Below are 54,877 nucleotides of genomic sequence, written 5' to 3' on the forward strand. Positions count from 1 at the left end.
GGGGGGGCGGTCCGGGGGGGGGCGCCGGGCCCGGCGCCCACGGTTTCATCGGCGACACCCGGCTGTGGAATGTCAAGCACCCCAACGCTTATGCGTCTCAATTGGAGCAGCGGCGGCTGCCGATCGCCGGGTCCGAAGCGCTCGGCGACGACGCTCGGCACCTCGAAGCCGTGCTGTTGGCCATCAGGCTGCGCAGCGGGTTGCCGGTCGCCGAACTGTCGCCGAGCGAGCTGGCGCGGGTCGACGCGGTGGTGGCCGACGGGCTGCTGATGCCGGAGGCCGACCGTCTGGTGCTCACCGATCGTGGCCGGCTGCTCGCCGACGGCATCGTGCGCTCACTGCTTGACGATTAGCGTTCCTGGCCACGGTCGTTGGGTGATGCGACCGGTCACCGCCACGAGGTCGATCAGATGTTGTCTCACGACTACCTTCGATGAGGTGGCCCCTGAACGCGCTGCCGTGGTTGTTCAGTCTTTGGATCCGGAACAGCTGAGCCTTTTCTGGGCGCAGTTGCTCGGGTGCGGCCTCTCGACTGGTGTCAACGGTTCGAGCAGCAGTGTCGTTGGGATTGATGACAGCAGTGTCCTGGAGTTCTTACCGTCAACTGCACTGAAAAGTGAGAAGAACCGGCAGCACCTGGATGTGGCGTCGGAGTCCGAGAAACACCAAGCGGCGTTGGTTGAGTGCGCGTGCGGTCTCGGGGCCCAACGGGTGGACATCGGGCAGACTTCAGTGCCATGGGTTGTGCTGGCTGATCCAGAGGGGAACGAGTTTTGTGTTCTCGAGCCGCGCGACGAGTACTCCGGTTCCGGCCCGATCGCTGCTGTGGTCACCGATGCAGTGGATCCGCTGTCGACCCACTCGTCCGTACGCATCCGGAGTACGCGTCGCTCCACCACCACGGAGGGCTCCGGTTGGAGTTCGTCCGAAATCCGAACCCACCGCAACAACAAGGGCGGCTGCATCTGCGGCTCGATGTCTCCGAGGGTTTGCCGACCGACGCACCAGCAGGTCTTCGCCAAGTCGGATTCGGCTGCCCGATCTGCGTAATCCCGTCCACCGCGCTGGCCGATCCCGAGCGGAACCACCTCTGCGTGTCTCGTTTCTGGCGATTGGAAACGGCTCAGTCCCGGTCTCACTGGTGCTCGCTCGTCAGTGCCGCTTGACGAAGATCGTGGGGGCTACAGGAACGCGTCGCGGTGGTTGATTGCCCCAATCGAGGTAGCTGGTGGGCTTACGGCCAGTGATTTCGTGAACCGCCGGCGTGACGACGGCTTCCTCGGTCGTTTCGAAAGCCCATTGGCCCATCAGGAGGTCGAGGTATTTCGGCGGCAGCACCTTCCCGTAAAGGGCGCGGGCTTGCGATTCCGAAAGCACGGTGATGTCGATTGCCTCTGCGATGGCCTGGCTGATGAGTCCGACTTGGTCTCGCATCGTCAAAGAGTCCGGTCCGGTAAGGACAATCTTGACTCCGTCAAGCTGTTCGGTGGTGAGCGCGTTCACGGCGACGGCGGCGAGGTCCTCATCGGCTATGGGCGCCTGATGAGACTCCGGGAACGGTAGCCCGACAGTACAGTGTTCGCGAATCTGACTGGCCCAGAACCGGATTGCGTTGCGTGCGAATGCGCCGGGGCGCAGGCAGACACTTGTGAAACCGCCGTCGATTACCGCATTTTCTACAGCGAGGTGACGCTGCTTGTTGTACTCGACGAACGGCTCACTACCAGTGGTGTCGATCGTGGACAGCACGACGACCTTTTCGACGCCAGCGGCTTGCATCTCCCCGACAAGCCCCGGCAGAGCGTCCGGGTGCGCGAAGCTGAAGAGGAAGACGGCATCGACACCTTCGAGGGCAGCTTGCATCGTGTGTGGCTCATCGAGATCGCTGGGAATCGTCTGCAGCCATGGCCACCGTTGCGGATCGGGCCGGCGGCACGTCGCACATACCTGAACTCCGTCCACTCGTACTGCCAGAACTCGACCGTCGGCTGCAACAAGAGGCTCCCCGGTCCAGCGTCCAGGTCATGGCGCTGGACCGCATCAGCGTTGCCGATGCCCTAGCCACCGGTGAAATCGATTTGTACTTGGGCATTCCCACCACAAAACCATTGGCGTGGAATTCAGAACCCGCATTCACCGACGACATCGTCGGCGTCATCGCCGCCCACCGCCCCGCCGCCAACAGCGTCATGACGCTCGACCGGTTCGTCGATCTGCCCCACGCGCATGTCCGCATCAGCGCACAGCGAGGTCGCGAAGTCGATGATGCGTTGGCTCGCCTGGGGTACACCCGGCGCATCCGCCTGACCGTGTCGCACTACAGCTCGCTGTTTCCCGTCGTCGAAAACGGTCACTGCATCGCCGTTGCCCCTCGCCGCCTGGCCGAATATCACGCACGCAACTCGGCAATTACCCTCTTCGAGCTACCACTTGCGGTGCCGACCTACGACGTCCGACTCTTCTGGCATGCCCGCGTGGACAACGATCCAGGCATCGCCGCCCTCCGAGGAATTCTCCGGGACGTTTTCACCGCGGAACCTGGTGGACCGATCACCTACTAGCGGCCGGGCGGATGATGATCTCGTTGACATCGACATCTGCCGGAGTTCCGACGGCATAGGCCACAGCATCGGCGATGGCCTCGGGTGCGATGGCGTTGCGCCGGTAGTCGACCATGGCCTGGCGTGCCACCGGATCACTGATGGTGTCCGCCAGTTCACTGGTGACAACACCGGGGGAGACCGTTGTCACCCGCAGCCACGGCGGCGACTCCAGGCGCAGCCCTTCGGTGATCGCCCACGCCATGTGCTTGGAACCGCAATAGACCGCGCCGGTCGGCACCACCTCATGGGCACCCACCGAGGCGATGGTGACAACATGACCGCGCTCCTGCCGGGTGAACTGCGGCAGCGCCGCGGTGATGCCGTACAGCAGGCCGCGGACATTCACGTCGATCATCCGGTCCCACTCGTCGACCAAGCCGGCGTCCAGGCGTGACAACGGCATCACCCCGGCATTGGCGACCAGCACGTCGAGCCGGCCATGCCGGGTGACCAGGTCCTCGACCGCACCACGAACCGCATCGCGGTCGGTCACGTCCAGCTCACACGGTTCGACCACGCCATCGGCATCGCGGGCCAGCTCCCGCAGCCGGTCGCTGCGTCGGGCGGCCGCGACGACGATCATGCCGTCGGCGGCCAACCGGCGTGCGACGGCTCGGCCGATTCCGCTGCTCGCCCCGGTGACCAGGGCAACGTGCTGCTCGTTCATGAATCTCTCCTCATCTGGATGGGTCTTCACCACTGTCGGGCCGGCCGGGGTTGGGTGCCACGGCGCAGTGTTCCGGGGTGTGCCGCACCCAGGCTGGAATCTCGCTGGCTCACTACCATTGCGGTGGTGACGGCGACAGAATTCGGGGACTTTCTGCGGGCCCGCCGGGCCCAGGTGACCCCGGCCGCGGTCGACCTGCCCAGCCACGGGGCGCGACGGGTACCGGGGTTGCGTCGTGAGGAGGTGGCACTGCTGGCCGGCCTCAGCGCGGATTACTACACCCGTCTGGAGCAGGGCCGGGAGCGACGACCCTCACCGGCGGTGGTCGACGCGCTCGCGGTGGCGCTGCGGCTGCCCGACGACGGGCGCCATCATCTGTTCCGGCTGGCCGGGCTGAGCCCGCGGCAGCGGGGTGCTGTCAGCGCTCGCGTGGACCCCGCGCTGCTGCAGCTGATGAGCGCGTGGCCCGACAATCCGGCGCTGGTCTACAACCGGGCGTATGACGTGCTGGCCTCGAACACCATCGCCGACGCCCTGTTCGGGCAGTGGGCGCATTCGCAGAACCTGCTGCATGTGGTGTTCACCGAGCCTGGGGCTCGCAGTTTCTACACCGAGTGGGACGCGGTGGCCCGCGATGTCGTGGCGGGGTTCCGGCACGGATACGGGCAGTCACCCGGGGATCCTCGGATCCAGGCCGTGCTCACCGAGCTGTTGGGGGCCAGCCCCGAGTTCAGCGAACTCTGGGCCACCCAGGACGCCCGCGGCAAGTCGGCACACGTCAAACAGTTCTGTCATCCTGAGGTCGGGGCGATGACGCTGACCATGCAAACCTTCGACGTGCGGTCGAGCCCGGGGCAGGGGTTGGTGGTGTATCACGCCGAGCCGGGCTCGCCGAGTCGCGATGCGCTGGCGCTGCTCGGCTCGCTGGCCGCGGAAATGTCGAGCTAGCGAACCTGCGGTCGGGTACTCACCCGGTGACAGCGCGGGGTGTGCGAATATTGGCCGCATGCGCGTTTTCTTAGGCAAGCCTATCCAGACTGCCGCGGGGCGTCGGAGCTTCGTCTGACGTGACCCGCAACGCCATGAACACCTCGAACGAACCCGCACCCGAACCGATCGCGGTCATCGGGATCGGCTGCCGGTTGGCCGGCAGTGTCCACACCCCCGTGCAGTTCTGGAATTTCCTGCTCGACGGCGCCAGTGCGGTACGCGAGATCCCCGCGCAGCGGTGGGAGACCTACCTGCAGCGGGATCCGCGTAACGCCGCGGTGCTGAGAGAAACCACCCGCTGGGGCACCTTCCTCGATGATCTGGCGGGTTTCGACGCCGAATTCTTCGGGGTGTCGCCCCGCGAGGCCGAACTGATGGACCCGCAACAGCGGCTGGCCGTCGAAATATGTTGGGAAGCACTCGAACACGCCGGGGTACCGCCGCGTTCGGTGGCGGGCAGCGATACCGCGGTGCTGATGGGTGTCAACTCCGACGACTACGGCAAGCTGCTCATGGAGGACCTGCCGGGCATCGAGGCATGGACCGGGATCGGGACCTCGTTGTGCGGCGTGGCCAACCGGGTGTCGCACCTGTTGGACCTGCGCGGCCCCAGCGTCGCCCTGGACGCCGCCTGCGCGGCATCATTGGTGGCCGTTCACCAGGCCTGCCAACTGCTTCGCGCCGCGGAGACCTCGCTGGCACTGGCCGGCGGCGTCAGTGCCCTCATCGGCCCCGGCCTGACCCGGGTGCTCGATGTCGCCGGCGCCACCGCCCCGGACGGACGATGCAAGACCTTCGACGCGGCGGCCGACGGATACGGTCGCGGCGAAGGCGCCGCGGTGGTGGTGCTCAAACGGCTCACCGATGCCCAGCGCGACGGTGACCGAGTGCTCGCCGTGGTGCGCGGCGGCGCGGTCGCCCAGGACGGGCGGACGGTGGGCATCATGTCGCCCAACGGTGCGGCCCAGGCGGACCTCTTCCGCCGCGCCTGTGAGGTGGCGCAGGTGCCGCCGCTCAGCGTCGACTTCATCGAGGCGCACGGCACCGGCACCCCGACCGGCGATCCGGTGGAAGTCGCCGCGCTCGCCTCGGTCTACGGCGCGGGACGTGCTTCCGAAAATCGTTGTGCCGTAGGATCTGTCAAGCCCAATACCGGACACCTCGAGGGGGGCGCCGGTGTTGTCGGGCTGATCAAGGCGGTGCTGGCACTGCATCATGAGGTGATTCCCCCGACTGCTGGGGTCCGCAACCTCGCCCCGGCCGTGGACTGGGCCGCCAGCGGGCTGCGGGTGCCGACGGTTGCCGAACCCTGGGTGCGATCGGAGAGCCCGCGCCGTGCCGCGGTGTGCAGCTACGGATACGGCGGAACCATCGCGCATCTGCTGCTCGAAGAGGCGCCGTCGACGGCGCTTCCCGACAATGAAGCCGTTGCCCCGCATGTCATCCCGGTATCGGCGCGCTCTGCTGAGCGGTTGGCGCGACAGGCCGAGGCATTGGCCGGGCAGCTGCGCGCCATCGATCGTCCTCTCGGCCAGGTGGCCTCGACCCTGTGGACGCGCCGCTCCCACGAGACCAGCCGGGCGGCGGTGGTCGCGGACACCTCCGAGGATCTGCTGGCCGGACTCGAAGCGCTGGTGGCCGGCCGCCGAGACGCCCGGGTGGTGTCGGCAACGGTGGTCCCGAACGCCGAAGCCGGGGCGGTCTGGGTGTTCTCCGGTCACGGATCGCACTGGGCGGGAATGGGTTCGGAGTTGCTCGTGGCCGAGCCGCGGTTCGCGGAGGTGATCGACGCTCTCGAGCCGGTGTTCCGTGCCGAACTCGGCTTCTCGCCGCGGGAAGCGTTGGCCACCGGTGCCCTCGGCGGGACCGACCGGGTGCAGGCGCTGACGTTTGCGATGCAGGTCGGTCTGGCCGCGGTGCTGCGTGAGCGTGGGCTACAGCCGGCGGCGGTGATCGGCCATTCGGTGGGTGAGGTGGCGGCCTGCGTGGCATCCGGTGTGCTGTCCCTCGACGACGGGGCCCACGTTGCCTGCTACCGGGCCCGGGGATTTCGGTCGGTGATGGGCGACGGCGCAATGGCACTGGTGCGACTGCCGTTCGACGACGCCGAGCGGCAATTGCGGGGCCGCGCCGACGTGGTGGCCGCGATCAGTTCCTCCCCGGAGTCGACGGTGATCTCCGGTCGCGTTGCCGCGGTCGACGAGGTGTGCGCACTGCTGACCGAGCAGGACGTGATGGTCCGCCGGGTCGCCACCGACGTCGCCTTCCACAGCCCGGCGATGGATGCGCTGACGGGCGAACTCGCCCGTCTCACCGGCGGATTGCCGGCGTCCCGGGAGGCGGTGGTGCCGCTGTACACGACGGCACTGACCGACCCGCGTTCGGCGGCGCCCCGCAATCCTGACTACTGGGTGCACAATCTGCGTGGCCGGGTCCGGTTCGCCGAGGCCGTGACCGCGGCCGCCGAGGACGGTCACCGGTTGTTCCTGGAGGTGTCCGCTCATCCGGTCGTGTTGCACTCCGCCGTGGAGACGCTGACCCAACTCGGGATCGACGAGTCCGCCGTGATTCCGGTGCTGCGCCGGGATCAGCCGCAGCGCCGGGCCATCGCCACCGCCGTCGGCGCGCTCCACTGCCACGGCGCCCCGGTCGCCGTACCGGCGCGGGCCTGGGCCCCCGATCTTCCCGGAACCCAATGGCAGCACCGGGATTTCTGGCGCACCCCGACGCCGCCGCCAGGTGGCCGAGGTGTACACGACGTCCACAGCCACACCCTGCTCGGTGGGCGGATGGAGGTGACGGGTGCAGCCCCGGCCCGGGTCTGGCAGACCCGGCTCGACATGAGCTCCCGGCCCTACCCGGGAGACCACCCGGTGCAGGGCACCGAGATCATCCCTGCCGCAGTGCTTCTGAACACCTTCCTGACGGCCGCGGGAACCGACCTCGCAGAGGTGCGGCTGCGGACACCCGTCGCCCCCGGCCGGGCCCGCGACGTTCAGGTGGTGCTGGCCGACGGCGCACTGAGTCTGGCCACCAGGCTGCTCGACGACACCGACGACGACGGTGGCTGGCTCACCCACACCACCGCCACCAGTGTTGCGCGGGACCCCGGTGTGCTCGTGGCGGTCCCGCCGAAATGTCCGGAGTCGTTGCCGCCCAACCATGTGGTGTACACGCTGGCCGGCCTCGGGGTCGCGGCAATGGGTTTCGACTGGGCTGTCACGGACCTGCGTCGCGGGGAAGGTGAGCTCCTGGCCCGCGTCTGCGCCGAGGCGGACGGTTCGGTGCCGTCCAGCTGGGCAGGTCTGCTCGATGCGGCCACCTCGGTGGCCTCGACGGTGTTCGACGGCCCCCGGCGACTCCGGATGCCGGCCCACATCGAGTGGGTGCGGATACCAGGGCACGCTCCGGCGGTCGCGACGATCCACGTCCGGCGCCGGCCGGGCACCACCATCACCGATGTCACGATCAGCGATGCGACCGGCAGCGTCCTGGCGGCGTTGGAGGGCATGGGATTCGACGAGCTCGAGAACCCGGCGGGTACCGACACCACCCGGATCCTGCATGACCTGGTCTGGCACCCGACGGAATTCGATATCGATGCCCGACCCTCCGAGGTGGCTGTGGTGGGTGCCGACCCCGACACGGTGGCCGGCGTGGTCGCGCAGCTCGAGGCGGCCCAGGTGAACCACCGGGTGTTCGACGAGCCGGGTCAACTACCCGCCGACCTGACGCGCGACGCGATGGTGTTGGTGACGCCCCGGATCGATGACACCGCGGAGGCCTCGGTCGATGTGGTGCGACGGACGCTGACCGCGATGCATGTCATGGGCAGCCAGGCCCGCCTGTGGGTGCTGACCCGGCGGGTTCACGAGGGTGACAACGTGGGCCACGCCGCGCTGTGGGGTCTGGCCAGGGTGGCCGCCGCTGAGCAGCCTCGGCTGTGGGGAGGCGTGCTCGATCTGGACGACTCGCGAATCCCGTTGGGAGCCTTGGTTTCCTTGGCCGGCAACGGTGTGGTGGTGCTGCGTGACGGGGTGGCGCTGACTGCGCGGCTGGAGCCCGCGGCAGCGGGTGTCGGTGCCCCGTTGAGTTGCGCACCGGGTGGCACCTACGTGATCACCGGCGGTACCGGGGCGCTCGGGTTGCGCCTGGCGCATCATCTGGCCGATCTCGGAGCGCGCCGGCTGGTCCTGCTGTCGCGCTCCGGTGTTCCCGAGCGTTTGGTATGGGGGAGCCTGCCCGACAACGACGCCGTCGCGATGATCTCCGGGCTCGAGGCACGTGGGGTCACGGTACGGGTCGCCGCAGTCGACATCGGCGCTCCGGGGGCCGCCGCGGCGTTGCGGGAGGTGCTCCGGGAGCTGCCTGCGGTACGGGGCGTGATTCACGCTGCCGGTGTCGAAGCCGGCGCACTCCTGGTCGACACCACCGCAGCGGATATCAGTGCGACCATGCGGCCCAAGGCGGCGGGGGCCGAGACCCTGCACCAGGTGTTCCCGCCGGGGCAGTTGGACTGGCTGGTGCTCTTCTCGTCGTGCGGCTACCTGGCGGGATTTCCCGGTCAAGGAGCCTACGGATGTGCCAACGCCTATCTCGACGCGTTTGCCCAGCATCGGCGTAATCTCGGCGACCGGACGATCAGCGTCGCGTGGACCGCGTGGCGGGGTCTGGGGATGGGTTCGGCATCGGCATTCGTCGCGGCCCAGTTGGAAGCTCTGGGGATGGACACCGTGACCGCCGACGACGCGTTGCGGGCATTGGATGCCGCACTTCGCGCGGATCGGGCACACGTCGTGGTGCTTCCGGTGTTACCGGCTGCGGCGAAGGTGCCCATGCTGGCGGCGTCAGCGCCGTCGCCGACAACGGAATCCGAGCCGGCCTCCGTCGGGCAGGTCGGCCCCGGGGACGCCGACCCCGCAGTCTGGGCGGCGCAGCAGGTACTTGCTGCCGTGGCCGGTGAGCTGGGGCTGCCCGCCGACGGGGTGGACCCGCGACTGCCGCTGGCCGAGATCGGTGTCGACTCGATCATGACCGTCGCCGTCCGTCGACAGTTGGAGAAGCAGACCGGGCTGGCGCTGCCGCCGACGCTGTTGTGGGAGCATCCGACGGCGGCGGCGGTGACCGCGCACATCGTCGAGATGCTCGACCACCCCGAACTCAGGCCAGCAGCTGCTCGATGAGTTTCGGCTTGTCGACCTTGCCCACAGCGGTTTTCGGCAGTGACGGCAGCGCCACCAGGACGTCCGGCCGGGAGTGTGCCGAGACTCCCCGTTGGTCCAGGTAGGCGTTGAGCTCCGCCAGGGTGATTGGTGCTCCGCTGAAAACCACTGCCGCACAGATCTTCTCGCTGAGGTATTCGTCCGGCAACGGCACCGCGGCGGCGAACACGATCTTCGGATGGGTGTGCAGATGGTCTTCGAGGTCGGTGGCCGAGACGGTTTCGCCACCACGGTGGATGACGTCCTTGATGCGGCCGACCACCTCGACGTAGCCGGCTCGCGCGCCCTCGCCGAACAATCGCACCCGGTCCCCGGAGCGGTAGAAACCGTCCGGGGTGAAGGACCGGGCGTTGGCATCCTCGGCGCGGTAGTACCCGTTGAGCGTGTACGGCCCGCGGACCAGTAGCTCGCCTTCTGCACCGGCGGGCACCTCGTCACCGAACTCGTCGACCACTCGCATCTCGTCCAGCGGCGTCATCGGCCGGCCCTGGGTGTGCAGCACCACGTCGCGAGGATCGCCGACGCGGGTGAAGTTCAGCAGGCCCTCGGCCATCCCGAAGATCTGCGACAAACCCGGACTGAGGCCGTCGAGGATGTACTGCGCTTCCTCCGGCGACATCCGGGAGCCACCCACCTGAACCCACCGCAGTGAGGTGGGCAGCACCGGTTCCCATTCACAAGCCTGGGTCCATACTTTGGCCAGTGCGTTGACCAGGCCCGTCACGGTGACGTTGTGCTGGTCGATGAGCGCAAACGCCGCCTCCGGGCTGGGATCGGTGGTGAAGACCGTCTTGGCGCCCACGGTCATGGCGCCCAGCAATCCGGGGCAGGCCAACGGAAAGTTGTGCCCGGCCGGCAACACCACCAGGTAGGTGTCCTGTTCGGTCATCTCGCAGGCCTGCGCGCAGGCACGGGCGTTGTAGACGTAGTCGTCGTGGGTGCGGGCGATGAGCTTGGGCAGGCCGGTGGTACCCCCGGAGACCAACAGCAGGGCCGGGTAGGACGGATCCACGGAGACCCGTGGCGGGGCGGGTGGCCCGCTGTACTCGGTCAGTGCGGACCATGGGGTGTGCTCGCCGGCCGGGCCGTCGACGATCACGTGTTGCAGGTTCGGTTGCTCGGCGGCCAACTGGGCCGCCATCGCGCAGAAATCGAACTGGCCGGTGCTGCCGGGGACCAGCAACCCGACCGCCCCGCTGACCGCGGCGAAATGGCCCAGCTCTGCGGCGCGGTGGCCGGGCAGGCACATGACGGGAACGACCCCGGCCCGGAGCAGCCCGAACAGGGCGACGGCGAACTGGCAAGTGTTGGGGAATTGGAGCAGCATCCGGTCGCCGGGCAGAACGCCGTGCGCAACCAGCCAACCGGCGACCCGGTCCGCGGCGGCATCGAGTTCGGCGAATGTATAAGTTCGCTGGGAGTCCACGATCGCAGCGCGCTGCGGCCACCGTTTGGCGCCGTCGCGCAGGATCGAGTCCAGCGGATCGCCGGTCCACAAGCCCGCCTGCCGGTACGCCGCGGCCCGGTCAGCCGGGAACGGCACAAAGCCCCGCAGCAGGTCCTGGTAATGGTGCTGGTCATCGGGCTGCTGACGGTCGAATCCCGTGCTGGTCACTGAGTGTGGTCCCTCTGGGTAGCAGTGTTCGGTCAACCAAATATAAGGTAGCCTCCTCAAAGTTAGGGCAGCCTTTACTAATGCGGAGGTGATGGGCAGTGAGTGTTGCTGCGACGACTGCAGGCACCGTTCGCGCCGAGGTCGCCGAGCTGCTCGGCGTGAGCCCGGAAGCCCTCGATCCACAGGCTGATCTGATCGCGTCCGGACTCGATTCCATCCGCATGATGGCGCTGTCCGGGCGCTGGCGGAAGCAGGGAATCAACATCGGCTTCGCCGCCCTCGCCGAGGCGCCGACGGTAGCCGCGTGGATCGATCTCGTCAGCGAACGTGGTGCGCCCGCCGATCAGCCGGTGGCGGCCGCGGTTTCCGGCGTGGACACCGCAGACCCGAACGAGCCGTTTCCGTTGGCGCCGATCCAGCACGCACTGTGGGTGGGGCGCAACACCGAACAGGAACTCGGCGGAGTCGCGGCCCACCTGTACGTCGAGTTCGACGGCCACGGCGTCGATCCCAGCCGGCTGCGGACCGCCGCCGCCGCGCTCTCGGCGCGGCATCCGATGTTGCGTGTGCAGATCCTGCCCGACGGCACCCAGCGGATCAGTGACCGGGTGCTCGAACCGAAGATCACCGATCTGCGTCACCTCGACGAGGCCGCCGCCGGTGCACAACTCGAGCTCATCCGCGACCGGAAGAGCCACCAGATCCTCGAGGGCGAGGTACTCGAACTCGCCCTCACCCTGTTGCCGCAGGGGCGTACCCGCGTCCACGTCGACCTCGACATGCAGGCCGCCGACGCGGTGAGCTACCGCAATTTCATGGCCGATCTGGCTGTGCTCTACAAGGGTGAACAGCTGCCCGAGCTCGGCTACACCTATCGCCAGTACCGGGCCGCCTTCACCGCCGCCAACCCGCAGCCCACCGACGAGGACCGGAGGTGGTGGGCGGAGCGCATTCCCGATCTGCCCGAACCGCCGGCTCCGCCACTGGTGCCGCTGTCGGAGCAGGCCAACCCGAGGCGGAACACCCGCCGCCACCATTTCTTCGACAGCGCGGCAAAGGATTCACTGTTTGCTGCCGCCCAGCGGCGCGGTATCACCCCGGCGATGGCCATCGCAGCTTCCTACGCAGGAGTGCTGCGCCGCTGGTCCACCCATTCACGGTTCCTGCTCAATCTGCCGATGTTCGGGCGCGAGCCGTTCCACGCCGACGTCGACAAACTGGTGGGCGATTTCACGACGTCGCTGATGCTCGACATCGACCTGACCGGCACCACGACAGCAGCCGAGCGCGCCCAGGTGGTGCAGGACACGCTGCACACCACGGCACGGCACTCCAGCTACTCGGGGTTGTCGGTGCTGCGCGATCTCACCCGCCACCACGGCACCCAAGTGCTGGCCCCGTTTGTGTTCACCAGCGCGCTCGGACTGGGCGACCTCTTTGCCGGTGACGTCACCGAGCAGTTCGGGACGCCGGTCTGGCACATCTCGCAGGGCCCGCAGGTGCTGCTCGACGCCCAGATCACCCCGTTCGACGGCGGCCTGCTGCTGAACTGGGACGTCCGCGAGGAGGCCTTCCGCCCCGGTGTGATCGACGCGATGTTCGCCTACCACCTCGCCGAGATCAACCGGCTCGCCACCGACGACTCCGGCTGGGACCTGCCGGATCCGCCGGCGGTACCGCAGGACCAGCAGCGCGTCCGGGACGCACTCAACAGTCGCACCGCCGAGTCCAGCGGAGACGCCCTGCACGACGGGTTCTTCCGTGTTGCCGCCGAAACACCGGATGCGCCGGCAGTGTTCAGCAGTCTCGGCGACTTCAGCTACGGCCAGTTGCGTGATCAGGTGCTGGCGGTCACCGCCTCTCTGCGGCAACACGGCGTCTGCCCGGGCGATGTCGTGGCGGTGATGGGACCCAAGACCGCCGAACAGATTCCGGCTCTGCTGGCCATCAGTGCCGCCGGTGCGGTCTACCTTCCGATCGGTGTCGACCAGCCGTCGGACCGGGCGCGCCGGATCCTCGATACCGCGGGTGTTCACTCGGTGTTGGTGTGCGGCAGCACCATTGATCCGATACTGGAGTCGTCATCCAGGCCGGTGCTGCTGGTCGCCGATGCCGTCGTCGGGGGTCTGGCGCTGGCAGCTGAGACCGAACCGGTCCGGGTCGACCCGAATGAACTTGCCTACATCCTGTTCACCTCGGGGTCCACCGGAGACCCCAAGGGTGTCGAGATGCGCCACGCCGGTGCGATGAACACCATCGAATTCCTCAACGGCCACTTCGAGATCGGGCCGGCTGATCGTGTCCTGTTCCTGTCGACGCTGGAATGCGATATGTCGGTCCTCGACATCTTCGGCATGTTGCGGGCCGGTGGATCGATCGTTGTCGTCGACGAAGAGGACCGGCGCAACCCCGATGCCTGGGTGCAGATGATCGACGAGTACGGCATCACCGTGTTGAATTTCCTGCCGGGCTGGCTGGAGATGCTGGTTCAGATCGGACAGGGCAGGCTCAGCTCGATCCGGGTGGTGCCCACCGGCGGTGACTGGGTGCGGCCGGAGATGATCCGGGCACTGCGCGCCGAGGCGCCCGACGTTCGCGCTGCCGGTCTCGGTGGGGCCACCGAGACCGCGACCCACGCGACGATCTGTGAGCCCGGCGAGCTGCCCGCCCAGTGGGCAGCCGTCCCGCTGGGGGCGCCGTTTCCGAACAATCTCTGCCGGGTGGTGGCTGCCGACGGAAGTGATTGCCCGGACTGGGTTCCCGGTGAGTTCTGGGTGGGCGGCCGGGGTATCGCCGACGGTTACCGTGGCCGGCCCGATCTGACTGCCGACCGTTTTGTCACCCACGCCGGACGAACCTGGTACCGCACCGGTGACCTGGTGCGCTACCTCCCCGGTGGCGTGCTGGACTTCGTGGGCCGGGTGGACCACCGTGTCAAGGTCAGCGGTTACCGCATCGAGCTGGGCGAGGTGGAAGGGTCCTTCAACCGGATCGACGGCGTCGACGGAGCCGTGGCCGCGGTGCTGCCGGTGCCGGGAGGCCGCACCGGGCAACAGCAGCTGGCCGCGGTGGTGCGGGTCACCGATCCCGCGTTGGACGTGGCCGCGCTGACCGTCGCGATGGCCGGGCTGGTTCCGCCGCACATGATTCCGGCCAAGATCGTGGTGGTCGACGCCATCCCGTTCACCGTCGGCGGCAAGATCGACCGCCGGGCGGTCGCGGCCCTGCTCGAGGGGGAGCCGGCGCACACCACGTCGGAGACCGGCACCTTCAACGCGCCGTCGACCAGCCTGGAACGCGCGCTGACACACATCGTGTCCGGGATCCTGCGGCGCGACAGCAACGGCCCCGAAATCGGGATCGATGACGACTTCTTCTCTCTCGGTGGCGATTCGGTGCTCGCGACACAAACAGTTGCCCGGATCCGGGAATGGCTCGATGCCCCGCACGTCGCGGTGTCGGACATCTTCGCGGCACGTGAGGTGGGCAAGCTGGCCCGACTGCTGGTCGACCACGAGGGCGGCAGCGACCGCTTGGAAGCCGTTGCCGAGCTCTACCTCGAAGTCGTCACGATGAAAGACGCCGACGTGCTCTCGGCGCTCGACTCCACCTCCGCACAGTGATGACACCATGACAGAGCAGACCGAGATCCAACCGTGGATCAAACGGTTCTCGGGCAGTGCCGCGGCGGGTAAGGCGGCGGTGGTGCTGTTCCCGCACGCCGGCGGCGCGGCGGCGGCCTACCGCGGATTGGCGACGGCAGTGAGCGCCGCCGGGCCCGACACCTACATCGTGCAGTACCCGCAGCGTGCCGACCGGCTGGCAGACCCGGCGCTGGACACCATCGAAGAGATGGCGGCCGAGCTGTTCGACGCTGCCGATTGGGCTCGGGTCGGGCCGCTGCGGCTGCTCGGCCACTGCATGGGTGCCATCGTGGCGTTCGAGTTCGCCCGCCTCGCGGAGAGCCGGGGCGTCGAAGTCGAGCAACTGTGGGCCTCGGCGGGGCAGGCGCCGTCGACCGTCGCCGGATCGCCCCGGGTCCCGACCGCCGATCACGAACTGCTGGCGGACATCGTCGATCTGGGTGGCACCGATCCTCGGCTGCTCGAGGACGAGGAATTTGTCCAACTGCTGCTTCCCGCCGTTCGGGCGGACTACCGGGCGTTCAATCGCTACCACTGCCCGGCGCACGTGCGCATCCGCGCCGACATCCACGCCATCGGCGGTACCACCGATCACCGCGTCGAGCCGGCTCTGCTGCAACGCTGGGAGCTGCACACCGACGCGGTGTTCACCTCGACATTCCTCGATGGGGGTCACTTCTACATCAACGACCACGTCGACGTCGTCGCCGAGCTGGTGAGTGCATGACGGACTCCGGGACACACCCCGATCCGGTGGTGATCGTCGGAATGGCGCTCGAGGCGCCCGGTGGCGTGGACTCCGCCGACACCTACTGGTCACTGCTGGCGGAGCAGCGTGAAGCACTGGGGCCGTTCCCGACCGACCGTGGCTGGCCGATTCGGGAGATCATCGACGGAGCCCAGCGCGACGGGTTCAAGCGAATCCACGATCTGGGCGGATTCCTCACCGGTGCAGCAGCATTCGATCCCGAGTTCTTCGGTATCTCGCCGCGCGAGGCGGTCGCCATGGATCCACAGCAGCGGGTGGCGCTGCGGATCGCGTGGCGCACCATCGAGAACGCCGGTATCAATCCCGACGACTTGGCCGGACACGACGTGGGCTGTTACATCGGTGCCTCGGTCACCGGTTTCGGCACCGATCTGGCCGAGTTCACCGATCACACCGGACACCTGATCACCGGTACCGCACTCGGGGTGATCTCCGGCCGGATCGCTTACACCTTGGATCTTGCGGGCCCGGCACTGACCATCGACTCATCCTGCGCCTCGGCGCTGGTGGCCTTGCACTCCGCGGTCACGGCGGTGCGTTCGGGTGACTGCGATCTGGCGCTGGCCGGGGGAGTCTGCGTGATGGGGTCTCCGGGCTTTTTTGTGGAGTTCGCCAAACAGCACGCGCTGTCCGACGACGGCCGCTGCCGCCCGTACAGCGCCCACGCCACCGGCACGGTATGGGCCGAAGGCGCCGCGATGTTCCTGCTACAGAAGCGCTCTCAGGCGGTGCGTGCCGGCCGGCGGATCCTCGCCGAGATCCGCTCCAGCTGCGTCAATCAGGACGGCCGCACCACCGGGCTCACTGCCCCCAGCGGGGCTGCGCAAGCCCGGCTGTTCCGGCGCGCCATCGACCAGTCCGGGGTGCGAGTCGGCGACGTCGGCATGGTCGAGGGCCACGGTACCGGCACCTCGCTGGGAGACCGCACCGAACTCAACTCGCTGGCCGAGACCTACGGTGCCGGAACGCCACGCGGTGGCCCACTGCTCGGTTCGGTGAAATCGAATGTCGGACACTCTCAAGCCGCGGCGGGTGCGCTGGGACTGGCGAAGGTGCTGGTTTCGGCGCAGCGGGCCACGATTCCGCCCACGCTGCACGTCGATGAGCCCAGTCGGGAGATCGATTGGGAAACACAGGGTCTGCGCCTTGCAGAGAAACTCACCCCGTGGGCCGCCGTCGACGGACACCGGATCGCCGCGGTATCCGCTTTCGGGATGAGCGGCACCAACGCACACGCAGTGGTGGCGATGCCTGAATGAGCCCACTCGTGTCGTTCCCCGACCAGCGGGTGCCGGTGGTGCTCTCCACGCACGCCGCCGAGCTGGTGGCCGCTGACGCCGCCGCGATCCTGCGGTACCTGACCGCGCACCCCGGCGTAGCCGTTGCCGACGTGGCGGCACATCTGTTGCGCACCAGACGGATCCGCCGCCACCGTGCCGTGGTGCGAGCCGCCGACCGCAGCGAGCTGATCACCGGATTGACCGCAGTGGCCGCCGGCGAGGACCATCCGCTGGTGGCGCGCTCGTCGGAGGCTGCCGCGCCGCGCCTGGCGTTTGTCCTTCCGGGACAGGGCAATCAATGGCCGGGCATGGGTGCCGACGCCTACCGCCGGCTTGCGGTGTACCGCGCTGAAGCCGACACGTTCGATGCGGCATTCCGGGCTGCCGGGGCGGTGTCGCCGCTGGGCTACCTGCTCGGCGACGCCGAGGCGGCACGGTACTCGCAGACCGAGATCCAGGGCGCTCAGTTTGTCCACGCGGTCTCGCTGGCGGCGGTGTGGCGGTCCTGCGGAGTGACACCCGATCTCACCGTCGGACACAGCCTGGGTGAGGTGGCCGCCGCGTATCTGGCCGGCGCCATCACCGGTTCGGTGGCGGCGGCGGTGGTGGTTGCCCGTGCCGGTGTGGTGGACGGGCTCTCCGGTCGATACGGCATGGCCGTGCTCGGTGTGGCCGCCGACGTGGCGCGTCAATCCATCGACAGTTCTTCCGGGTGGCTGGAGTTGTCGGTGGTCAACGCCGGATCGTCGGTTGTGGTCTCCGGTGATCGCGACGCCGTGACCGAGCTGGTGGCTGCCACCGAGGCGCGGGGCCAGTTCGCCCGGCACATCGACGTCGATTTCCCCGCGCACACCAGCGCGCTGGAACCACTGCGTAATGACCTGCTCCGCCGGCTGCCGGCTGCCCGATTCGCCGATACCGCAGCACAATTCATCGGCTCGGCGACGGGCACGGTGGTGCCTGCCGATACCGATTTTCTCGAGTACTGGTACGGCAACCTGCGCAACACGGTGCGCTTCGACCAGGCCATCCGGACGGCACTGCACTGCGGTGCGACGGCATTTGTCGAGCTGTCCGCGCACCCGGCGCTGCTGTTTGCGCTCGAGGATCTGCTCGAGCGCACCCCGGACGGCCCCGCGGTCCTGGTGGGCTCCGGCCACCGGGACCGGCCGCCGATCGATGAGCTCTCGGCCGCCATCGCCACTGCGGCGCTGGCGGACCCGGGCTTCCGCTGGACCGACCACCTCGACGCCACCGGCGCCACACTGCTGGACGGCTTCCCGAATGCGCCGATGCGAACGGATTTCTTCTGGGCCGCGCCGACACCGCTGCCGCCGGTGCCCGCGGTCACCGTCGCTGCCGAGAAGTGGAGCCGGGTGGGCTCACCGATACCAGCCGGGACCGCTCCGAAACGCGTCGCCATCATCGATCTCGGAGCCGGTGCGGAACTGGTCGCGGCGCTGCGTGCTGCAGTCGAGGCAAAACCGGACGTGGTCGCCGCTGACGCCGCAGAGGCCGTGGTGGTGCTGGCCCCGGCACTCGACGGCACCGACGCACCGGGTGCGGCGGCCGAACTGGCCGGACGGATCGACACCGGTCTGCTGGACTACGTGGAGTCACTCCCGCCGAACTGTCGTGAGGTATGGCTGGTGACGGCCGGCGCCGAGCAGGTCCGCATCGACGAGCCGGCGCCCAAACCCGCCCAGGCGGCGCTGGCCGCCATGCATCGCAGCCTCGGATTCGAATTCCCCGATCACACCTTCGGACACCTTGATCTCCCGTCCTGGGAGTCCGCCGAGGCGGCGCATGTTGTGGACGCGCTGCGCTCCGGTGGCGGTGCGCTGGCGGTGCGCGACGGGACACTGCTGCGGCGCGAACTGGACGAGAACCCGCCGGCGGCGCCGGCGGGGCAGCCGACGTCCGGGCAGCTCGACAATGTGGTCATCACCGGCGGCTCCGGAGCCATCGCGTTGCATTTTGCCCGCCACCTGATCGAACAGGGGGCCCGCCGCATCGTGCTGCTCAGCCGGAGCGGGCCGGCCGCACCGGGGGTTGTCGACATCGTCCGAGCCTGCCCGCCGGGAGTGGAAGTGCTTGCGCCGGTGTGTGATATCACCGACCGGGCCGCCGTGGCCGCCGCCGCGGCCGAGCATGGCGGGGCCGGTGCGTCACTGGTGATCCACGCGGCCGGCACGGCGCAGTTTGCCACCCGCGACCAGCTGACGGGTGCCGACCTCGAATCGATGTCGGCGGCCAAACTGACCGGACTCGCCCACCTGGCCGAGGAATGGCCACTTCGCGACGATGCCCGAATGGTGTTGTGCTCGTCGGTGATCGGCGTCTGGGGCGGCAAGGGCGCAGCCGGCTACGCGGCCGCCAACCGCATGCTCGATGTGATGGCGGCCCAGTTGCGAGCCCGGGGACGGCGCTGTGTCTCGGTGCGGTGGGGACTGTGGCACGGCAGTGACATCATCGATGCCTCGGAGATCTCCCGGGTACAACGGTCGGGGTTGCGGCCGATGGCTGAGTTGCCGGCTGTCCGCGCGGGCTTGCGTGATCACCTGGTGGATCCCTTGGTGTTGACCGCCGACCTGGATCGGCTGCGGGCGTTCTTCGGTAGCCAGGAGGCCCCGGAGTCGGTGCCGGCCGCCGAGACCGACGGCTCGGCCGGCGCGGCAGCGGCGGTTCAAGCCGAGCTGGTTGCCGTCCTGAACCTCACCGACCGGGCTCTCGACTCCACGGCAACGCTGTTCGATCTCGGAATGGACTCGCTGCTCGCCCTCGAGCTGCGTAAACGGATCAAGCGCGTCACCGGTGCCACACTGCCGTTGGCGACACTGCTCGGAGGGATCACGGTTCTCGAACTGATCGCGGCCTTCGAGCCCAAAGAAAGTGAACTGCTGCGTGACTGATATCCGCCTCGGCGCATCCACTCCGGATCAGCGGTTGACATTGCTGCGGCGCAAGGTCGCCGAACTCGGGCTGCAGGCCGAGCCCAGCGCTGCCGCGGTGACCGCCGGCTCGACCGGTCTGTCCGAGGGGCAGCTGCGGATGTGGTTTGTCCACGCCGCGGACCCCAGCGGTGCGCTGCTCAATGTGTGCCTGTCCTATCGGATCTCCGGTGACGTCGAGGTATCCCGGTTACAGGCCGCCGTCGATGCGGTTGCGCAGCGGCACAGCGTGTTACGCACCACCTACAGCCCCGACGTCAACGGCGAGCCACACGCTTCTGTGCATGCGGATCTGCGGCCGGGCTGGGCCCAGCACGACCTCTCCGAACTGTCCGAGCATGCGCGCAGGCTGCGGCTCGAGGTCCTGGCCCAGCGGGAGTTCGCGGCACCGTTCGACCTGAACACCGATTCGCCGCTGCGGATCACGGTGGTGCGCACCGCCGCTGACGAGCTGGTGATGTTGCTGGTGGCGCACCACATTGCCTGGGACGACGGCTCCTGGGAGGTGTTCTTCGCCGACCTCACCAGTGCCTATTGCGGTGCAGACCTCGGGGTCGAGCCCCCGGTCCTGGTCCGCGATGACAGCGCCGCCGCCGAGGCCGACGCCCGGTACTGGCGTGAGGTGATGGCGGATCTTCCCGAGCCACTGGAGCTGCCGGGCGCCACCGGCTCCGCGGTGCCGACCAGCTGGCGCTCGTCGCGCAGCGTGGTGCGACTCACCGGAGACACCGCGGCGAAGGTCGCCGAGCTGGCCCGCACCAGCGGAGCCACGCCGTACACGGTGCTGCTGTCGGCGTTCGGTGCGCTGATGCATCGCTACACCCATGCCGACGACTTCCTGGTGGTCACCCCGGTGCTCAACCGGGACGCGGCCACCGAACATGTCATCGGCTACTACGGCAACACGGTGGCGATGCGCCTGCGACCGGCCGCGTCGATGACGTTCCGGGAACTGCTGTCCCGGACCGGCGAGACGGCGCTGGGCGCGTTTGCGCATCAGCGTGTCGGGCTGGACCGCATGGTGCGTGAACTCAACCCCGACCGCCGGCACGGCGCGGAACGGATGACGCGGGTCAGCTTCGGTTTCCGTGGCCCCGACCGCTTCGGATTCACCCCGCCAGGGGTGCGCTGCGAACGGGCCGAACTGCGTGCCCATCTCACCCAGCTGCCACTGGGTTTCATGGTCGAGTTCGACAGCACCAACATCACTGTCGAGGTCGAGCACCTGGTCGAGATCATCGATTCCGCGTTGGCCAAGCAGATGCTCGACCACTTCGCCGTCCTGCTGGAGGGAGTGCTGGCAGCACCGGACACCCAGCTGTCACGGGTGACGTATCTGGCGCCCGGCGAGGCGGCCTGGCTGCGGGAGGTCTCCTACGGTGAGGAGTTCTCCACGCCGGCCCGCACCTTGGCCGAGCTGGTGGAGGCGCAAGTCGCCCGCACCCCGGACAACGTGGCGATGGTCTACGAGGGCCGTCACTACAGCTTCAGCGAGCTCAACGCGGCCGCCAACCGGGTGGCGCACTGGCTGATCGAGCGGGGGATCGGCGCCGAGGATCGGGTGGCGGTACTGCTCGACAAGTCACCGGAACTGGTGATCACCGCCCTGGGAGTGGCCAAATCCGGTGCGGTGTACCTGCCGGTGGACCCCACGTACCCCGAGGATCGGCTGTCGTTCATTCTCGGTGACTGCGATGCCAAAATCGTGCTGCGCGAGGCGCTGTCAGATCTGGATGCCTACCGCACCGACAATCCGACCGACGTCGACCGGGTGCGCCCGGTGGGCCCGGACAACACCGCCTACCTGATCTACACCTCTGGATCCACAGGTCTGCCCAAGGGGGTGCCGGTACCGCACCGGCCCATCGCGGAGTACTTCGTGTGGTTCCAGGGCGAGTACCACGCCGGCGAGAACGACCGGTTGTTGCAGGTGGCCTCACCCAGCTTCGACGTGTCGATCGCCGAGGTGTTCGGCACCCTGGCGATGGGCTCGCGCCTGGTGATCCACAAGCCCGACGGCTTGCGCGACATCGGCTACCTCACCGATCTGCTGCGCAACGAAGGCATCACTGCAATGCACTTCGTGCCGTCGCTGCTCGGGCTGTTCCTGTCGCTTCCCGGTGTCAACGAATGGCGCACCCTGCAACGGGTTCCGATCGGCGGCGAGCCGCTCCCCGGTGAAGTGGCCGACAAGTTCCACGCCACCTTCGATGCCTTGCTGCACAACTTCTACGGACCCACCGAAACCGTGGTGAATGCCAGCCGTTTCAAGGTCGAAGGCAAACAGGGCACCCGGATCGTGCCGATCGGCAGACCCAAGATCAACACTGCGCTCCACATCCTCGACGATGCGCTGCAGCCGGTCCCGGTGGGAGTGATCGGCGAGATCTACATCGGTGGAACCCATGTCGCGCACGGCTATCACCGGCGCCCCGGGTTGACGGCGGAGCGATTCATCGCCGACCCGTTCACCCCGGGCGCCCGGATGTACCGGTCCGGGGACCTGGCACGCCGAAATGCCGACGGCGATATCGAGTTTGTCGGTCGCGCCGACGAACAGGTCAAGATCCGCGGGTTCCGCATCGAACTCGGTGACGTCGCCGCGGCGATCTCCGTCGAACCCACCGTCGGGCAGGCCGTTGTTGTTGTCAGCGACCTGCCGCAGCTCGGTAAGAGCCTGGTCGGCTATCTGACCCCGGCCGGCGGTCAGCATCCGGATTCGGTTGACGTCGACCGGATCCGGGCCCGGGTGTCCGCTGCGCTACCGGAGTACATGGTGCCCGCCGGATACGTTGTGCTCGACGAGATCCCGATCACCGCACACGGCAAGATCGACCGCCGGGCACTACCGGAACCCGAGATACTGCCTGCCACCGAGTTCCGGGAACCGGCCACCGACACCGAACGTCGACTTGCCCGGTTGTTCGGGGAACTGCTGGGCAGCGACCGGGTCGGTGCCGACGATTCCTTCTTCGATCTCGGCGGACATTCGTTGCTGGCCACCAAACTGGTCGCCGCGGTGCGCAGCCAGTTCCGGGTGGAGGTGGGTGTCCGCGAGATCTTCGAACTGGCCACCGTGTCCGCCCTGGCGGAGCACATCGATATCGCGGTTGCCGGTGGATCGACCTCCGGCAGGCCCAGACTCGTCGCCACCCCGCACGAGGGGCCGACCGCCTTGTCGGCCTCCCAGCTGCGCAGCTGGTTCGGCTACCAGCTCGAGGGCCCCAGCCCGATCAACAACATCCCATTTGCCGCTGAACTCGTCGGCCCGGTCGATGCGGACGCATTGGTGGCGGCCATCGGCGACGTGGTGAACCGGCACGAGATTCTGCGCACCACCTACCGCGAGATCGACGGTGTGCCCTACCAGATCATCGCAGCACATGCCGAGATCGAGGTCCGCCGGGCAACGGGTCCCGATGCGTCCTGGGTGAGCGACGAACTGGACCGGGAACGCAAACAGATCATCGATCTGGAAACAGATCTGCCGCTGCGGGCGGCAGTACTGACCATCCCGGGTAAACAGGTGCTCTCCCTGGTGATGCACCATATCGCCGGCGATCACTGGTCGGCTTCGGTGCTGTTCACCGATCTGCTGACCGCCTACCGGGCCCGCCGGGCCGGTGCATCTCCGGTGTGGGCTCCGCTACCGGTGCAGTACGCCGATTACGGTGCGTGGCAGGCAGAGTTGTTCGGAGACGACGCTGAGGTGTTGGCTCCACAGCGGGAGTACTGGACCGCGCAGCTCGCGGGGCTGCCCGAGGAAACCGGTTTGCACCACGACTTCAAGCGCCCGGCAGTGCCCAGTGGGGCCGGGGACTCGGTGGAGATCAACATCGCCGGTGCCACCAGGGAAAAGCTCACGGCGGTGAGCCGAGAGCTCGGCGTCACCGAGTTCATGGTGTTGCAGGCCGCCGTTGCGGTGGTGCTGTACAAGGCAGGTGGAGGGCGCGACATCGCGATCGGCACGCCGGTCGCCGGTCGCACCGAACCCGAACTGGACCAGCTGATCGGCTTCTTCGTCAACTTCGTGGTGATGCGCAACGACCTTGGCGGCAACCCCACCGTGCGTGAAGTGCTGACCAGGGCCCGGGAGATGGCGCTGGCCGCGTACGCGCATCAGGATCTGCCGTTCGATCATGTGGTGGACGCGGTACGCCCGTCGCGATCGCTGGCGCGAAACCCGGTGTTCCAGGTGGTGGTGCACGTACGTGAGCAGCTACCCGAAGGTCGGGTGATCGACAGCGGAGATGACGGCGACACCACCTTCACCGCGCTGGAGCCACCGTTTGATCTCACCCAGGCCGACCTGTCGCTGAATTTCTACGCCACCCCCGGTTCCACCACCGAGGGTTATGCCGGCCACATCATCTACCGGCCCGAGTTGTATAGGCGCGACACGGTGCAACGGCTGGCAGGCTGGCTGGGCCAGGTGCTCGACGCCTTTGCCGACCACCCCGACCGCACTCTGGCCGACATCGAGCTCACCAGCGCCGACGAGAAGCGCCGCATCGTCGACGAGTTCAGCGAGGGTACCGTGTACGTGCTCGACGATGATCTGAAGCCGGCACCGGTGGGCGCCGTCGGCGACATCTACGTCGGTGGTCCGCTGGGACGGGCGCAGCTGAGTTCGGAGCAGGCAGCCCTGCGTTTGATTGCCAATCCGTTTGACGAACAGCACAACTCGCAGCTCTACCGCACCGGTGACCGCGGCCGATGGACGCCAGAGGGCCGATTGGAGCTCGTCGGCAACCTCGGCGTCCCGGTTGACGAAGCTGCCGCGCCACCGACCGTCGCCCCCGAGCCACCGCGCACCGACACCGAACGTGCGCTCGCCGAGCTACTCGGGGAACTCCTGGACATCGACCACGACATCAGCCGCCACGACGATTTCTTCACCCTCGGTGGCGACAGTATCCGCGCGGTGCAGATGGCCTCCCGCGCCAGGGAAACCGGAATGACCCTGACCGCCAGGATGGTTTTCGAACACCCGGTGCTCGCCGACCTGGCCACGGCCGTCGACGAGGGTGCCGCTGCCGCAGCAGAGCCCGAGGACCTGCACCACGCGCCGATGAGTACTTCCGGCTTGTCGGCCGACGAGCTGGCCGAGCTCACCTCGTCTTGGTCGGGGCAGTGACCATCTCTGACTCCGGCCGCGGTTCCATCGAAGACGTGATGGCTCTGAGCCCTCTGCAACTGGGGCTCTACTCGTTGGCGGCGTTGAGCGCGGACGGCACCGACCCGTACACCATCACGATGTCTGCGCATATCACCGGCGCTCTCGATGTTCGGTTACTCCGAGACTGCACCGAGGCGATGCTGGTGCGTCACCCGAACCTGCGGGTGAGCTTCTTCCACGGCAACCTGTCCCGGCCCGTCCAGGTGGTGCCGGCGCACGTCGAGTTGCGGTGGCAACAGGTCACGGCACAAGCCGACGAGGTCGAGGCACTGGAGTCGGCGGAGCGGGTGCGGCCGTTCACGCTGGCGGCCGGTCCGCTGATCCGGTTCTTGCTGATCGAGGTACCGAACTCCCATTGGCGAATGGTGGTCACCGCCCACCACATCGTCATCGACGGGTGGTCGCTGCCACTGTTCATCGGTGAACTGATCACGCTGTACCGCGGTCACGGCGATATCGGGATGTTGCCGCCGGCACCGCGCCCGTACCGGGACTACATCGGTTGGCTGGCCGCCCGGGATCCCGAGGCCGGCCGGGCGCTGTGGCGGCAGCATCTCGGGGGAATCGACGGGCCGACACTGCTGAGCCCGGCGCTGACCACCACCGAACCGCAGCACGGTCGGCCCGACCACACCGAGATCAGGCTCGGAAGGGAAGCCACCTCGACGCTGGCGGAAGCCGCCCGGGCGTGCGGTGTCACCGTCAACACCGTCATCCAGATGGCTTGGGCGACAGTTCTGTCCGGGATGACCGACCGCGGCGACGTCACCTTCGGGGTGACCGTTTCCGGGCGGCCGGCCGAACTCGCCGGAGTCGAGGCGATGGTGGGCCTGTTCATCAACACGGTGCCGCTGCGGGTCCGCCTGGATCCGGCCGCTCCCGTCGGCACCCAGATGCTGGCCCTGCAGGGCGAAGCCGCAGCCCTGCGGGACCACAGCTACTTCGGGCACTCCGAGCTGCGGGCGCTCGCCGATGTCGGCGAGCTCTTCGACACACTGTTGGTGTACGAGAACTTTCCGCCCGGCGGTATCGTCGGCGCCGGCGAATTCACCGCAAACGGAGCCACTTTCCGGCCGGCGGCGATGGAGAGCCTGTCACACTTCCCGGTCACGATCGCCGCCCACCTGACCGACGGCGACCTGACCGTTTTTGTCGAGGTGCTCGAGGGGGCGCTCGGGCCGATGCGCCCCGAGGACCTGGGCCGGCGGCTGCTCACCACAGCGCAGCGACTCGTCACCGGCTGGGACCGGCCGCTGCGTGACATCAGCATCCTCACCGCGAGCGACACACCACCGGTGTGTGTCCCGGAACTGCCGGAACCAACCGGCGGTGTTCACACCCGGTTCGTCGAAATTGTGTCCAGGCAACCAGATTCGACCGCCCTCACCTGGCGGGACGGGGCCATGACCTACCGCGGGCTGAACACCGCGGCGGACCGGGTGGCTGCGGCACTGACCGCCCGCGGGGTGCGCCCCGAGACCCCGGTGGCGATCACCCTGCCTCGCGGCCCCGAATACGTGGTGGCGATGTTCGCCGTGCTCAAAGCCGGGGCGGTGATCGTCCCGCTGGACCCCGCCATGCCCGGTGAACGCATCGCCGACATTCTGGGACAGGTCGCACCTGCCGTTGTCATCGACGCCTCCACATACGGTGAACTGGCCGACTCGGCAGCCGAGTTCATGCCCCCTGCCGTCACCCCGGATCAGGCCGCCTACGTGGTGTTCACCTCGGGCACCACGGGCCGCCCCAAAGGGGTCATCGGTACCCACCGGGCGGTGCTGGCCTATGCCGCCGACCACGCCCAGCACGTGTTGGCTCCGGCGGCCGCACGATTGGGCCGGTCGCTGCGGATTGCGCATGCCTGGTCCTTCACCTTCGACGCGGCTTGGCAGCCGCTGGCCGCGCTGCTCGACGGGCACACCGTGCACATCGTCGGTGACGAGTCGCAGCGCGACGCCGAAGCGCTGGTCGAGATCATCAACAGGTTCGGTCTCGACATGATCGACACCACACCGTCGATGTTCGAGCAGCTCAAGAGCTTCGGGTTGCTGACGGAGGTTCCGTTGGCGGTGCTGGCGCTCGGCGGTGAGGCCGTGGGAATCCCGGCATGGCGGCAGATCCGCGACGAATGTCGTCGCACCGGCATGACGGCGTTCAACTGTTACGGGCCCACCGAGACGACGGTCGAAGCCGTGGTCGCCGCGATCGATCAGCATCCGGCCCCGTCGATCGGAGGTCCGACCGCCGCCACCGTCGTACACGTTCTGGATTCCTGGCTGCGCCCGGTGCCCGACGGAGTGGCCGGTGAGCTGTATCTGTCCGGGGATCAGCTGGCACGCGGCTATCTGGGACGCCCGGGTGACACCGCGAGCCGGTTCGTCGCCGACCCCGTGCTGCCCGGCCGGCGGATGTACCGCACCGGGGATGTGGTGCGCCGTGGACCCGATGGCGGACTGCTGTTCCTGGGGCGCTCCGACGATCAGGTGAAGATCCGCGGCTTCCGGGTCGAACCCGGTGAGATCGCCGCGGTGCTGCTCCAGCATCCCGGGGTGCGCCATGCCCACATCGTGGTCCGCCGCCACAGCAGCGGGCACCGGCTGACCGCCTATGTGGTGGCACCCGACGGTTCGGTGCCTGACCTGCGGTCCCGGCTGCTCGCCCGGCTGCCGCGGTACATGGTTCCCCAACACATCGTGCGCATCGATGAGCTCCCGCTGACCGGCAACGGCAAAATCGACGAATCTGCCTTGCCTGCAGTTGATCTCGGTGGGTCGTCGTCCAGTGAACCGGAGACCGACACCGAGTCGGCGCTGGCGGCGCTGCTCGCCGAGGTGTTGGAGACCCCGCGGGTGGATGTCACCACCGAATTCTTGGACATGGGCCTGGACAGTATTGCGGCGCTGTCGTTGGTGCAGGCAGCTCGTGGCCGGGGGATCGAGCTGCGGGCCCGGTTGATGCTGGAATGCACCAACATCCGTGAGCTGGCCGCGGCGATCGACGGCGGATCGGGAACGTTGCACCCGGCCGTCGTCGACGACAACCGCTTCGGTGAGGTGGTCCCGGCACCCGTCGTGTCCTGGATGCTCGAGGCGGGTGGGTTCCGGCGGTTCACCCAGAACCTGTTGGTCGCGTTGCCCGCCGGGCTGCCCGCCGACCGATTGGAGCAGGTGCTGCAGGCACTGCTCGACCGCCACGACATGCTGCGGTCGGTGCTGCAGGCCGACGGTGACGGGTATCGGCTGGTCACCCGAGCACCCGGGGCAGTCAAGGCCGATGAGGTGCTGCAGCACCTCGGGGTACCGGCATCGGAGGCGCTGGCGGACCATGCCGTCGCCGCACTGGACCGGATCGACCCCGGCGCTGGGCGCATGGTGTCGGCGGTGAGTTTTGCCGGCCCACATCCCAGTCTGTTGCTGTGTGTGCACCATCTGGCCACCGACGTGGTGTCCTGGTATGTGATCCTGGCCGATCTGGCGCAACTGGCCACTCAGTTGGACACCGCTGAGACACCCGCGTTGGAGGCTGAGTACACCACCTATCGGGAGTTCGGCCGGTTACTGGCCGAACGCAGCACCACCGAGGAGGTGGCTTCCCAACAGCAGTACTGGCTCGACGTGCTGACGGGGCCGGACCCGCAACTGGGCAGCCGGCCGGCCGACCCGGACCGCGACACCTGGGCCTCGCTGCGTCAGCACAATGTGCTGACCGAGGTGGCCGAAACCCGTTCGCTGCTGGACAAACTCGACAAAGCGGGTATCGAAGTCCGCGATTTCCTGTTGGCCGCCCTGACGGTGACTCTGACAACGTGGCGGGCCACCCGCGGTCAACCCGCCGACGGCGGTACCCTCGTCGCCCTGGAAGGGCACGGGCGTGAGGACCCCCTCATCGGTGGGCCGCACGACAATGTCGACACCTCGGCGACAGTCGGATGGTTCACCTCCGTGTTCCCGGTACGGCTGGGCATCGATCATCGGTTCGACATCGAGGCCGTCCGCGGCAACCCTTCCCGGGCACACACCCTGATCTCGTCGGTGTCCGAGACGGTCGCCGCGGTGCCCAACCGCGGTCTGGATTACGGGTTGCTGCGCCATCAGCGCCGTGAACCGGCACTGCTCGCCGCGCCGCAGCCGCAGGTCGAGTTCAACTACATGGGCCGTCTCGATCTGAGCGCCCATGGAGCGGGCCAGCCGGGCGCACCATGGTCGCTGATCACGGATCCGGCTCTGAATCAACAACTCCCCACCTCGTCGGAACCTGATCTGCCGCTTCGGTACACCTTCGACATCATCGCCGTGGTGACACCCACCGACGCGGGTCCGCACCTACTGACCAGCTGGCGGTGGAGCGATCAGCTGTCTTCCGAAGCCGACATCGACCAGCTGTCCGTTCTGTGGCAGAAGGCCATCACAACCCTCGGAGATGCACTGTGACGGGCACACTCGCCATCATCGGCGCCGGAGTCAAGGCAGTCGCGGTGGCCGCCAAGGCGGCCGAACTGCGTGCAATGGGTATCGATGCCCCCGACGTGGTGGCCGTGGAGCGCACCGCCGTCGCCGCGAACTGGCAGGCCAGCGGCGGCTGGACCGACGGTGAGCACCGGCTGGGCACCAGCCCGGAGAAAGACGTCGGCTTTCCGTACCGTTCGGCACTGGTGCCGCGGCGTAACGCTGAACTCGACAAACGGATGATCCGGCACAGCTGGCAGTCCTACCTGATCGACACCGGTGGCTTTGCCGAGTGGATCGACCGCGGCCGACCGGCACCGACACACCGGAGGTGGAGCCAGTACCTGCGTTGGGTGGCCGACGCGGTCGGGATGACCGTCGTCCACGGGCAGGTGGAGTCGCTGGCGGTGCGTGACACCCCGGCCGGGCGGCGGTGGGCGCTGCACACCCGGGAGACCACCGTGCATGCGGATGCGGTGATGGTGACCGGCCCCGGACAGGCCGAGAAGTCGGTGCTGCCCGGGAACCCCCGGGTGATGTCGATCGCACAGTTCTGGCATCGCGCCGCCGAACACGATCGGATCACCGCGGAGCGGGTGGCAGTCATCGGTGGCGGCGAGACTGCGGCGTCGATGCTCAATGAGCTTTTCCGGCACCGGGTTTCGTCGGTCACGGTGATCTCCCCGCAAGTCACGCTGTTCACCCGCGGCGAGAGTTACTTCGAGAACGCGCTGTTCTCCAATCCGACCGGCTGGACGCAGCTGACGCTGGAGGAGCGGCGCGATGCGATGGCCCGGACCGATCGTGGGGTCTTCTCGGCGCGCGTGCAGGATGCACTGCTGGCCGATGACCGGATTCGGCACCTGCGCGGCCGCGTCGCCCATGCAGTGGGTCGGGATGGTCAGATCAGGCTCACGCTGTCGAGTAACCGGGGCGGTGAGCATGTCGAGACCGTGCACGGATTCGACCTGGTGATCGACGGTTCGGGAGCCGACGCGCTGTGGTTCACCGAGCTGTTCAGCCAGGAGACTCTGGACCTGCTGGAGCTGGGGCTGGGTGGTCCGTTGACCGGCGAGCGTCTCCAGGAGTCCATCGGCTACGACCTCAGTGTGGCCGACGTGGCCCCGAAACTGTTCCTACCCAACCTGTCCGGGCTCACCCAGGGGCCGGGATTCCCGAATCTGAGCTGCCTCGGCCTGTTGTCCGACCGAATTCTCGGTGCGGATCTGGGGTTCGAGTCCGACCGCAACGCCACGAGGAGCGCCCATGAGCACCAACCCCTTCGATGACGACAACGGCACGTTCTACGTGCTGACCAACCACGAGGAGCAGCACAGCTTGTGGCCGGTATTCGCCGATGTCCCGCCCGGCTGGAAGGTGGTGTTCGGTCAGGCCGGCCGGCTGGACTGCCTGGCCTATATCGAGACGAACTGGACTGACATGCGCCCCAAGACCCTTCGTGAGTCGCTGTCGGGCTGACAGCGCCGACGGCCAATACGGAAAGGCCGGGTTGCCCTTTGGGGGCAGCCCGGCCTTTCCTGCGGTGAGGTACTGGTCAGCCGGCCGAGATGGTGTGTAGGCGGTGACGGGCCAATTGGTTGAGTCGTGCGGTGGCGGCTTCGTAATCGGCCGCCAGCGGCAGTTCGCTGTCCGGATCGCAGATGGACAGCAGCCGGTGCACCGGCGGGCTGCCGAGCACCATCCAATCCACATCGCTGCGGCTGCAGTGCACGCTGATGAAGTACAGCGCGGTGAAACCCTGGCTGCCGAAGAAGTCGACTGCCCGCAGGTCGAGGATCATCTGTTTGGACGTGCCGGTGTGGCGCTCGGCGTAGCTGCCGAGGGCTCGCCCGTTGAATGCGTCGATGTCACCGGCCACGGTGATCTCGGTGCGCAGTGCATTTCGGCGGTGGACCCCGAATGTTGCTCGGCCGTGATGAACCGACTCGACTGCCGACGCGGGGTCTGGTCGGTACAGCCGTATGGTGCCCGGACTGGGCATTGCGCCCCCTACTGATTGACTATTCTCGAGCAAATATGCGGCGTCACCACTGCATCTGGCCGCTGCAAGTTGGATAACAGGCTGTTGCGCTGAACCTGAGGATCTAAGGCTACTGCGGATTCCGCACTTGGTACAAGTTGTCCGTCAAACCCTCATAAAGTCCATGTAAACCGCGTATATCGGATGTAGACGTGATCTGGCGGCGCGACTTCAGTGGCAATTCGTGTTCGATACGACTGATTTCGTAGCGTTTCGCCTTAATTTCCGGTGCTCGAGGGGACGGCCGAACGGAATCACGGGTGAACCGAGCAGGAGAACTAAACTGCCGGTGTGCGCGCGCTGACCATGGACGACCCGGTGCTTGCTGTCCGACCGGACCTGGCCGGTGCCGGTGAGCTGCCGGCGCACATGCGAATCGGGTATTGGCTGGAACGTCTGATCGTCTCGCGGATATTGCTGCCCGGCGACAAGCTGCCGTCCGAGCTGGAGATCGCGCACGCGCTCGGAGTCAGTCGGATGACGCTGCGCCAGGCGCTGAGCTCGATCGAGGCCAAGGGACTCATCGACCGCCGGCGCGGCCGGTTCGGCGGCAACTTCGTCGCCACACCCCGATTCGAATTCGACCACGCCGGGTTGCCGGGCTTCACCGAGCAGATGCGCCGGATCCAGGTCGAGGCCGGTGCGCACGTGTTGCGCGCAACCACCCGGCGGGCTGCCGCGGATGTTCGTCAGCGGCTGGGGCTCAAGCGTGGAGCTCAGGTGCACGAGGTACTGCGCGCCCGCTCTGCCAATGGTGAGCCGATTGTGCTGGAAGAGACCTACTTTCCCGCAGCGGTGTTCCCGGGGCTGCTCTCGGCGACGCTCACCGGATCGCTGTATGCCCTGATGCGGGAGTACGGTTCGCCGCCGTACTCTGCCGACGAGCACATCGAGGCGACCCAGGCGGGGGAGCGGCACGCCGAAATACTGCAGGTCGAACCCGGCTTCCCGCTGTTGTTGATCACCCGCACGTCATTCACCGAAAGTGGTGTGCCGGTAGAGTTTTCACGTGACTACCATCGCTCCGACCGGAGCCGGATCCGGATCAAGTCCCGTGTGGACATCGACTCCGAAAGTCGTGTCGACACCTATCCTGCAAGCTCCTGACGCCGGCGCGCCGATGAGATGTGGCCGACCTCGGCGGCCCGCGTCAACCACCGTGCACCCTCCTGGTCAATGGTCTAGTCTTTTGGTTCATGGCGTTTCCGGAGCGAAGCGAGATCGTCATCATCGGTGGCGGGGTTGTCGGTGTCAGCGTCGCCTATCACTTGGCCCGCCGCGGCAAGACCGACGTCACCCTTCTCGAACGTCGTAACCTGACCGAGGGAAGTACTTGGCACGCTGCCGGTCTCGTCGGTCAGCTGCGCACCAGCTCGAGCCTGACCCGGCTGATGCAGAAGAGTGTCCAGACGTACCGGACGCTGGAGAACGTCACCGGATACGCCACCGGGTGGCACGCTGTCGGCGGACTGCGGGTGGCGTCGAGCCCACAACGCTGGGAGGAACTGCAGCGGGTCTACACCCAAGGCAAGAGCTTCGGATTCGACATCCACCTCGTGGACGCTGCCGAGGCCAAGCGGATCTTCCCGCTGCTCGACACCGATGGAGTCCATGGCGCCACCTGGACGCCGACCGATGGCTATGTCGATCCCAGTCAGTTGACGTTCTCGTTTGCCGCCGGCGCCAGGGCCGCCGGTGTCCGGATTGTGCAGCAGTGCCGTGTCGATGGCATCGAAAGCCGGGGCAGGCGCATCACTGCGGTGCTGACCGAGCGCGGTCGTCTCGAGTGCGATGTTGTCGTCAACGCCACCGGGATGTGGGGTGCGGAAACCGCGGGACTGGCTGGGGTGAATGTCGCCGTCAATGCCGTCGAGCACCAGTACGTCGTCACCGAGCAGGTTGCCGACTTGCCTGCCGACCTGCCCACATTCCGTGATCCCGACGCCCGCTTCTATCTGAAACCCGAAGCCGGAGCGCTGGTGGTCGGCGGCTGGGAGCAGGGCACCAAGGCGTGCTGGCGGACGATTCCGCGTGATCTCGGACCGGAACTGTTCGCGCCCGATCAGGACCGTTTCGAGGTCCTGGCCGAAGGGGCGGCAAACCGGATATCGGCGTTCGGGGACATGGGAATTCGGACCTGGGTCAACGGTCCGATCCCGTTCTCGCCGGATGCCGAACCGTTGATGGGCCTGACCGAGGACATCGACAACCTGTTCCACTGTTGCGGCTTCTCGGCGGGCATCGCCGCGGCCGGCGGCGCCGGAGATGCGATGGCAAACTGGATCGTCGACGGCGACCCGGGATTGGATCTGTGGCCCTTCGACGTACGCCGGTTCGGCACGCCGCACAATGTGCCCGCCGTGCTGGACCTGGCTGCCGTACAGGCCTACGGGCACTACTACGCGATCAACTTCCCCAATCGGCCTGCCAACCCACCGCGCGGCCAGCGTCGCAGCGCGGTCCACGACCGGCTCCGCGGTCGGGGCGCCGTTTTCGGGGCGAGGTTCGGCTACGAACGCCCGATGTGGTTCCAACCGGGAACTGTTGATCCCGAAGAGGTTCCGACCTTCGGTCGTAGCAACGCCTGGGAGTTTGTCGCCGCCGAACATCGGGCGGTTCGCAGCGGCGTCGGCATCGTCGATCAGAGCTCGTTCTCCAAATTCGAGATCAGCGGACCGGGCGTGCTGGGCCTTCTGCAGCGGATTGCCGGCGCTGATATGGACACTGCCGTCGGCAAGGTCACCTATACCCAACTGCTCAATGCGCGGGGCGGGATCGAGGCCGATGTCACGATCACCCGGCTCGCGCCCGAGCGGTTCTACCTGGTCACCGGAAGCGGATTCGGGCGCCACGACATCACTTTCCTCTTGCAGCACGCACCCACGGACGGTTCTGTGGTGGTCGGCGACGTCACCTCCGCCTACGGGGTGCTCAATGTGTGCGGGCCACGCGCCCGCGATGTGGTGGCCGCGCTCAGTGCCGACGACTTCTCTGCCGCGGGTTTCCCGTACCTGACCGCCAGGCAGACCAGCCTCGGGTGGGCGCCGGTGCTGGCGTTGCGCACCACCTATGTCGGAGAACTGGGCTGGGAATTCCACGTGGCAAGCGAGTACGTCGCCGACCTCTACGACAAGCTGGTGGAGTCCGGCACGCCGTACGGTATCCGCGACGTCGGCTACCGGGCGGTGGAATCGTTGCGGCTGGAGAAGCAGTACCTGGCCTGGGCCACGGATCTGCGTTCGGACAACAATCCGTTCGAGGTCGGACTCGGCGCCCGGGTGCGGCCGGCCAAACCCGGCCTGCTGGCCGGTCCGGCGCTGCAGGCGATCGCGGAGTCCGGCCCGCGGCAGTCTCTGAACTGGTTTCGCACCGACGCGGATGTGGTGATGCACGGCGGTGAGATGCTGGTCCACAAGCCGACCGGTATGGGCGTCGGCGTCCGCAGCGCCGGCTACGGCCACACCATCGCAACCACCACGTTCTCGGCGTACCTCCCGGCCGGCCTGGACCACTCGGACGGCGATTTCGAGGTCGAGGTGATGAACGCCCGGTACCCGGCCGAGATACTCAGCGGGCCGCTGTATGACCCCACCGGCGAGCGGGTTCGGAGCTAACAAGACAGTTACATGAATGTCTAGACCTTTGATATCCGCCGGGTTTACAGTCAGTTGGATCATCCGGGTGGCTGCGAGGAAGTCCGTATGTCATTTCTGTCCACTGACGTCGAGATCAACGCGCTACTCGACCAGATCCCGATACTCGCCGGGCCCCGTCAGGTCGAAGAACTCTCCGGCGGCCTCACCAACCGGAACTTCAAGGTCACCAACGCGGCGGGCGCATTCGTCGCCCGCTGCACTGATACCAGCTGCAACCTCCTGGGTATCGACCGCGAAGCCGAGTACGTCAACACCCGCGCTGCCGAGCGAGCCGGGGTGGGTGCGCCGGTGATCGACTACCGACCCGAACTGGGGGTGCTGCTGCTCGGTTTCCTCGACGGTGCAACGCTGGCCAACGCCGACTTCCAACGCCCGGACGTGCTGGCCATGGCGGCAGCAAGTTGCCGGGCGCTGCACGCCGGCCCGCGGTTCCAGGGCGACTTCGACATGTTCGAACGTCAGCCGAGCTACTTGAAGACGGTGCAGGACAACGGCTTCAAGATGCCAGCCGACTACCTTCGCCATGCCGACAAGTTCGCCGAGATCAAGTCCGCGCTGCGCGCCACCGACCGGACCGCCGTGCCCTGCAACAACGATCTGCTGGCCGCCAACTTCGTCGAGGACGGCAACAAACTGTGGATCATCGACTACGAGTACTCCGGCAACAACGATCCCTGCTTCGAATTGGGGAACATCTGGAGCGAATGTGGGCTCAGCCTCGATCAACTCGAGGAACTGGTGACGGCGTACTACGGCCGCCGGCTGCGGCACAAGATCGCCCGCGCCCGGCTGCAGGGGATCGTCGCCAAGTACGGGTGGACGCTGTGGGGATGTATTCAACACAGCTCGTGCGCCATCGATTACGACTTCTGGGGCTGGGCTCTCGAACGGTACGAACCGGCCGTCGAGGAGTTCAACGGCCCTGATTTCAACCGGCTGCTTTCCGACGTGACCGCATCAGATTGACCGACAGTGAAGGAACCATGACCAGCAAGCAGCTTCCCGATCGGGCCCGTGTTGTCATCGTTGGTGGAGGTGTGATCGGAACCAGCGTCGCCTACCACCTGACCAAGCTGGGGATCACCGATGTGGTGCTGCTCGAACAGGGGCAACTGTCGTCCGGGACCACCTGGCACGCAGCGGGTCTGGTCGGTCAATTGCGAGCATCGGAGAGCGCCACCCGAATTGTGCAGTACTCCACCCAGCTGTACGCCGAGCTCGAGACCGAGGTCGGGTTGTCGGCCGGATACAAGCAGTGTGGGGGAGTGACGGTCGCGCGCACCGAGGACCGGATGATCCAGCTGCGCCGCACGGTGGCCAACGCCGCTGCCTATGGGATGGAATGTGAACTGCTGACGCCGGAGCAGGCGTTGGAGCACTACCCGGTGATGCGGGTCGACGATCTGGTGGGGGCGATCTGGCTGCCCGGAGACGGCAAAGCCAACCCCACCGACCTGACGTTTGCACTGGCCAAGGGGGCACGCATGCGCGGCACCCGGGTGTTCGAGAAGACCCGGGTGCTCGATGTTCTCACCGCGGGCGCCCGGGTGGCGGGGGTCCGCACAGATGCCGGTGACATCGAAGCCGAGATCGTGGTCAACTGTGCGGGACAGTGGGCCAAACACCTCGCGGCGATGGCCGGAGTGAACGTCCCATTGCATTCGGCCGAGCACTTCTACGTGGTCAGCGAGGTGATACCCGGGGTGCACCCGGATCTGCCCATCCTGCGAGACCCGGACGGCTACACCTATTTCAAGGAAGAGGTCGGCGGTCTGGTGATCGGCGGCTTCGAGCCGGAAGCCAAGCCGTGGGTGTCCCCGGACAAGATTCCCTACCCCTTCGAATTCCAGCTGCTGGAAGAAGATTGGGATCATTTCGAGATCCTGATGAACAACGCGCTGCTGCGGATACCCGCGTTGGAGGTCACCGGGATCAAGAAGTTCTACAACGGTCCCGAGAGCTTCACCCCCGACAACCAGTTCATCCTCGGGGAGGCGCCCGAGTGCAAAAACTTCTTTGTCGGCGCCGGCTTCAACTCCGTCGGGATCGCCACTGCGGGCGGCGCCGGCCGGGCACTGGCGGAATGGATCGCCGAGGGTGCGCCCACCGGCGATATGACGGGAGTCGACATCCGCCGGTTCGCCCCGTTCAACGGCAACAACCGCTGGCTCCATGACCGGGTCGCCGAAATCCTCGGGCTGCATTACGAAGTGCCATGGCCCAACCGGGAGATGACCACCGCGCGGCCGTTTCGCCGGTCACCGGTGCATCATCTGCTGGCCGAGGCCCGCGCCAACTTCGGCAGCAAGATGGGATGGGAGCGGGCGAACTTCTTTGCCCCGTCGGGAAGCCGGCCGACAATCGACTACACCTGGGGGAAACCGAACTGGTTGGACTGGTCGGCCGGCGAGCAGACCAACACGAGAACCAACGTCACAGTGTTCGACCAGACGTCGTTCTCGAAATACCTGATGGTGGGCTCCGATGCCGAAGCGGCGCTGCAGTGGTTGTGTACCGCCGACGTCGGTGTCGACATCGGGCGGGCGGTCTACACCGGCATGCTCAACAGCCGCGGCACGTATGAGTCCGATGTCACCGTCACCCGCACCGGCGCCGACGAGTTCCTGATCGTTTCCAGCGCGGCGACCACCGAGCGGGACAAGGACCACATCCGTTCGCAGATCCGTGAGCACTGGCGGGCCGGCGCCAACGCGACGCTCGTCGACGTCACCTCCGCCTATGCGGTGTTCGGGGTGATGGGCCCACGTGCGCGAGATCTCCTGAGTGGTTTGACCGATGCCGATCTCTGCGATGCGGAGTTCCCGTTCGGGACCAGCCGGGAGATCTCGTTGGGATACGCGACGGTGCGGGCCACCCGGATCACCTATGTCGGCGAATTGGGTTGGGAGCTCTATGTTCCCACGGAGTTTGCCGTCGGCGTGTACGAGGATCTGTGGTCGGCGGGTCAGCAGTTCGGGATCGGTCGCGGCGGGTACTACGCCATCGATTCCCTGCGACTGGAGAAGGGCTACCGGGCCTTCGGCCGTGAGCTCACCCCGAGTGAGAATCCCGTCGAGGCGGGTCTGCTGTTCGCCTGCAAGCTCGGTACCGATATCGATTTCCTCGGCCGGGTCGCCGTGGAGAAGGTCAGATCCGTTGGGGTGCGGAAGAAACTGGTCGGTTTCCGGGTCGACGATCCTGACGCCATGTTGTGGGGCGGCGAGCTGATCCTGCGCGACGGTGTGGTCGCCGGCCAGGTGACCTCGGCGGCGTGGGGGCAGACCTCCGGGGCCTGCGTCGGGTTGGCGTATCTGCGTGCCGGGGGCGCGGTGATCAGCGCCGGCTGGATCGACGACGGCAGCTACCAGGTCAACGTCGGCGGCACGCTGTACCCGATCTCGGTGTCACGCCGGCCGTTGTACGACCCGACCAACGCCCGCATCCGCTGACCCCAATCTCCGCGACCGCGCGTGTCGGTACGCCGGCGCGCGGCGTGTCGCGTACAAATGCGTGCGCTCGCGGGAGGGGGCTGGATGTCCCGTCGGCCTAACCCATCGACGGTGCCAGCAGGTCCATGTCGAAAATCCGGGCGTGGAGCACCGTGCGGTTTCGTAACGCTGCGCGGACCGCTCGGTGCAGGCCGTCCTCGAGGTAGACGATGCCTCTCCACTTGACTGCGTGTGGGAAGAGATCGCCGTAGAACGTCGAATCCTCTGACAGCAGCCGGTCGAGCGCCAGCACGGTGGTGGTGGTCACCAGCTCGTCGAGCCGAATCTGGCGTGGCGGGATCTGCGACCAATCGCGATAGGACAACCCGTGCTCGGGATATGGTTTGCCCTCGCGGACGCCCTTGAAGATCATCGGCGGGTCATACTTCCCGTCTCACCCCGGTTGGCAGTCCCCATGCGGAAAGGCTAGTCGCTGCGGCGCGGAATGCCACCGATACCAGATCTTGATTTGCCGGGAACCTGTCGTGGCGCTATCCAGCGTGTGGGTGAACGTAAAATGGACACACTAGGAGGTGCAACAGTATGGGCAGTGCCGATGACCGCCGATTCGAGGTGTTGCGCGCCATCGTCGCCGACTTCGTCGCCACCCAGGAGCCGATCGGCTCCAAGACGCTGGTCGAGCGGCACAACCTCGGTGTGTCCAGCGCGACCGTTCGCAACGACATGGCGGTGCTGGAAGCCGAGGGGTACATCGCCCAACCGCACACCAGCTCGGGACGCGTCCCCACCGAGAAGGGCTACCGCGAGTTCGTCGACCGCCTCGACAACGTCAAACCGATGTCGAGCATGGAACGCCGCGCCATCCTGACCTTCCTGGAATCCGGAGTGGACCTCGATGACGTGCTGCGTCGTGCGGTGCGACTGCTCGCACAGCTGACCCGCCAAGTGGCCGTTGTGCAGTACCCCACGCTGTCCACCTCGACCGTCCGGCACCTGGAAGTGGTGGCGCTCTCGCCCGCACGGCTGCTGCTGGTGGTCATCACCGACACCGGCCGCGTCGACCAGCGCATCGTCGAACTCGGTCACACCATCGACGACCACGAGCTCTCGCAGCTGCGGGAGATGCTCAGTGGCGCCCTGGACGGCAAGAGGCTGGCGGTCGCGTCGGTCGCGGTGGCCGACCTGGCCGCTCAGCTGGACAATCGCACCGGCAGCAGCCTGGCCGATGCGGTGGGCCGCTCCGCGACGGTGCTGCTGGAGACGCTGGTGGAGCACACCGAGGAACGTCTCCTGATGGGTGGCACTGCCAATCTCACCCGCAACACGGCTGACTTCGGGGGATCGCTGCGCTCGGTGCTGGAGGCGCTCGAGGAGCAGGTGGTGGTACTCAAGCTGCTCGCCGCCCAGCAGCAGGCGGGAAAGATCACCGTACGGATCGGGCACGAGACCGAGGCTGAGCAGATGGCGGGCACGTCGGTGGTGTCCACGACATACGGCACAATGGACACGGTCTACGGCGGTATGGGCGTCTTGGGGCCCACCAGAATGGACTATCCAGGAACCATCTCCAGCGTTGCGGCTGTTGCCCTGTACATCGGTGAGGTCTTGGGCACCCGCTAGCGGGCCTGTGAACGGCCCCTTACAGGAAGTGTGATTGAGCGTGGCACGGGACTACTACGGACTGCTCGGCGTGAGCAATGGCGCGAGCGATTCGGAGATCAAACGTGCGTACCGCAAGCTCGCCCGTGAGCTGCACCCCGATATCAACCCTGACCAGGCTGCCCAGGTGCGATTCCAGGAGATCTCTGTCGCCTACGAGGTGCTCTCGGATCCGGAGAAACGCCGCATCGTCGATCTCGGCGGTGATCCGATGGAGAACGCGGCCGCCGGCGGCGCCAATGGTTTCTCGGGGTTCGGTGGGCTCGGCGACGTCTTCGAGGCCTTCTTCGGTGCCGGGGCGTCGTCCCGTGGCCCGGTCGGCCGGGTGCGTCCCGGCTCGGATTCCCTGCTGCGGATGCGGCTTGACCTCACCGAGTGCGCCACCGGCGTGACCAAGCAGGTCACCGTCGACACCGCCGTCCTGTGCGACAAGTGTCAGGGCAAGGGCACCAACGGCAACTCCACCCCGGTGTCCTGTGACACCTGCGGTGGCCGCGGCGAGGTGCAGAGCGTGCAGCGCTCGTTGCTCGGCCAGGTCATGACCTCACGTCCCTGCCCCACCTGCCGTGGTGTCGGAGAGATCATCCCGGATCCGTGTCACCGCTGCGGCGGCGACGGACGGGTGCGCGCCCGCCGCGAGATCAGCGTCAAGATCCCGGCCGGTGTCGGCGACGGGATGCGGGTGCGGCTGGCCGCTCAAGGCGAGGTCGGCCCCGGCGGCGGACCTGCGGGTGACCTCTACGTGGAGGTACACGAAGAACAGCACGACATTTTTGTCCGCGATGGCGACGACCTGCACTTCACCATCGACGTCCCGATGGTCGACGCCGCGCTGGGCACCTCGGTGACGGTCGAGGCGATCCTCGACGGCCTGATCGAGATCGACATCCCGGCGGGGACCCAGCCCGGGTCGGTCACCACGTTGCGCGGGCACGGGATGCCGCACCTGCGCTCCGGGGTGCGCGGTGACCTGCACGCCCACGTCAACGTCGTGGTGCCCACCAAGCTCGACGGCCGTGACACCGAGCTACTGCGCGACATGAAGGCCAACCGGTCTCGTGATATCGCCGAGGTCAAGTCCACCCACGCGGCCCACAACGGAGGCGGCCTGTTCAGCCGGCTACGCGAGACCTTCTCCGGCCGCTGAGGATCGAGGGTGTCTGACCCGCTGTTCTACATCGACGCCGTGCCCGGCGAGGGAGCCCTGGCCACGGTCGACGGCGACGAAGGTTTCCATGCCGCCAGCGTTCGCCGCATCCGGATCGGTGAGCGCATCGTGCTCGGCGATGGCGCCGGAACCCTGGCCGACTGCATCGTGGAAGCGGTCGAGAAACGTGGGCTCCAGGCGCGGGTACAGCACCGGCGGCACAGCGTAGCGCCGCGCCCGCCGGTCACCGTGGTGCAGGCGATTCCGAAGGCCGAGCGTTCGGAACTGGCTGTCGAGCTGGCCACCGAAGCAGGTGCCGACAGTTTTGTGGCCTGGCAGGCGGCCCGGTGTGTGGCCCGGTGGGACGGTCCGCGGGCGGAGAAAGGGCTACGGCGGTGGCGCGCGGTGGCCCGGTCGGCCGCCCGGCAGTCTCGGCGCGCTTTTGTCCCCGATGTGTCCGGAGTGGCCTCGACGGCTCAGGTGCTCGACGGGATATCGGGTGGACTGATCCTGGCTCTGCATGAGTCGGCATCGGTACCGATCGTCGAACTCTCTCTGGCGCAAGCGGAGTCGATCACCTTGGTGGTCGGTCCGGAAGGCGGCATCGCCGATGACGAGCTGGCCGTGCTCACCGAGGCCGGTGCCCACGCGGTGCGTTTGGGGCCGACAGTGTTGCGCACCTCGACTGCTGCCGCGGTGGCCCTGGGTGCTCTCGGGGTGCTGACTCCACGCTGGGCCTGACTGCTGTCGGTCCGGCTACGTTGCTCATCCATTGGGCCACGTCAGTTGCCGACGGTAGACTGAGGTGTCCGATGTGACGGTGCGGGACCGTTCCCGCGCCGGCCGAACAGAAAGCAGGCAACGAACCCCACGTGACGCCCCGCGAGACACCCGCTGAGAGCACGGACGCCAAGTCCGTGAAGAGCAGCATCAATGTTCCGCCTGACCTCGTGGTGGGCCTGCTCGGTTCCGCCGACGAGAATCTGCGCGCCCTCGAACGTTCCCTTGCCGCGGACCTGCATGTTCGCGGAAACACGGTCACCCTCTCCGGTGACTCCGCCGATGTGGCACTGGCCGAGCGGGTCATCACCGAATTGGTTGCCGTGGTATCCAGCGGTCAAGCGCTGACCCAGGACTCCATCCGCCACAGTGTGGAAATGGTGACCGGTTCCTCCGACGCCTCACCCGCCGAGGTCCTGACGTTGGACATCTTGTCTCGTCGCGGCAAGACCATCCGGCCCAAGACGCTCAACCAGAAGCGCTATGTCGACGCCATCGATGACCACACCATCGTTTTCGGTATCGGCCCCGCCGGCACCGGCAAGACGTACCTGGCGATGGCCAAGGCCGTCCACGCCCTCAAGACCAAACAGGTCAACCGGATCATCCTGACCCGCCCAGCGGTGGAAGCCGGTGAGCGCCTTGGCTTCCTGCCCGGCACGCTCTACGAGAAGATCGACCCGTATCTGCGCCCGCTGTATGACGCGCTGCACGACATGATGGATCAGGAGGCCATTCCGAAGTTGATGGCCGCCGGGGTCATCGAGGTGGCACCCCTGGCCTTCATGCGTGGCCGAACGCTCAACGATGCGTTCATCATTCTCGACGAGGCGCAGAACACCACCGCCGAGCAGATGAAGATGTTCCTGACCCGCCTGGGATTCGGTTCGAAGATCGTCGTCACCGGAGACACCACCCAGGTCGACCTTCCCGGTGGGGCCCGGTCGGGACTGCGGGCGGCCGTCGACATCCTCGACGGTGTCGACGACATCCATGTTTCGGTACTGACCAGCGCCGACGTGGTTCGGCACCGGCTGGTGTCCGAGATCGTCGACGCCTATGCCCGCTCCGAGGATCCGGCAGCGGTGAACCGGTCGCAGCGCCGGTCCGGCACCTCGCGGTCACGGAGATGAGGTCCATGAGTAACCAGCTGGGGACACCTCGTACTTGCGGGGTCGTAGCGAGCGCAGGAGCCGATCGCGCATGAGTATCGAGGTTGCCAACGAATCCGGTATGGATGTCTCCGAAGAGGAGCTGATCAGCGTCGCGCGGTTCGTCATCGACAAGATGAACGTCAACCCCGGGGCTGAATTGTCGATGGTGTTGCTCGACACCGCCGCCATGGCCGACCTGCACATGCGTTGGATGGACCTACCCGGTCCCACCGACGTGATGAGCTTCCCGATGGACGAGCTCGAACCAGGCGGCAGACCCGACGCCACCGAGCCCGGACCATCGATGCTCGGCGACATCGTGTTGTGCCCGCAGTTCGCCGCCGACCAGGCGAAGACCAGGGGCCACGATCTGGAGCACGAACTCGCGTTGCTCACCGTGCACGGTGTGCTGCACCTGCTGGGCTACGACCACGCCGAGCCGGACGAGGAGAAGGAGATGTTTGCGCTGCAACGTCAACTCCTCGACGACTGGTACTCCGATCAGGCCGAGCTCTACCGGCGGAATGTGCAGGCGGAGAAGGATCGTCGGCTGCTGGACAAATCGCGGGCTTACGACGAATCGTGAGTGGTTTAGCTCCTCTGCTGATTGCCATCGCTCTCATTCTGCTCGGTGCTCTGTTTGCGGCGATCGACGCGGCCATCAACACGGTGTCGATCGCGCGGGTCGAAGAACTCGTCCGTGAGGAGCGCCCCGGGGCGATCCGGCTGACCAGGATCGTCAACGAACGCCCGAAGTACATCAATCTGGTGGTCCTGCTGCGGATCGCCTGCGAGGTCACCGCAACGGCGTTGCTGGTGGCCTTCCTGGATGACTTCCTGGGCTTGGATTGGGGGCTGTTCGCGGCGGCAGCCATCATGTTGGTGGTCAGTTTCGTGGCGATCGGTGTGGGTCCCCGAACCTTGGGTCGCCAGCACGCCTACTCGATCGCGCTCGGCGCCGCCGTTCCGCTGCAAGCGATTTCGCTTCTGCTGACCCCGATCAGCCGGCTGCTGATCCTGCTCGGCAATGCGCTGACCCCGGGTCGCGGGTTCCGCAACGGACCATTCGCCTCGGAGATCGAGCTGCGTGAGGTCGTGGACCTGGCCCAGCAGAGCGGTGTGGTGGCCGACGACGAACGCCGGATGATCCAGTCGGTGTTCGAACTCGGCGACACCCCGGCCCGCGAGGTGATGGTGCCCCGCACCGAGATGGTGTGGATCGAGAACGACAAGTCGGCCGGCCAGGCGATCTCCCTGGCGGTGCGCAGCGGCCACTCCCGCGTCCCGGTCATCGGTGAGAACGTCGACGATGTGGTGGGCGTCGTCTACCTCAAGGACCTGATCGAGCGCACCTACTACTCGGGTAGCGATGGACACGACGTCAAGGTGTCCGAGGTGATGCGGCCGGCGGTGTTCGTCCCGGACTCCAAACCGCTCGACGAGTTGCTGCGGGAAATGCAGCGCGACCGCAAACACATGACACTGCTGGTCGACGAGTACGGTGCGATCGCCGGCCTGGTCACCATCGAGGACGTGCTGGAGGAGATCGTCGGTGAGATCGCCGACGAGTACGACGACGACGAAGTGGCGCCGATAGAGAAGATCGGGGACCTCTCCTATCGGCTGTCCACGCGATTGCCGATCGAGGATCTCGGCGAGCTCTACGACGTGGAGTTCGACGACGACCTCGACGTCGACACCGTGGGCGGGTTGCTGGCACTCGAGCTCGGCCGGGTACCGCTACCAGGGGCCGAGGTGGTCTCACACGGGCTGCGGCTGAAGGCTGAAGGAGGCCACGACCATCGTGGCCGGGTACGCATCGGGACGGTGCTGGTCAGCCCCACCGATCCAGGGCATGACACAAAGGAGTCCGGAGAACATGACTGAGCTAGACCCCGAGGACGCCAAGCTGGTGACGCTGGCGCGTGGTGCGATGGGCCGCGCGGAGGCGGGTTCCGGTGCGGCGGTACGTGATCTCGACGGCCGCACCTATGCCGGAGCCCCGGTGACGCTGGCCGCCCTGCGATTGACGGCTTTGCAAGCTGCGGTGGCCACCGCCATTTCCAGTGGCGCAACAGGTTTCGAGGCCGCAGTGCTGGTCGCCGGTGACGCGGCGGACCCCGGCGTGGCCGCGGTCACCGAGTTGTCGCCGACAGCTTCGATCATCGGCACCGACCGGACCGGTACACCGAGATGAACGCCGGAGGCGACCATGAGTGAGTTCCGTTCCGGCTTTGTGTGTTTTGTCGGCAGACCCAACACCGGGAAGTCGACGCTGACCAACGCGCTCGTCGGCACCAAGGTGGCCATCACCTCGAACCGGCCGCAGACCACCCGGCACACCATCCGTGGCATCGTGCACCGGGAGGACTACCAGATCGTCCTCGTCGACACCCCCGGACTGCACCGGCCGCGGACATTGCTGGGGCAGCGGCTCAACGAGCTGGTGAAAGACACCTACTCCGAAGTCGACGTCATCGGGTTCTGCATCCCGGCCGACGAGGGTATCGGTCCCGGTGACCGGTGGATCTTCGAGCAGATCTGTGCGGTGGCGCCCAGGACCACGCTGGTGGTGGTCGTCACCAAGATCGACAAGGTCTCCAAGGAGAAGGTCGCTGCCCAGCTTGTCGCCGCCCAAGAAGCATTCGGCGACAAGGCAGCAGACATCGTTCCGGTGTCGGCGACCAGCGGCGAGCAGGTAGACGTGCTGACCGACGTGCTCGTCTCCCATCTGCAGCCGGGCCCGGCTTTCTACCCGGACGGTGAACTCACCGACGAGCCCGAAGAAGTGCTGATGGCCGAGCTCATTCGGGAAGCTGCCCTCGAAGGGGTTCGCGACGAGCTGCCGCACTCGTTGGCCGTTGTCATCGACGAGGTGGAACAACGTGAGGGGCGTGACGATCTGATCGACGTGCACGCCATCCTGTACGTCGAGCGGGACAGCCAGAAGGGCATCATCATCGGCAAGGGCGGTGCCCGGTTGCGGGAGGTCGGTACCGCGGCCCGGATCCAGATCGAGAAGCTGCTCGGCACAAAGGTGTACCTGCAGCTGCGAGTCAAGATTGCCAAGAACTGGCAGCGTGATCCGAAACAGCTTGGTCGACTGGGCTTTTAGCGCGTAACGATTTTCAGCGCGTAAAGATGCAGTGTGCGGTGCCGCCCATCGGTTCTTCGGCAACCACCTTGCCGTCCAGCACGATCCGGCAGCCGTTACTTCCGGATTTGGTCACCGCGACCACTTGGAACATGTCCTCGTCGGACGCAACTCGCATCTGGCGAGTGAAGGGCGTTACGGTGCCTTCCGGCACGTCGGGGCCTGGCGGATCGGTGGCGATCGAGTAGACGGTGCCCTCACCGGTCACCTCGAACCGAACGGTCGACTGCTGCGCGGCGGCCGGTGCCGGGATCGGGGCATTGCGCTGATAACGCGATCCGGCCGCGGCGTTGTCGGCCAGCGTCGCCGATCGCACCGCCGGAGGCACGCAGATGGTGTCGCCGTCGAAGGCTTCCCGCCACACGTAACCCTGGGAGCAGGACAGGGGCCCGGACCCGGCGTTGGGGTCCCTGTTGGAGGCCGGGTTGGCGTTCTGCTGAGCCACCTGGTCGCGGATTGCGGGGGTGACGCACACGGTGTCGCCGGGTCGAGCCTCCCGCCAGACGAACCCCTGGACGCAGGTGTCGGGGCCGTAGGGGAGTGGATCTGCCTGTGCTGCAACAGGTCCAACGACGCCGGCGAACGCGATGCCGGCCGCGGCGGCCGACGTCAAACGAGTGAGATTCATGAGGATCCTCCAGTTGCCGGCGTGGCCGCGACCGTCGCGGTCCACACAGGGAACCTAGGAAGGATGCGAAAGAGGTCCTAGCGTAGTCGGCTACGCGAGTTCAACGCCGCTGCGCGACTGGCTTGATGTCCCCGCTGACGTGACCGCGCGTCAGCTGCGGGTTACGGCGTCCAGCCCGGGACGTTGCCGAACTCGCGGCCGGGGGCCGGCACCGGTGCGCCGCCGTCGCCCTTGCCGTACACCGCAACCACCACGGAGCGATCCAGCGAGTTCTCCGACCAGACACCGATATCGACATTCGAGCAATCGTGCATGGTCGCGTAGTAATCCGGGCGGTACCACCACTGATTGAGGATCTCGACGCCGTTGATCGCCAGCGCCGGATTGATCGCGACCGTCTCGGCGACCTCACCGTCGTAGCCGGCGTTGCGGGCCCGGTCGGCCACCGTGGAACCGTCGGAACCGATGTCCCCGTTGAGCGCCCGGTTGTTCAGGACATCGTTGGTGTGCCACTGCGCCGCCAGCCGGAGTTTCGGGTTGATCTTGATGCTGGTGGTGCAGCCCGCCTGATGCTGGGCGGTGTAGACGTTGGCGACGACGCCGTCGTTGAGCCGCCGGTTGTCGGCATGCGCGGCGGGTGTCGTGACCAGCGACAGACCCATCGCGGCGAGAACGGGAACGGCGGCGAGGCGCATCACGGTCATGGCAAGCGACATTACGTGAGGTCGGTCGTCGGCTGCGGCAAATCCTTCGGGATAGGGGTGTTCCACCAGATCTCGGGCTGACGTGCCGACCAGCCGGTGACCGCTTCCAGCTCGGCCGCCAGCGACACCAGCAACGGTTCGCTGTCCGCCGGCCCCATCAGCTGCACTCCGATCGGCAGCCCGGTGGAGGTGAATCCCGCGGGGACGCTGATCGACGGCCAGCCCAGCACATTCCACGGCCAGCAGCCCGGGCACGCGGCGATCATGGCCTTGTCGGTGGCCAACGGGGACAAGTTGTCGTACAGATGGACCGGCGGCGGCGGTTGCGCTGTGGTCGGGGCGACGACCACGTCGACGGCATCGAAGACAGCACCGATGCGCCGGTGGGAGCTCACTTCATTGGCGCGCGCCTTGCGCAGCACCTGCTCGGAGAGCAGCCGTCCCATCCGCAGGTTCGACCACGTCCGACGGTCCAGCTCGACACCGTCGCCCATTCGGTCGGCCCAGTCCAGCAGGCCGGAGGTGGAGCGGGCCAGGAAGTTCCACGACAGCCGCAGCCCGTAGTCGGGGTTGCCGTCCACCACGGTGTGGCCGAGGTCGGCGAGCTGGCCCGCCACCGCGCGGAGCGCGCCGCGGATCTCGGGATGCAGCCGGGCCCGGAAACCGGTGAAAGGGAAGCGTGTCGACATCGCGATGCGCAGCTGGCCCGGCCCGCGGCTCACGGCCTCGGTCAGCGACACCGGCTCCGGGGTATGCAGGTCCCCGGCGACATTGCCCGACACCGCGTCGAGCACCAGCGCCGCGTCGGCAACGGTGTGCGCCAACACGCCGTTGACGGTGATGCCGTTGAAAGCCTCGGGCAGCGGCCAGGTGGAGACACGGCCACGCTGCGGTTTGATGCCCACCAGGTTGTTCCACGCCGCCGGGATCCGCACGCTGCCCGCCCCGTCGGACCCGATCGCCGCCGCCACCAGACCGGCCGCCACCGCCGCGGCGCTGCCCCCTGAGGACCCACCGGGGGAGTGCCGGCGATCCCAGGGGTTGTGGGTGTGCCCGAAGCCCGGCCCGCTGGTGAACGGCCACTGCCCGAACTCGCAGGTGTTGGTCTTGCCGACGATCACCGCACCAGCGGCACGTAACCGGCGCACCACCTCGGCGTCGGCCGTCGCCGGCAACACCCGTCCCGTGGTGCCGAAAAAAGTTGGCACACCGGCGATGTCGACGTCGTCCTTGACGGCGATCGGAACCCCGAGCAGCGGGGCGGTGTCACCGGCGCGGCGACGCCGGTCGGCTACGGCGGCCTCGGCCAGCGCCGAGGTGGTCAGAACCGTGCGAAAGGCGTTGAGGGTGGACTGGCTGGCGGTGATCGCATGCAGCGCGTGGCGGACCAGGCCGTCAGAGGTCGCTGTGCCGCTGGCCAGCTGGTAGAGCTGGTCACCGACGGTGGGAAACCGGCCAGTCGAGGTGCGCATCCCGTGGAGACTATCGGCGCGCATCCACGTTTTGTCTCTCTGCAATGCGAAACTGGTGCGATGCGGTTGTACCGGGATCGAGCTGTGGTGCTGCGCCAGCACAAGCTCGGCGAGGCCGATCGCATTGTCACGCTGCTGACCCGCGATCACGGCCTGGTCCGTGCCGTCGCCAAGGGCGTTCGTCGTACCCGCAGTAAGTTCGGTGCCCGGCTGGAGCCCTTCACCCACGTCGACGTCCAACTGCATCCCGGTCGCAATCTCGACATCGTCACCCAGGTGGTTGCCCTCGACGCGTTCGCCGCCGACATCGTGGGGGACTATGGCCGCTACACCACCGCCTGCGCCATCCTCGAGACCGCCGAGCGGCTGGCCGGTGAGGAACGCGCCCCGATGCCGCCGCTGCAGAAGCTGACGGTCGGCGCGCTGCGTGCGGTCGCCGACGACACCCGTCCCCGGGAGTTGCTGCTCGACGCTTACCTGCTGCGGGCCATGGGGGTCGCCGGCTGGGCGCCCGCCCTGACCGAGTGCGCCCGCTGCGCGGCGCCGGGCCCGCACCGAGCCTTCCACGTCGCCGCCGGTGGCAGCGTGTGCCTGCACTGCCGTCCCGCAGGCTCCAGCACACCCCCACAGGGCGTGGTGGACCTGATGGCGGCGTTGCACGACGGTGACTGGGAGCATGCCGAGGCGTCGCCGTCGTCGTACCGCAGTCAGGCCAGCGGACTGGTGGCGGCACATCTGCAGTGGCATCTGGAGCGGCAGCTGCGCACGCTACCCCTGGTGGAACGGGCCTACCGGCCGGATCGCACACTCGCTGATCACCGGGCAGCGTTGGTCGTGCAGGATATCCCCCATGGTTTTGAAACGGGACTCGAAGTCCAGCTACCCCCAGCTGCCTCCGGCTCCTGACGACTATCCGATGTTCCCGGACACCTCGACGTGGCCGGTGGTCTTCCCGCAGCTGCCCGCCGGAACCAATGGGCGCTTCTCCCGGCCGCCGCAGCACACCTCCAAGGCGTCGGCCCCGCAGATCCCGGCCGATCAGGTGCCCAACCATGTCGCCGTCGTCATGGACGGCAACGGCCGCTGGGCCAAACAGCGTGGGCTGGGCCGCACCGAGGGCCACAAGATGGGTGAGGCGGTGCTCATCGACATCACCTGCGGGGCCATCGAGATCGGCGTCAAGCACCTCACGGTGTACGCGTTCTCCACCGAGAACTGGAAACGCAGCGCCGAGGAGGTGCGCTTTCTGATGGGGTTCAACCGCGAGGTGGTGCGCCGCCGCCGGGAGAACCTCGACGCCATGGGTGTGCGGATGCGCTGGGTCGGTTCGCGGCCGCGGATGTGGAGCAGTGTCATCAAGGAGTTCGACATCGCCGAGCAGATGACCGTCGACAACGACGTCATCACCGTGAACTATTGCGTGAACTACGGCGGGCGTACCGAAATCGTCGAGGCCACGCGCCAACTTGCGGAGCTGGCCGTCGAGGGCAAGATCAACCCGGCCCGAATCAGCGAAGCCACCATTGCCAAACACCTGCATCGTCCCGACATCCCCGACGTCGACCTGTTCATCCGGACCTCCGGTGAGCAGCGGGCGTCGAACTTCCTGCTGTGGCAGGCGGCCTACGCTGAGTATGTGTTCCAGGACAAGCTGTGGCCGGATTACGATCGCCGCGACCTGTGGGCCGCGTGCGAGGAGTACGTGTCGCGAAACAGGCGCTTCGGCAGAGCCGAATGATGTTCGTCGGCGGCGCCTGATGACGACCTTGCTGGAACGGCTGGCCTCGGCGCTGTCACCGGCGCTGGATGTCGTCGCCGAGCCCGACGGGGCGCTGACGGTCAGCCGGCCGGGCACTGTTGCCTCGCTGCGGGTGGTGACGATCATCGAAGGCCTGGAGATGGTGTCGCTGACCCAGCCACTGGCCTGGGACCTTCCGCTGAACGCCAAGGTGCGGGAGCGAGTGACGCAGCAGGCCAGTAAGACGCTGCTGGGCACGGTGGCGTTGGTCGAGAAGACGGTGCCGACCCCGGCCAATGGCGCGTCGGCAACATCGGCCACTCGCAGATCCACGGTGAAAAAATGTGGAGATGTGTTGCTGCGCTACAACTTTCCCGCCGCAGGGCTCTCCGAGGAGGCGTTGCGGACGCTGATCCTGATGGTGCTGGCTGCCGGCGCCGACGTCCGCGAGGCGCTCAGCTAGCTGAGCACCCCCGGCAGGTGCCGAAGATCTCGACGGTGTGGCTGACGTCGCCGAATCCGTGCTCGGCGGCCACCTCGGCGGCCCATGTCTCGACTTCGGGGCCTTCGACTTCCACCGTGGCGCCGCACTCGCGGCACACCAGGTGGTGATGGTGGTGCGTCGAACAGCGGCGGTATACCGATTCACCGGTGTCGGTGCGCAGCATGTCGACCTGTTCGGCCGTCGACATGGCCTGGAGGGTGCGGTACACCGTGGTCAGACCGATGTTCTCGCCGCGGCGGCGCAGCTCGTCGTGTAGCTCCTGCGCTGACTTGAACTCGTCGAGCGTGTCCAGAAGCTCGGTGATGGCGGCGCGTTGTTTGGTTGCGCGGGTGCGCACTTCGGTACCGGTCACGGATGGTCCTCTCCGGCGTGGGCCACGGCATCGAGGACGATGTGCGCCAGATGCTGGTCGACCAGGCGGTACATCACCTCCCGACCGGCGCGTTCCCCGGCGACCACCCCGGTGGATTTCAGGATGCGCAGATGCTGGCTGACCAGCGGTTGCGGCACTCTCAGGGCGTCGACGAGCTCGTGCACACAGCGTGCGGACTCCAGCAGCTGCAGGACGATAGCGATGCGCACCGGCGCCGCCAGGGCGCGCAGGATTTCACCGGCCCCGTCGAGGATCTCCCTGGGTGGCAGGGCAGGGTAGGTGGTGCCGGGCTGCGAATGCTCGTGTTCGAGCTCGCCATGGGTCGCGGTGGACACGGTGCGGCATCTCCTCTAATGGAAATCGTTTTCACTACCACTGTCGCATGCAAAATCGTGCATGTCAAAGGTTGGGTCTCTTTTGCTTCCGGCCGAGCTTGAACTGTGGGCGGTAATTGCGGCTCGATCCCGCCCACACGTCAAGTTCGACGCCCGGCCGTCAACCTCGATGCCGTCTCCAGCGCATCCTGCACCCGTCGGACAATCTGCACCTCCAGGTCCTCGGCGACAACCCGGACCACGATCCAGCCCAGTCGCTCGAGCTCCTCGAGTCGGCGCACGTCTCGGACATACTGCCGTCGGTCTGTTCGGTGGTGGTCGCCGTCGTACTCGACGGCCACCATGAACTCTGCCCATCCCATGTCGAGCCGGGCCACGAAGCGGCCGTCGGCGAACACCTCGAGCTGCGTCTGAGGTTCCAGCCCGTGACGCCTCAGTAGCAGTCGCAGCCACGTCTCCTTCGGGGACTCCGCACCGGCATCCGCGAGCGCCAGTACGGCATCCAGCTGTCGCAGGCCCCGGACGCCGCGATGGTCTGCAGCCAGCGCCTCGATATCGGCGACCTTGACTCCGGTGGCGCTCATCAGGGCGTCAACGCGGGCCACCGCGACGGGTAACGGTCCGCGGCGAGCCAGGTCGAAGGCGGTGCGGGCCGGCGATGTCACCGGCATCCCGCGGACCACGCGGGTCTCGTTCTCCGGCAGGCCGGCCTGATAGGTGTGAATGCCCCGTGGCGGCCGGGCGTTGGCGGCGTACAGCTCGATCGCGGCACGACGGTCGACCCAGCGTGCGCCGAGCATCGCGGCCGCAGCCTGGCCGGCGATCACCGCCCGCCTTCGAGACCACAGCCAGGCAGCGTGGGCGCGGAGCTCCAGAGTCTGTTCGGCGTGGCGGTCGAGATAGACGCCGGGGAAGAGCCGACGGTAGTTGTGGCGCAGCTGATGACGGTTGATCCGGCCCGACGCCAGCGCCTCGGCGCCGAGAAAGGGAGCGGCCATACTCATGCCCGCAACTCTGGCGGCCGGCGGCCCCGGCGGTCTTCCACTATCCACAGCCGACACCCGCGACTGGAACCCGCTGCGAGCTCCCAGCGTCAGGCACCCGCCGCGAGCTTGAACTGAGGGCGGGATCTGCCCGGAAATCGCGCCCACGTTTCAACCTCGGCGCCCGAAGCGCAGCCTCGGCAGCGAAGCGCAATGTCAGCGCCGCCGGTGTCATCGAAGCCTGGGCCGGACCCCGCCGAAGCCTCCACTAGGCTGGACAGGTTGCTGTCCACCTAAACAGGAGTACTCGAGCATCGTGGCGTCCGTCATCGACACCATCGCCAATCTGGCCAAACGGCGCGGCCTCGTCTTCCAGTCCGGCGAGATCTACGGCGGCACGAAGTCGGCCTGGGACTACGGCCCACTCGGCGTCGAGCTCAAGGAGAACATCAAGAAGCAGTGGTGGCGCTCGGTGGTCACCAGCCGCGACGACGTCGTGGGCCTCGACAGCGCGATCATCCTGCCGCGCCAGGTCTGGGTGGCCTCAGGTCACGTCGAGGTCTTCAATGATCCGCTGGTGGAGTGCCTGAACTGCCACAAGCGGCATCGGCAGGACCACATGCAGGAGGCGTACGCAGAAAAGAAGGGTCTCGACAACCCTGACGACGTGGCGATGACCGAGGTCGTCTGCCCGGACTGCGGCACCAAGGGGCAGTGGACCGAGCCGCGCGACTTCAACATGATGCTGAAGACCTACCTGGGCCCGATCGAGTCCGAGGAAGGCTTGCACTATCTGCGCCCGGAGACGGCGCAGGGCATCTTCGTCAACTTCGCCAACGTGGTGACGACCGCGCGCAAGAAGCCGCCGTTTGGCATCGGCCAGATCGGCAAGAGCTTCCGCAACGAGATCACCCCCGGCAACTTCATCTTCCGCACCCGCGAGTTCGAGCAGATGGAGATGGAGTTCTTCGTCGAGCCGTCGACGGCTCCGGAATGGCACAAGTACTGGATCGACACCCGGCTGCAGTGGTACGTCGACCTCGGCATCGACCGCGACAACCTTCGCCTGTACGACCATCCGAAGGAGAAGCTGTCGCACTACTCCGACGGCACGGTCGACATCGAGTACAAGTTCGGCTTCGCCGGCAATCCCTGGGGTGAGCTCGAAGGCATCGCCAACCGCACCAACTTCGACTTGACCACGCACTCAAAGCATTCCGGTGTCGACCTGTCGTTCTACGATCAGGCCGCCGACACCCGCTTCGTGCCGTATGTCATCGAGCCCGCGGCCGGTCTGACCCGCTCGCTGATGGCGTTCCTGGTCGACGCCTACCACGAGGACGAGGCCCCCAACGCCAAGGGCGGCGTCGACAAGCGCACCGTGCTCAAACTCGATCCGCGGCTGTCACCGGTCAAGGCGGCAGTGCTGCCGTTGTCCCGGCATGCCGACCTGTCACCGAAGGCCCGTGACCTGGCGGCCGAGCTGCGCAAGTCCTGGAACATCGAGTTCGACGACGCCGGCGCCATCGGTCGCCGGTACCGCCGCCAGGACGAGATCGGGACCCCGTTCTGTGTGACGCTGGACTTCGATTCGCTCGACGATCACGCCGTCACCATCCGTGAGCGGGACGCCATGACCCAGGAGCGGGTGGCCATCGACGCGGTCAGCGACTACCTCGCGGTGCGACTCAAGGGCTGCTGACCCGGTTCGCGCCGGTGGCGGCCGGTCAGAAC

Annotated in this window: 39 protein-coding genes and 1 pseudogene; 29 read left to right on the top strand and 11 right to left on the bottom strand. The window is 67.2% G+C overall.

Annotation, left to right across the window (positions count from 1 at the left end; all coding sequences use genetic code 11):
• Both WBB07_RS26430 and WBB07_RS26435 read left to right on the top strand, forming a co-directional pair.
• Positions 1–353 (top strand): annotated as a pseudogene (locus tag WBB07_RS26430) (radical SAM family heme chaperone HemW); the annotation flags it as partial.
• Positions 354–438: 85 nt separating this feature from the next.
• Positions 439–1,050, top strand: a complete 612-nt coding sequence (locus WBB07_RS26435; protein WP_526312185.1) for a VOC family protein — start codon at positions 439–441, stop codon at positions 1,048–1,050.
• Positions 1,051–1,152: 102 nt separating this feature from the next.
• On the opposite strand, the gene WBB07_RS26440 is transcribed toward WBB07_RS26435, so the two are convergent.
• Positions 1,153–1,962: an NAD(P)H-binding protein gene (locus WBB07_RS26440; protein ID WP_526312187.1), complete on the bottom strand. Its 810-nt coding sequence runs from the start codon at positions 1,960–1,962 to the stop codon at positions 1,153–1,155.
• Between WBB07_RS26440 and WBB07_RS26445 the strand changes: the two genes are divergently transcribed.
• Positions 1,905–2,561: a LysR substrate-binding domain-containing protein gene (locus tag WBB07_RS26445; RefSeq protein WP_526312189.1), complete on the top strand. Its 657-nt coding sequence runs from the start codon at positions 1,905–1,907 to the stop codon at positions 2,559–2,561. The two genes, WBB07_RS26440 and WBB07_RS26445, sit on opposite strands and share 58 nt — an antisense overlap.
• Here WBB07_RS26445 and WBB07_RS26450 read toward each other — a convergent pair.
• Entirely contained in the window at positions 2,551–3,270 is a 720-nt protein-coding gene (locus WBB07_RS26450; protein WP_526312191.1) for an SDR family oxidoreductase, read from the bottom strand. The two genes, WBB07_RS26445 and WBB07_RS26450, sit on opposite strands and share 11 nt — an antisense overlap.
• Before the next feature lie 126 nt (positions 3,271–3,396).
• Between WBB07_RS26450 and WBB07_RS26455 the strand changes: the two genes are divergently transcribed.
• On the top strand, positions 3,397–4,218 hold the full coding sequence (locus WBB07_RS26455; protein ID WP_526312193.1) for a helix-turn-helix domain-containing protein: 822 nt from the start codon (positions 3,397–3,399) through the stop codon (positions 4,216–4,218).
• Positions 4,219–4,352: 134 nt separating this feature from the next.
• Entirely contained in the window at positions 4,353–9,443 is a 5,091-nt protein-coding gene (locus tag WBB07_RS26460; protein WP_526312253.1) for a type I polyketide synthase, read from the top strand.
• Here the strand turns inward: WBB07_RS26460 and WBB07_RS26465 are convergent.
• Complete coding sequence (locus WBB07_RS26465) at positions 9,421–11,097, bottom strand: (2,3-dihydroxybenzoyl)adenylate synthase (protein WP_526312195.1); 1,677 nt, start codon at positions 11,095–11,097, stop codon at positions 9,421–9,423. The two genes, WBB07_RS26460 and WBB07_RS26465, sit on opposite strands and share 23 nt — an antisense overlap.
• 98 nt (positions 11,098–11,195) lie before the next feature.
• Between WBB07_RS26465 and WBB07_RS26470 the strand changes: the two genes are divergently transcribed.
• Genes WBB07_RS26470 through WBB07_RS26505 form a run of 8 tightly spaced genes read left to right on the top strand, consistent with a single transcriptional unit; the run spans position 11,196 to position 30,844 of the window.
• The gene (locus tag WBB07_RS26470; RefSeq protein WP_526312197.1) at positions 11,196–14,720 is read left to right on the top strand and encodes a non-ribosomal peptide synthetase; all 3,525 of its coding nucleotides are present in this window, start codon (positions 11,196–11,198) and stop codon (positions 14,718–14,720) included.
• Positions 14,721–14,727: 7 nt separating this feature from the next.
• A complete protein-coding gene (locus tag WBB07_RS26475) occupies positions 14,728–15,468 on the top strand; it encodes a thioesterase II family protein (RefSeq protein ID WP_526312199.1) in 741 nt (246 codons plus the stop codon).
• Complete coding sequence (locus tag WBB07_RS26480; protein ID WP_526312201.1) at positions 15,465–16,769, top strand: beta-ketoacyl [acyl carrier protein] synthase domain-containing protein; 1,305 nt, start codon at positions 15,465–15,467, stop codon at positions 16,767–16,769. The genes WBB07_RS26475 and WBB07_RS26480 overlap by 4 nt, the downstream gene beginning before the upstream one ends.
• Entirely contained in the window at positions 16,766–19,702 is a 2,937-nt protein-coding gene (mbtD, locus tag WBB07_RS26485) for a mycobactin polyketide synthase MbtD (RefSeq protein WP_526312203.1), read from the top strand. The genes WBB07_RS26480 and mbtD overlap by 4 nt, the downstream gene beginning before the upstream one ends.
• Positions 19,695–24,878 carry an amino acid adenylation domain-containing protein gene (locus tag WBB07_RS26490; RefSeq protein ID WP_526312205.1) on the top strand — a complete coding sequence of 1,728 codons (5,184 nt, stop codon included), beginning with the start codon at positions 19,695–19,697 and terminating at the stop codon, positions 24,876–24,878. The genes mbtD and WBB07_RS26490 overlap by 8 nt, the downstream gene beginning before the upstream one ends.
• A 38-nt stretch (positions 24,879–24,916) precedes the next feature.
• Positions 24,917–29,350, top strand: a complete 4,434-nt coding sequence (locus tag WBB07_RS26495; RefSeq protein WP_526312255.1) for an amino acid adenylation domain-containing protein — start codon at positions 24,917–24,919, stop codon at positions 29,348–29,350.
• Entirely contained in the window at positions 29,347–30,654 is a 1,308-nt protein-coding gene (gene mbtG, locus WBB07_RS26500) for an NADPH-dependent L-lysine N(6)-monooxygenase MbtG (RefSeq protein WP_526312207.1), read from the top strand. Before WBB07_RS26495 ends, mbtG begins: the two co-directional genes overlap by 4 nt.
• Positions 30,632–30,844 (top strand): MbtH family protein, encoded by a 213-nt coding sequence (locus WBB07_RS26505; protein WP_526312209.1) that lies wholly within the window; start codon positions 30,632–30,634, stop codon positions 30,842–30,844. The genes mbtG and WBB07_RS26505 overlap by 23 nt, the downstream gene beginning before the upstream one ends.
• Before the next feature lie 76 nt (positions 30,845–30,920).
• Here the strand turns inward: WBB07_RS26505 and WBB07_RS26510 are convergent, their stop codons facing one another.
• Entirely contained in the window at positions 30,921–31,367 is a 447-nt protein-coding gene (locus WBB07_RS26510; RefSeq protein ID WP_526312211.1) for an STAS domain-containing protein, read from the bottom strand.
• A gap of 330 nt (positions 31,368–31,697) precedes the next feature.
• On the opposite strand from WBB07_RS26510, the gene WBB07_RS26515 reads away from it, so the two are divergent.
• The 4 genes from WBB07_RS26515 (at position 31,698) to WBB07_RS26530 (ending at position 38,511) form a co-directional block, all read left to right on the top strand.
• Positions 31,698–32,513 (top strand): GntR family transcriptional regulator, encoded by an 816-nt coding sequence (locus tag WBB07_RS26515; protein ID WP_526312213.1) that lies wholly within the window; start codon positions 31,698–31,700, stop codon positions 32,511–32,513.
• Positions 32,514–32,602: 89 nt separating this feature from the next.
• Positions 32,603–35,020 carry an FAD-dependent oxidoreductase gene (locus WBB07_RS26520; RefSeq protein WP_526312215.1) on the top strand — a complete coding sequence of 806 codons (2,418 nt, stop codon included), beginning with the start codon at positions 32,603–32,605 and terminating at the stop codon, positions 35,018–35,020.
• An 87-nt stretch (positions 35,021–35,107) separates the two neighbouring features.
• On the top strand, positions 35,108–36,028 hold the full coding sequence (locus WBB07_RS26525) for a choline/ethanolamine kinase family protein (protein ID WP_526312217.1): 921 nt from the start codon (positions 35,108–35,110) through the stop codon (positions 36,026–36,028).
• 17 nt (positions 36,029–36,045) lie between these two features.
• On the top strand, positions 36,046–38,511 hold the full coding sequence (locus WBB07_RS26530; protein WP_526312219.1) for an FAD-dependent oxidoreductase: 2,466 nt from the start codon (positions 36,046–36,048) through the stop codon (positions 38,509–38,511).
• Between the two features lie 97 nt (positions 38,512–38,608).
• On the opposite strand, the gene WBB07_RS26535 is transcribed toward WBB07_RS26530, so the two are convergent.
• Complete coding sequence (locus WBB07_RS26535) at positions 38,609–38,923, bottom strand: type II toxin-antitoxin system VapB family antitoxin (protein ID WP_526312221.1); 315 nt, start codon at positions 38,921–38,923, stop codon at positions 38,609–38,611.
• Positions 38,924–39,093: 170 nt separating this feature from the next.
• Between WBB07_RS26535 and hrcA the strand changes: the two genes are divergently transcribed.
• The 8 genes from hrcA (at position 39,094) to era (ending at position 46,366) form a co-directional block, all read left to right on the top strand.
• Positions 39,094–40,131: a heat-inducible transcriptional repressor HrcA gene (gene hrcA / locus WBB07_RS26540; protein WP_526312223.1), complete on the top strand. Its 1,038-nt coding sequence runs from the start codon at positions 39,094–39,096 to the stop codon at positions 40,129–40,131.
• Positions 40,132–40,171: 40 nt separating this feature from the next.
• Positions 40,172–41,317 (top strand): molecular chaperone DnaJ, encoded by a 1,146-nt coding sequence (dnaJ, locus tag WBB07_RS26545; protein ID WP_526312257.1) that lies wholly within the window; start codon positions 40,172–40,174, stop codon positions 41,315–41,317.
• Between the two features lie 9 nt (positions 41,318–41,326).
• Positions 41,327–42,058 (top strand): 16S rRNA (uracil(1498)-N(3))-methyltransferase, encoded by a 732-nt coding sequence (locus WBB07_RS26550; protein ID WP_526312225.1) that lies wholly within the window; start codon positions 41,327–41,329, stop codon positions 42,056–42,058.
• A gap of 131 nt (positions 42,059–42,189) precedes the next feature.
• Positions 42,190–43,230, top strand: coding sequence for a PhoH family protein (locus WBB07_RS26555; protein WP_526312227.1), 1,041 nt, complete (start codon positions 42,190–42,192; stop codon positions 43,228–43,230).
• Between the two features lie 70 nt (positions 43,231–43,300).
• A complete protein-coding gene (gene ybeY / locus WBB07_RS26560) occupies positions 43,301–43,837 on the top strand; it encodes an rRNA maturation RNase YbeY (RefSeq protein WP_526312229.1) in 537 nt (178 codons plus the stop codon).
• The gene (locus tag WBB07_RS26565) at positions 43,834–45,138 is read left to right on the top strand and encodes a CNNM domain-containing protein (protein ID WP_526312231.1); all 1,305 of its coding nucleotides are present in this window, start codon (positions 43,834–43,836) and stop codon (positions 45,136–45,138) included. The genes ybeY and WBB07_RS26565 overlap by 4 nt, the downstream gene beginning before the upstream one ends.
• Positions 45,131–45,448: a cytidine deaminase-like protein gene (locus WBB07_RS26570; RefSeq protein WP_526312233.1), complete on the top strand. Its 318-nt coding sequence runs from the start codon at positions 45,131–45,133 to the stop codon at positions 45,446–45,448. The genes WBB07_RS26565 and WBB07_RS26570 overlap by 8 nt, the downstream gene beginning before the upstream one ends.
• 15 nt (positions 45,449–45,463) lie before the next feature.
• Positions 45,464–46,366, top strand: a complete 903-nt coding sequence (era, locus tag WBB07_RS26575) for a GTPase Era (protein ID WP_526312235.1) — start codon at positions 45,464–45,466, stop codon at positions 46,364–46,366.
• Positions 46,367–46,379: 13 nt separating this feature from the next.
• Here the strand turns inward: era and WBB07_RS26580 are convergent, their stop codons facing one another.
• The 3 genes from WBB07_RS26580 to WBB07_RS26590 all read right to left on the bottom strand — a co-directional run bounded on the left by WBB07_RS26580 (position 46,380) and on the right by WBB07_RS26590 (position 49,233).
• Complete coding sequence (locus WBB07_RS26580; protein WP_526312237.1) at positions 46,380–47,033, bottom strand: MmpS family transport accessory protein; 654 nt, start codon at positions 47,031–47,033, stop codon at positions 46,380–46,382.
• A gap of 161 nt (positions 47,034–47,194) precedes the next feature.
• Entirely contained in the window at positions 47,195–47,728 is a 534-nt protein-coding gene (locus WBB07_RS26585) for a CAP domain-containing protein (RefSeq protein ID WP_526312259.1), read from the bottom strand.
• A 20-nt stretch (positions 47,729–47,748) separates the two neighbouring features.
• On the bottom strand, positions 47,749–49,233 hold the full coding sequence (locus WBB07_RS26590) for an amidase (RefSeq protein ID WP_526312239.1): 1,485 nt from the start codon (positions 49,231–49,233) through the stop codon (positions 47,749–47,751).
• A gap of 36 nt (positions 49,234–49,269) precedes the next feature.
• Between WBB07_RS26590 and recO the strand changes: the two genes are divergently transcribed.
• The 3 genes from recO to WBB07_RS26605 are packed head-to-tail and all read left to right on the top strand — an operon-like array spanning position 49,270 to position 51,410.
• Positions 49,270–50,115 (top strand): DNA repair protein RecO, encoded by an 846-nt coding sequence (gene recO / locus WBB07_RS26595; RefSeq protein ID WP_526312241.1) that lies wholly within the window; start codon positions 49,270–49,272, stop codon positions 50,113–50,115.
• On the top strand, positions 50,060–50,947 hold the full coding sequence (locus tag WBB07_RS26600) for a decaprenyl diphosphate synthase (protein WP_526312243.1): 888 nt from the start codon (positions 50,060–50,062) through the stop codon (positions 50,945–50,947). The genes recO and WBB07_RS26600 overlap by 56 nt, the downstream gene beginning before the upstream one ends.
• A gap of 19 nt (positions 50,948–50,966) precedes the next feature.
• The gene (locus WBB07_RS26605) at positions 50,967–51,410 is read left to right on the top strand and encodes a hypothetical protein (protein WP_526312245.1); all 444 of its coding nucleotides are present in this window, start codon (positions 50,967–50,969) and stop codon (positions 51,408–51,410) included.
• Here the strand turns inward: WBB07_RS26605 and WBB07_RS26610 are convergent.
• The 3 genes from WBB07_RS26610 to WBB07_RS26620 form a co-directional block, all read right to left on the bottom strand.
• The gene (locus WBB07_RS26610) at positions 51,403–51,804 is read right to left on the bottom strand and encodes a Fur family transcriptional regulator (protein WP_526312247.1); all 402 of its coding nucleotides are present in this window, start codon (positions 51,802–51,804) and stop codon (positions 51,403–51,405) included. The two genes, WBB07_RS26605 and WBB07_RS26610, sit on opposite strands and share 8 nt — an antisense overlap.
• The gene (locus tag WBB07_RS26615) at positions 51,801–52,160 is read right to left on the bottom strand and encodes an ArsR/SmtB family transcription factor (RefSeq protein WP_526312249.1); all 360 of its coding nucleotides are present in this window, start codon (positions 52,158–52,160) and stop codon (positions 51,801–51,803) included. The genes WBB07_RS26610 and WBB07_RS26615 overlap by 4 nt, the downstream gene beginning before the upstream one ends.
• Positions 52,161–52,300: 140 nt before the next feature.
• Positions 52,301–53,158 carry a type IV toxin-antitoxin system AbiEi family antitoxin gene (locus WBB07_RS26620; protein WP_526312261.1) on the bottom strand — a complete coding sequence of 286 codons (858 nt, stop codon included), beginning with the start codon at positions 53,156–53,158 and terminating at the stop codon, positions 52,301–52,303.
• 301 nt (positions 53,159–53,459) lie between these two features.
• Here WBB07_RS26620 and WBB07_RS26625 point away from each other — a divergent pair, with 301 nt between their 5' ends.
• Positions 53,460–54,845: a glycine--tRNA ligase gene (locus WBB07_RS26625; RefSeq protein ID WP_526312251.1), complete on the top strand. Its 1,386-nt coding sequence runs from the start codon at positions 53,460–53,462 to the stop codon at positions 54,843–54,845.
• The last annotated feature ends 32 nt before the right edge of the window (positions 54,846–54,877 follow it).

It is taken from the genome of Mycobacterium sp., assembly GCF_049647605.1.
Classification (GTDB): Bacteria; Actinomycetota; Actinomycetes; order Mycobacteriales; family Mycobacteriaceae; genus Mycobacterium.

Bases quoted from the DNA above. Each gene is read 5' to 3' on its own strand.
- WBB07_RS26445 (WP_526312189.1), top strand. From the start codon at position 1,905: ATGGCCACCGTTGCGGATCGGGCCGGCGGCACGTCGCACATACCTGAA.
- WBB07_RS26450 (WP_526312191.1), bottom strand. From the start codon at position 3,270: ATGAACGAGCAGCACGTTGCCCTGGTCACCGGGGCGAGCAGCGGAATC.
- WBB07_RS26460 (WP_526312253.1), top strand. From the start codon at position 4,353: ATGAACACCTCGAACGAACCCGCACCCGAACCGATCGCGGTCATCGGG.
- WBB07_RS26475 (WP_526312199.1), top strand. From the start codon at position 14,728: ATGACAGAGCAGACCGAGATCCAACCGTGGATCAAACGGTTCTCGGGC.
- WBB07_RS26480 (WP_526312201.1), top strand. From the start codon at position 15,465: ATGACGGACTCCGGGACACACCCCGATCCGGTGGTGATCGTCGGAATG.
- mbtD (WP_526312203.1), top strand. From the start codon at position 16,766: ATGAGCCCACTCGTGTCGTTCCCCGACCAGCGGGTGCCGGTGGTGCTC.
- WBB07_RS26495 (WP_526312255.1), top strand. From the start codon at position 24,917: ATGGCTCTGAGCCCTCTGCAACTGGGGCTCTACTCGTTGGCGGCGTTG.
- WBB07_RS26505 (WP_526312209.1), top strand. From the start codon at position 30,632: ATGAGCACCAACCCCTTCGATGACGACAACGGCACGTTCTACGTGCTG.
- WBB07_RS26510 (WP_526312211.1), bottom strand. From the start codon at position 31,367: ATGCCCAGTCCGGGCACCATACGGCTGTACCGACCAGACCCCGCGTCG.
- WBB07_RS26520 (WP_526312215.1), top strand. From the start codon at position 32,603: ATGGCGTTTCCGGAGCGAAGCGAGATCGTCATCATCGGTGGCGGGGTT.
- WBB07_RS26525 (WP_526312217.1), top strand. From the start codon at position 35,108: ATGTCATTTCTGTCCACTGACGTCGAGATCAACGCGCTACTCGACCAG.
- WBB07_RS26530 (WP_526312219.1), top strand. From the start codon at position 36,046: ATGACCAGCAAGCAGCTTCCCGATCGGGCCCGTGTTGTCATCGTTGGT.
- WBB07_RS26535 (WP_526312221.1), bottom strand. From the start codon at position 38,923: ATGATCTTCAAGGGCGTCCGCGAGGGCAAACCATATCCCGAGCACGGG.
- hrcA (WP_526312223.1), top strand. From the start codon at position 39,094: ATGGGCAGTGCCGATGACCGCCGATTCGAGGTGTTGCGCGCCATCGTC.
- ybeY (WP_526312229.1), top strand. From the start codon at position 43,301: ATGAGTATCGAGGTTGCCAACGAATCCGGTATGGATGTCTCCGAAGAG.
- WBB07_RS26570 (WP_526312233.1), top strand. From the start codon at position 45,131: ATGACTGAGCTAGACCCCGAGGACGCCAAGCTGGTGACGCTGGCGCGT.
- era (WP_526312235.1), top strand. From the start codon at position 45,464: ATGAGTGAGTTCCGTTCCGGCTTTGTGTGTTTTGTCGGCAGACCCAAC.
- WBB07_RS26580 (WP_526312237.1), bottom strand. From the start codon at position 47,033: ATGAATCTCACTCGTTTGACGTCGGCCGCCGCGGCCGGCATCGCGTTC.
- WBB07_RS26585 (WP_526312259.1), bottom strand. From the start codon at position 47,728: ATGCGCCTCGCCGCCGTTCCCGTTCTCGCCGCGATGGGTCTGTCGCTG.
- WBB07_RS26590 (WP_526312239.1), bottom strand. From the start codon at position 49,233: ATGCGCGCCGATAGTCTCCACGGGATGCGCACCTCGACTGGCCGGTTT.
- recO (WP_526312241.1), top strand. From the start codon at position 49,270: ATGCGGTTGTACCGGGATCGAGCTGTGGTGCTGCGCCAGCACAAGCTC.
- WBB07_RS26600 (WP_526312243.1), top strand. From the start codon at position 50,060: ATGGTTTTGAAACGGGACTCGAAGTCCAGCTACCCCCAGCTGCCTCCG.
- WBB07_RS26605 (WP_526312245.1), top strand. From the start codon at position 50,967: ATGACGACCTTGCTGGAACGGCTGGCCTCGGCGCTGTCACCGGCGCTG.
- WBB07_RS26620 (WP_526312261.1), bottom strand. From the start codon at position 53,158: ATGGCCGCTCCCTTTCTCGGCGCCGAGGCGCTGGCGTCGGGCCGGATC.